The following is a 56,696-nucleotide window of genomic DNA, read 5'->3' on the forward strand; positions in this document are numbered from 1 at the left end:
GCCGGAAACTATTGGTCTGGACCAGAGCGGTCAAGGGGGCGGCCGAAACTCGCGCGCCGGGCCCGGGAAGGCGCGCTCGTCCTCTACGGGCGCGATTCCCGGCGCGGGTCCTGCGGGAGGCTCCACTGGCCCACGTCGTCGGCGAGGCCGCCGTTGAGGGCGAACTGGACCGCCGCCAGGCCGGCGTCCTCGGGGAGCCGGAAGGTGATGAAGCCCTCCGTCGTGCCGCCGGGGTCGAGCGTGACGGTGTCGGGGAAGCTCGCGCCCGCCGTCGTGGGGACGTTGAGCCCGGTGAACCGTTGCCCGTCGCTGTCGAGGAGGTGGGCGGCCGCTGCCGGGGAGTCCCGGTAGACGGCGGTGCCGGTGTTCTCCAGCCGGAACCGGACGGCGACGAGCCGGTCGGATCCGTCGGGCGGGGGTGTGGGCACGAGCTCCGGCTTCGGCTCGGGGGCGGGCCCGGGATCGGCCGGGCCGGCCGGGTCGACCACCTGCGTGAGGGTGACGTCGAGCCGCTGGCCGGGTTCGTTCCCGGCGAGCGAGATCGTCTCGCCGGAGCCGCCGGGGGCCGCGCCCAGCAGGGCGGGGGCGAGGAGGGCGAGCGCCACGAGGGCGCCGCGGAGGCGGCCGCAGCGCCGCGTCGCGCGGTCCGGACGGCCCGGCCCCCGGCTTCGGGGCACGGACGAACCCCCCGTCGCACGGTTCACCCTGCTCACGATCCTCCGCGCCCTCGGCTCCCGCCACCCGCCACCCGCGGTCCGCCGCGCCCCGGCCCGTAGGCTGGGCGCCGGACCCCGCAAGGGCTCGGGGCAGGCCCGTGGAAGGACGGCTCGTGGAAGAACGGCTCGTGCGGTCCCTCGAATCCGGCGATCCGCTCGCCGTCGCCGTCACGGCGGCGATCCGCGGCGGCGACCTGCCGGGCCTGCGGGACCTCCTCGACGCGCACCCGGGACTCGCCTCCGCGCGGATCGTCCGGCGCGGTGCGGCGGCCGGCGAGCGCACCCTGCTGCACATCGCCACCGACTGGCCCGGCCACTACCCCCGCACGGCCGCGGTCATCCGCACACTCGTCGCCGCCGGGGCCGACCCTGGGGCCCGGTTCGCAGGGGCGCACGCCGAGACTCCGCTGCACTGGGCGGCGAGCAACGACGACGTGGCCGCCGTCGACGCCCTCGTCGCCGCCGGGGCCGACGTCAACGCCCCGGGCGCCGTCCTCGGAGGCGGTACCCCGCTCACGGACGCCTGCGGCTTCGGCCAGTGGCGGGCCGCGCGCCGGCTGCTCGCCCTCGGAGCCCGCCCCGACCTGCAGGACGCCGCCGCCCTCGGTCTGCTCGACCGGGTCGAGGAGTTCCTCGCGGCCGGCGCCGCCCCCGAGGACATCACCAGCGCCTTCTGGCAGGCCTGCCACGGCGGCCGGCTGTCCACCGCACACCGTCTGCTCTCTCACGGAGCGGACATCGACTGGATCGGCTACGACCGGCTCACCCCGCTCGACATCGCCCTGACGAGTGGGAACGCCGAGCTGATCGACTGGCTGAAGAGCTCCGGCGCCCACACCGGCCGGCGACTCGCACCCGGTTGAGCACGAAATAGAGTGGATCTCGGGGCCGAGCCGTGCCAAAGTTGGTCCCACCGAAGGGGTGTAGCTCAGCTGGTCAGAGCGCCGGTCTCCAAAACCGAAGGCCGCAGGTTCAAATCCTGCCGCCCCTGCCACACCGAACCGCAGGTTCGTGGAGAACGCCCGGACGAGAAGCCCGACTCTCGTCCGGGCGTTTCCGTTGGACGGCGGCTTCGTCTGTCCTTCTTTGCCGAGGCCCACCACGCTCGGCGTGCCGGACTCCCCGCGGCCGGGCAGGCTGGATGCATGGCCGAGCAGACGAAGGTCACCGGACCGACGGCGCCCACGGCGCGGGGAGGCGAGCCGGATGCCCAAGCGTGACGAATCGCGGCACTGGGGTCTGCCGCCACAACCGCCGGACGACCTGCTTCCTCCCGGGGACGGTCGCCCCGTGGACGCCGCTCAGCGCACGGCGATCCTCGACTGGACGGTGGGCCAGTACGTCGTGACCGGCTGGCGGGTGGAGTCGCGATCCCCGACGCAGGCGGTCCTCGTGCGCGGACAACCCGTGAACCACGTGCTCCACGCCATCCTGACCGTGTTCACCTGCCTGCTCTGGGGCGTCGTGTGGATCGCGCTGGCGATCGGAAACCGGGTCGAACGGGTGGCGCTCACCGTGGACCCCGACGGGCAGGTGCAGGTCATGCTGGGGCCCGGGTGATCCGTGGGCGCTGGCCCCGTCTACCTTCTCCTGGATGGAGAGCGTGCGGGCGATCGAGGACGAGTGGGCCGGGCTGACGTACGGGACGGTCGTCGCGGAACGGGTCCGCGAGGCCCTGGCCTGGAACCGCGCCACACCCGATGGGATCCTGGTGCGGCTGCTGGACACGACCCCGGGCCACCTGCTCTGGCGGCGTGACCTGCCCGAAGCGGTGCTGGACGCCGCCGTGGACCACCCGGAGTGGTCGGTACGCGCCCGGCTCGCCGAGACCCGGGTCCAGCGCGGGATGTCGGCAGAGCGCTGGTCCAGGCTGCTCCTGGCCGAACCGGCCGGGAGGCGGCGGTACGCCCTCCTCACGGTCGCCGTCGCTGCCGGGGCCCGGCTCACGGACGAGGCGTACGAGGCGCTCGCCGGGGATCCGTCCGGCGCGGTCCGGGAAGCCCTCCTCGAACTGCCCGCAGTGCCCGCCGCGGCGGCGGTGGCCCTGACCGCAGACCCGGTGCCCGCCGTCCGGGCGGCAGCCTGCCATGCCGCCTGGCCGGACCTCGATGCCGCGGCCCGGGCGCGGCTGGCCGCGGACCCGGTCGAACGGGTGCGGGTGGCGGCGGTGGCGGCCCGGCACGAAGAGGAGCCGATCACCGAGGCGGACTTCGAGGCCGTGAGCACCGCCCATGACATCGCCGCCCTCCGGCTGGACCGGGACCTCGCCGCACGCCTGTGCGCCGAAGCGGGCCCGGACGTGCGCAGGCGCCTCGCCGGCAACCCCCACCTGGACCCGGACCTGGTCGCGCTCCTCGCCGCCGACCCGCAGGCCGACGTACGCCTTGCGGTGTCCCTGAGACCCGAGCTGACGGAGGAGCAGCGGGCAGCCGTGGAGGTGGACATCGACCCGAGGCGGATGCGGAACACGATCCCGTGGGTGGTTGCGCTGCACGAGGACGAGGAGGCCATGCGCCGCCTCGCGGCCTCCGGCCACCTGCTGCTGCGCAGCAGTGTCGCGACGGCCCGGCGGCTGCCGCCGGACGTGGTGGAACGGCTGGCCCGCGACGAGGACCGGGTCGTACGGCTCTTCCTCGCCGAGCGGTGCGACGACGCGCCGGCGGACATGCTCCTGGAGGTGTGGCAGTGGTGGAAGGGCAGCCTCTCCACCCCCGACCGGCCCTACGGGCACCCGAACTTCCCGCGGCGCGACCTGCTCCGCTACGCCGAGGACCCGCATCCGCGGCTGAGGCAACTGGCGCTCGACGACCCGGACTCGACTTCCGGGCTGGTGGAACGGTTCAGCCGCGACGAGGACGCGGAGGTCCGGCAGCGCGCCGCGGCCGACCCCCGGCTGTCGGCGGACTCCGCGGTACGGATGCTCGACGACCCGGACAGCGGCGTACGTGCGACGGCGGCCCGGCATCCGCGGCTGCCCGTTCCGGTCCTGATCGGGCTGCTCGGTGAGGAGGAGACGGCGGAGGCGGCGGCGCGGAACCCGGCGCTGCCGGTGGCGGTCATGGAACGGATGACCGCCACCGGTTCATGAGACGGGTGTGGGGGTGGTCGGGTGTGCGTGATCGGGGGCGGCGGCCGGATCAGCCGGTCGTGCCCGGCTCCTGGTAGCCGTACGGGCGCGTGATGATCTCCATCCCGTGCCCCGCCGGGTCCGTGAAGTAGACCCCGCGGCCCCCGTCGTTGTGGTTGATCTCCCCGGGGTGCTTGCCGTGCGGGTCCGCGAAGTACGGGACGCCCGCCGACCGGATCTTCTCGAATGCCGCGTCGAACTCCTCCTCGGAGAGGAGGAACGCGTAGTGCTGCGGGGTGATGGACTCGGCCGGGATGGTCGCGAAGTCCAGGGTGACGCCGTTGCTGGTCTCGACGGGGATGAAGGGTCCCCACTCGCTGCCGACCTCGAGGCCGAGGACGTGTGCCAGGAATGTGGCGGACTCCCGGTTGTCACGGGAGTGGATGATCGTGTGGTTCAGCTGTACGGACATGAGTGAATGCCTCCGAAAGGCACGTCACGGGCGCCTCCATGCCTCACCCAGCCGGTGACCGACACGCGATGCCGTGATCACGATCCTAGGCACCCCGTCCGGACGAAGTCCACCCCTGCCCGTCGCCTCGCGCCTCCCCTCCACCCCTGCCCCGCCGGGCTCAGGAACCCCCGTACACGGCCTTGACGTTGTCCTGGGCCGGGTGCGAGCGGCCGGCCGGGCCCGCCGCGAAGACCCGCAGGAGGTTCTCGGTCACCCGGGTGGTCAGCGCCCCGGACCGTGCGTCCAGTCCGTGGTTGCCGCCGCTGCGGCCGTCGCCCTTCGCATCCAGGGCCTCCACCCACCGCATCGTGCCGGTCGCGAACACGCCCGCACCGCTCGCCACCGTGTAGTACGCCGTGTCCTGGTGGCTGGGGCGGCCCTCGCACACCACGGGTGAATGGGCCAGTATCTCGATCGGCCGGGGATTCGGGAAAGCGGTGTTGACCTTGTCGTACTCCACCCCGACCAGGTGCTCGAAGCGGTCGCCGGACCGCGCGCCGGTGCCCTCGAACAGCCAGTGGCCCGGGTTGGTCACCACGTACGGGGCGTCAACCGGATAGCCGTCGTAGATCACGCCGAGCAACGAGCTCTCCGGGTCGGCCCCGGGCGCCGAACGGAAGTCCACTGTCGCCGGATGGCCCCGCTTGAACCCCGGGTCCTGGTCGTAGGAGGACTTGTAGCAGACCAGCGTGCGGTCCGGGCCCAGGTCGGAGGCCTCCAGCCGGATGCGGCGGAAACAGCAGTTCGCGCCCAGGATCGCGATGTTGGTCCCCGCGTCGCGGGCGGCCGTGAAGTGGGCCCGCTGCTCCGGAGACCAGTACTCGTCGTGCCCGAGCGAGAGCACCGCCGCCGCCCCCTCCAGCAGCCGCTTCTCCCGTGCCACGTCGGTGGTGGTCGCGTAGGCGAGGGGTATGCCGAGCCGCTCGGCCAGCGCGACCAGCGGAGCCTCGTACACCAGGAACAGGCCCGCGCCGTCGTCGTACTCGTACGGCCGGTCGAAGGTCACGGAGAGCGAACGCGAGGCGTAGCCGCCGGTGGGACCGTCGTAGCTGCCGTAGCCGCCCCACCGGTTGTACGCCTGCCAGGTGGCCACCGCGTTGACCACGACCGTACGCCCGGCCGTCGCCGCGGACCGCACGGTCACCGGCACGAAGCGCTGCCCCTCGCCGCCCTGTGCGTCCAGCCGCAGCAGGTAGCAGCCCTCGGGCCAGTCCTTCGTCTCGACCGTCGTGGTACGGGCCCACCGCGTGCGGACCATCCGGGTGCCCGGGTCCACGGTGTGCTCCGGCTGGCGCACCCCCGGCAAGGCCTCGGAACGCCACACCAGCCGGGCCCGGGCCCCGCCGTACCAGCCCATCCGGTAGGCGGAGACGGTGAACCGGGGAGCGGTGGTCGACACGTGCAGACCGAAGGACTCGCCGGGCAGGACGCTGACCTTGTCCGCGAAGCCCTCGATGGCACGCGCCGGACCGGCCTTGGTCACCGGCCAGTCGGCATGGCCCTGCTTCGCGTTCTCGGCCTTGACGTCGAAACCGTGCGCACCCGCCGCAGACGGCTTCCCGCCCGGCGCCGCGGGGCCGCCGGCCCGTTCCCCGCCCTGCCCGCCGGCACCGCCGTCCCCGCCCGCGCAGCCCGCCACGGCACCGAGCCCCGCAGCCGTGGCGGCCCCCGTCGCGATGGCGAGGAACCGCCGCCTGCCTGCGCCTTCGCCGTCACCGGCCGGCCCGGCTATGTGCTCCTGATCCATGGTGGGCACGTTATGTCACCCTTGGGCCCCCACCCTCACCACCCCCTCCCGCCCCTCCTGGCCTACGCTGACCTCCTGTCGTTTTGGGCACCAACCGACCCTGGGGGAAAGCGATATGACGTACAGCGACGTCCACGAACCCGGTACCGTCCGGCAGCTGTGGCAGCTGCTCGAACCCGTGCACGCCATCGTCTACTTCGCACCCGAGGCCTACGAGGAGGCCGGCGCGCTCGGCTACGCCACCGACGACCGGTGGCCCATGTACTTCGCTTTCCGGGCCGCCCCTCTCGGCCCGGCCGAAGCGGAACTCGTGAACGCCCTCTTCTTCAGCTTCAGCCCCGCCATGGTGGAGCGGTACCTCGCGCAGACCTGGCACACCGCCCCGCCGGCCCGGGTGCTCACAGCCCGGGCCGTCGCCGCGGACCGCTCCCTGCGGACCCTCCTCGGTGAGCGGACCGCCTCCCCGGACCTGGCCGAGGCGGCGCGGCTCGCCCGGCGCGCCGCCGAGGCCGCCGTCACGGCGGGCCGCCCGCTCGGCGCCGCCAACGCCGCCCTGCCCTGGCCCGACGCCCCGCACGCCGTGCTCTGGCACGCGGCGACGATCCTGCGCGAGCACCGCGGGGACGGCCACCTCGCCGCCCTCCAGGCCCACCACCTCGACCCGGTCGAGTCGCTGGTCCTGCACTCCGGTGCCGGAGCCGCCCCGGCCGAATGGTTCGAGAGCCGTCAGTGGTCCGCCGAGGAGTGGAACGCCGGCCGCGACCGGCTCGCCGCCCGGAACCTGCTGGCCGCGGACGGCGCGGCCACCGAAGCCGGACTGGCGGTACGCACCGCCGTCGAGAAGCTCACCGACGAACTCGCCTCGGCCCCCTGGTCGGCGCTGAGCCCCCGGGAAGTGGCCCGGCTCGCGGAACTCCTCCTCCCGCCGGTCCTCGACATCGTCGGCGCCGGGATCCTCCCGACCCAGAGCACCCTGGGCATCGGCATGAAGTACGACTACGAGGGCTGATCCACCACCCGCTCCTCCGTCCGCTCAGTCCACGTGCCCGCGGTAGCGCTCGACCACCTTCCGCAGCACTTCCGCACCGTCCCGGGCCCACAGAGCCGGGCTGAAGATCTCCACCTCCACCGGCCCCCGGTAGCCGGCCGCGTCGGCCGGCTGCCGGAAGCCCCGCAGGCCGACGGATCCGTCGCCGAGCTGCCCGCGCCCCAGCAGCACGCCCTCGGGCAGCGGAGTCACCCAGTCGGCCACATGGACGGACACGATGCGCCCGGCGGCGACCGTCGCGGGTGTGGTCCGGCTACGGCGCCCGCCGACGTCACAGCTGCGCGGCGATCAGATCCAGGTCCCCCCGGGTGAAGCCCGGACCGTCGGAGCCGTCCGGCGCGAACGACTCGATGACGGCCTGGAGGACGGGCGCCGCGTCCGTGCCGCCGACGTCGGTGAACTGCACGTTGTAGAACACGAGCCGGCCGCCGACGTCCTCGTTGGAGATCTCGAGGACCTCGTCGAGCCAGTCGGCCGTCTTGGCCACGTTGCCCAGGGAGCGGTCCAGTTCGCGCAGACAGCTCAGGCCGATGCCCGGCAGCAGGGTCGCGGCGAGCGCCGTGGCGTCGGCGAAGGTGCGCACGTCGGGCCAGAAGGTGTTGATGGGCCGGGGTCGGGACGCGTTCGTGAAGTCGAAGAACGTGAGCGTGTGGCGCACGCACACGTGGTGGATGTTCTCCTCGGCCGCCGTCAGCGTCAGAGTCACCTGCCGTCCGCCCACGGTGGCGTGGACCGTGGCGGCCGCAGCCGCCGTCGCCGAATCGGCGTACGCCGCAATCGACGGTGCGTTCGACCGGGCCTCGGCGAAGAGGCGCCGACCCTGCTCGGGCGTCGGGAACGGCGTCAGCCCCTTGCGCAGGTTCTGCTTGGTCTTGGAGTCGTACACCCACTGCTCGCGCAGGGGCGGGTACAGCACCCGCTCGTCACGGTCGACCCGTTCGGCGGCGGTGTGCGCGGTCCGCAGGTGCCGGTGCAGGGTGGTCCACAGCGCGGCGTCGTACACGCCGCGTCCGCCGTCCGCCTCGGCGGCGGCCAGCCAGGCCGTCTCCAGCTCCTTGAGCGCGAGCGACACGGCGTCCAGCCGGCGGGTGCCGGGAGCGCCCGGCACGGGCTCGGTGTCGGGGTCGAAGTTCATGCCCGGGTCATTGGCAGGGCTCTGCGGCCCCAGCGACACCATCAGCGGGAGGTTCCACAGCAAGCGGTGCGGGTTGGGACTGCCGCCGGGCCCTGCCATGGCCACGGCCTCGGCGACGTCCTCGCCGGCCACGGCCCAGCACAGGTTCCAGAACGCCCGCGCCGCCCCTTGGAGCTGTGAGTTCTTCGAGTTCCAGGCGGGGGTGACCTGTTCGGCGATCGAGCTGAGACGCTCCTTGGAAATCTTGTGGTGCAGTGCGCCGGTCTTCCACTCGGCGGGTAACGCGTAGGCCTGCTTGCCGTCGTTCAGCGGCTTGACGGCCCACTTGGTCTTGTCCGGGATCTCGCGGGCGCTGCTCGGCGGTGGCGCCGGCCTGCCGGCGGCTGGAGAGGTCGTCATGGCACTCCCTTCGCGGCCCGCCGAGCGCGGACCGCGCTCATCTTCGGCTCCCCGGAGAGCGGCCGTCCACCGGTTCCGGCGCATTGGGAAGGGCGGAGACGACAGGCACCGCAAGGGCTGCCACTACCGCCCCGTACGCACCAGCCGACACGCTCGGTGACGATCCGTGAGGCATGTCGCGCGCCGCAAAAACCACGGGCCGCCCCTGCAGGCCGCCCGCTACGATCGGCGCCTCACCCCCTCACCTGATCACGGCGGTTCCACGGAGGCACCGATGGCCCTGGCCCCTGCGCGGACACCCGCCCACCCCGAACGGCTGGAGCGCGGGCACCCGTTCCGCCAGTGGAAGACCTGGCGCATACCCGGTACCGAGCTCACCCTCACCGGGTACTCGCGCGCCAACGACAAGACGTTCTTCCACATCCCGGAGTTGCGCTGCGCGCTCGACGCCGGCCTGGCGGAAGGGCGTCAGCCGGAGACCGTCTTCCTCACGCACACCCACCACGACCACTCCAAGGACCTCGACTACCTCGCCGCCCGGCCCGACGGTGTCGACATCCACCTGCCCGTCGCGTCGACGCCCTACGTGGAGACTTTCCTGCGGGCCTCCGCCGAACTGAACCACGGCCCTGCCTACGACCCTTCGCTCGCCGCGGGATGCCGGCTGCACGGGGTGCGCGGTGGCGACGAGTTCACCTTCGGACGCCGCGGCCACCACGTGCGGGTGGTGGAGTGCGTCCACAAGGTGCCGTGCGTGGGGTACGCGTTCTCGGAGCCCCGCAAGGCGCTGCTCCCCGAGTACGAGGAACTGCGGCGCGGCCTCGCGGAGCAGGGCCGGGGTGCGGAGTTCGGCCGTATCCTCGCGCAGCGCCGCAAGGAGGGCACCGAAGTCGAACGAGAGGTGCTCAGGCCGTTGTTCGCCTTCCTGGGGGACACCCACGTGAGCGTCTTCGAGGACAACCCGTGGCTGTTCGAGTACCCGGTGATCATCACCGAGTGCACGTTCCTCGACGATGCCGAGCTGGCCCGGGCCGACCGCGTCGGACACACCGTGTGGAGCCGGCTGAAGCCCGTCGTCGAGGCCCACCCGGACACCCTCTTCGTCCTCACCCACTTCAGCCTGCGCCATTCGGACCAGCAGGTGCTCGACTTCTTCCGCGACGAGCGGCCCGACAACGTGCTGCTGTGGGCACACCCGGAGAGCCGACTGCCCGAACAGCACCAGCAGGGCTGACGGGCCCGCCGGACCCGGGGCCGGCCGATGCAGTTGCTGCAACGACCGAGCCGCTGATGCCCAGGAGTCAAGCCGTCTTGTCCTGGGCGGACTCTCGGTGCCAGCGCAGTTCCGTCACTGCTTCCGAGGCGTCCTGGCGCACCTCGGAGTGGGGGTGGTGGAGGAACCGTTCGACGATGGGCAGCGCCGCCTGGTCGTGAGTGCAGCCGAGGATGCTCAGGACGTAGCCGAGGAGCACGGGTTCGAAGCCATCCACTCCGGCAGCAAGCGGCTCCACCACTCGGTAGGGAAGTTCGTAGTGCGTGGAGGCCGTGCAGACTGCGTGCAGCGCAGACTCCTGCACTGCGTAGCCGTCGTCGGAGAGCGCGACGGCGACGAGGCGCTCGACGGCCCGCTCGGCGTCGCTCTGTGCCAGACGGCCCGTCTCCAGGACGTCGCTGACGAGATCGAGGCAGAGGTCCCGGCGGCCCGTATCGGGGCTGTTGAGCTCTTCCCAGGCCGATTCGATCAATGCCGTCAGGCCCTGCTGTTTGTCCACGCCCAGAGCATAGGAGACGGTCGCGGCCTGGTCTCACGGATAAATGACGAGGTCAGGGTTTTGCCAGGGCTTGCGTTCCCTCCGGCGCCGGCCGACCGGCCCTGCGACTGCTCTCCGCCTTCGAGCGTGGGTCGTGGTCCCACCGGCCGGGCTGGACCGTGTCGCGTCTGGCGCGGGTCCTCGGCACGGGCCGGCGGTTCGGCTTCTCGATCGCGCGTGGGCGATCCCGGCCGCGGCGGGCTGGGAGGAGGCGGCCGCGTGCTCCCCGCCGGCGGCTTGGTCGAGCATGCGGATCGGGATGCGGCCTCTTGCGAAGGCGTCGTTGACGTCGGGTACCGAGTCGACGTGGCCGCCGAACCGGCGGCGCGGGAGCAGGCCGCTGGGAACAGCGCCGCGATCGGGGGATGAGCATGGCGCTCTCCTCCAGTCGTCGGTGGGCAGGGCTGCGCCCCCCCGATGTGGCGCGGTCGCGGCGTGTCCCGCGGCGCGTGCGGCCTCTTCAGGGAGCTGCTGCAAGCGCCGCCCGGGGGTGGGCTGCGGGGTCCGTCCCCGTGTCCGATGGATCAAAAGGCGTTCTCAACCTTTCGACGGCGGCGTTGCTCAGAGACGGGTGACGTACGACCCACGACCGGACCGTACGGATCCACTCATCACCGCCACCGAAGGGACCGTTCAAACGATGACCCGCACACTGCTCGCCCTGACCGGCGGCCTCGCCGCCCTGACACTTGCCATCGGGCCCGCGCCGGGCCCCTGGGTCACCGAGGAGTTCCCGGCCGGCAACGCCCGGCTGCTCGACGTCGAGCGCATCGACGCCGACACCACGTGGACGGCGGGCTTCCGCAGATCCGGCGAAGGCAAGCAGGAGTCCCTCCGTCCCGTCCTGTTCGGCCGGGAGGACTCCTCGCACCGCTGGAAGCAGATACCCACCCCGCTGGACGGCGTCCGGACCCGCATCAACGCGATCGGCGCGAGCCCGGAGGGCGACGCCTGGCTGGTGGGGGACGCCGACGAGGCCACGCGCACGATCCACACCGCGCACCATGACGACACCGGCTGGAAGCCTGCGCCTGCACCCTTGCCCGAGGGCACGGTGAGCGGCGGTTTCCTCGGGGTGGCCGCCGCTGGCCACGACGATGCGTGGGCGGTTGGCTGGAGCCAGCCCGAGGGTTCGCTCCTCACCTTCCACGGACTGATCGAGCACTGGGACGGCGTGGCTTGGCGACGGGCGGCGCCGCCCGCGCTCGACGCCGACTACTGGACGCTGTGGGGCATCACGGCGAGCGCCCCGCACGACGTCTGGGCCGCCGGCGCCATAGGGACGCCGGAAGGGATCCGCCCTCTGCTGCTGCACTACGACGGCACATCCTGGGCCCGGCAGTCCGCACCCGAACTTGATTCCCTGACAGGAGAGTTCACCGCGATGGCTTCGAACGGGCCGAACGACGTGTGGGCCGTCGGCCGCGTCGAGCGCGGTGCGACCGGCAGGGACCACGGTCTGGTCGCCCACTTCGACGGCACCCGGTGGAGCGTGGTCGACGCCCCCGTAGGCCAGGGGCGGCTCTACGGCGTCACCGCCGCACGCGGCGCGGTCGCCGTGGTGGGTGCCGAGAACAGCAGCAGGCCCATCGGGGCGCGACTGCAGTACGGCCGCTGGCAGGCGCTACGCCTCCCGGAGATGGGCACGCAGAGCACGGCGCCCGTCGGCATCGCCACCACCGGCCGGGCCCTCACCATCGTCGGACTGACCACGAACGCGCCGGCCGCCGGAGAGGAGGACCCCGGGACGCTCCCCTTCGCGATCAGGGGATTCTGAGCCTGCCGCCTGCCGCCTGCCGCCTGCCGCCTGCCGCCTGCCGCCTGCCGCCTGCCGCCTGCCCATGACAGCGGCGGCCTGCTCGCACCTCCCGGCCTCGAACAGCGCCCCGGTCCCCTCCCGCGCTCAGGCGCGGATCGCCGCGCGCTCGAACCACACGGTGAGCAGGGTCGGCACCAGCGCCACCCAGAACAGCACCTGCGGGACGATCCGTTCGGACCACGGCACGGTCACGATGACCACCGCGGTGAGGGTGCACCACGCCGACTGCCCGACGATCAGCTTCGCCCAGCCGACCCGCCGGACCAGCGACCACAGGCTCAGCCGGACTCCGGCGCGCATGCTTCGGTAGCGGCGCCAGGCACCGAAGCCCCAGACGGCGGCCATCACGGCGAGTGCGTAGAGCCGGGTGCCGAGCGGCGCCGGCAGCGCCACGGGGTCGTTGCCGGACGGGAAGATCTGTCCGGCAAGGGCCGCGATCACCAGGCAGAGCAGCGCGAGCCAGCGGGTGCCGCGCAGCATCCGGAACACGGCCCCGTCCAGGCCCTTGCGCAGCCCGTCGGCCTGGGGATCGGCGGCGAGCGCTGTGGCGTAGGCCTCGGCGGCGGCCGGCAGCTTGGCTCCCGCGCCGGTCAGCGGCGGTGAGGCGGCCTCCCACGCGGCGCGGTCGGCCCGCTCCTTGAGCGCCCAGGCGTTCTGCGGGTCGATGCGCAGGGTCTCGAGCACTGCCTGCCGCACCACGTCGGAGCGGCCGTTCATCAGCGCGGCCTTCCACAGCGCGCGGTGCGCACCGATCGCGTCCGGGCCGAGCCGCACGGCAGCCGCCGCCGCGTCGAACGCCTCGGGCCAGCGCGGCTGCCACGCGCCCAGTGCCTCCGAGAGGGCTGCGAAAGCCCTCCACCTCTGCGGGCCAAGACGGACGGCCTCGTGGGCGGCGGCCAGCGCTTCGTCCCGCCGACCGGTGCGGCGCAGGGCGTACGTGCGCAAGTACTGGGCGTCGAAATACTCCGGCGCGAGGGCCAGCGCTTCGCCGGTGGCGGTGAGCACCTCCTCGTACTCCCGGTCCACCAGGTGGCAGTCGGCGAGGGACACCCAGGCGGCCGCGTCGGTCGGGTCCTCGGCGAGCCGCCGGGCGAGCAGCGCGCGAGCGTCGTCGATCCGGTCGATGTCTATCAGGGCCCCCGCTTGCTCGACGAGCGGGTGGAGTGCGGTCACAGCTTCCGTGCCTTCTTCAGGTAGGCGAGCAATTCGTCGTAGGTGCCGCCTTCGTTGGCGAACATCGCCACGTTGCGGGCGGCCGCGAACCACGGCTCGGTGGACGGCCGGATCGCTTTCGCGGCGCCCAGCAGGTCCTTCGTGTTGATCATGCGTACGGTGCCGGTACGGGCGGAGTCGAGGAGCGCCGACTCGGCCGCGCTCTCGCAGACGTGCGCGAGGTCGGCGCCGGAGAAGCCGTCGGTGGCCTTGACGAGCCTGCCCACGTCGACCGATTCGATCGGGCGGTCCCGCAGGTGGTAGCGGAGGATCGCGTCGCGGGCCGGACCGTCGGGCGGCAGCACGAGCAGGGTGCGGTCGAGTCGGCCGGGGCGGCGCAGCGCGATGTCCACGTCCCAGGGGACGTTGGTCGCGGCGAGCACGAACACCCCGTCGTTGACGTCGCCGACGCCGTCCAGTTCGGTCAGGAGCTGGTTGACGGTGTTGCGCATGCCGTTGTGCTGGGTGCGGCTGCGCTTGGCGCCGAGCGCGTCCAGCTCGTCGAGGAAGACCACGCACGGCGCCTGTCTGCGGGCGGTCTCGAATACCTCGTGCATGTTGCGCTCGGAGTTGCCGACCCACATGTCGAGCACGTCGCTGATCGACACGGAGATGAAGTTCGCTCCGAGTTCGCCGGCGATGGCCCTGGCGATGAACGTCTTGCCGCAACCGGGCGGCCCGTACAGGAGCAGGCCGCCGCGCAGGCTCTTGCCGTAGAGCCTGCTCAGTTCCGGATTGCGCATGGGGGTGAGGAAGGCGGCCTCCAGGCGGTCCTTGACCTCCTGCATCCCGCCCACGTCCGCGAGGCGCACCGAGCCGGGCGCGTCGGGCGCATCCACGTCGTACGCGCTCGCGTCCCCGGCGTCCCCACTGCCGTCGGCGGCCAGTGGTGCCTCCTTCGCGTCGGGTCGCGCGATGAACCGGGGCGGGACGACGTCCCCGACCTCCTGTTCGGCGGCCGCCCAGTCGAATCTGCCGCCCTGTTGGACCGGAGCGGCCGGCTGCTCGACGGGCGCCGCCGGAGCCGGCTCGCCCATGGCCCGCGCCATCAGGGCCCGGGCCTGGGCGTTCCCGGGTGCGTGGCTGAGTGCGAAGGCCGCCTCCACGACCGCCGCGTCGCCGTGCCCGGCGTCGAGCAACAGCTCGGCGAGGTGCAGTCGCAGGGGTACGTCGCGGGGCGCCGCGGCGACGGCCGCGCGCAGGCTGCCGATCAGTGGGGACTCGGCGGCCTCGGGGCCGCTGGAGGTGTCGGGGATTTCGTCGGGCATGTCACCACCCTACGAACGCGCCGCGCGTCCGGGTCAACCAGGTCCCCCCGGCCGGACTTGGGCGGCGACGCCGATGGCTCCCGTACCTGCCCTATTGCGGCTTAGGGCCCTTCATCAGCTTGCTGAGCTGTTCCAGGGGGCCTTCCGTCATACCTCGGACGTAGTCCCAGCCGTTGTGGTCGCCGCCCTGGATCTCGTGGATCGTGACCTTGACCGGGCCCTTGCCGAACTGCTGCTGGAACTTCTCCATCCGGTCGCGGCCGCCTTCCTTGGTGCCGTACTGGAAGAGGACGTTCACCTCGGGGCCCTTGGCGTTGATCAGCTTCGGGGCGAGCTTCTCGGGGTTGTTCGCGTCCATCTCCGCCTGGTGGCCCTTCCAGAGCGGGGAGTCCGGGACGATCTCGCCACCGTTGGCGATGACGGCCCGGAAGCGGTCCGGCCGCTGGAGGAGCTGCTTGAGGCCGACGAAGGCACCGGAGGAGTTGCCCATGAAGGCCCAGCCGTCGCGGGACTTGTAGGTACGGAAGTTGGCCCGGGCGAGGTCGGGTACGTCCTCGCCTATCCAGGTGCCCATCTTGGCCTGGCCGGGGATGTCGGAGCCGTCGTAGTAGTACTTGGCGTCCGGGTTGAGGATCGGCATGACCAGGATGAACGGGAGGCTCTTGCCGGCTGCGGAGCCCTCGGCGACGGCCTTCTGGAGGCCCAGCTTCGGCATGGTCGCCCAGTAGTTGTCGGCGTTCCCGTTGCCTCCGGGCAGCGCGATCATGACGGGGAAGGCGCTCTTCGCGTACTCCGGGCGGTCGTACTCCTTGGGCGTCCACACCCAGACGCTGCCCTCGAAGCCGGACTTGGCGCCCTTCACCCGGGCCTTGGATATGCGGGTGCCGTCGTCCAGCTTGACCGTCTGCTTGAAGTCGGCGAACGGACCGGTGGGGAGGGACACATCCGGGTCGGCGCTCGGCGCGGCGGCCGCCTGCTTCCCGCCGCCGCTCTCCTTGGCGTTCTCCTTGCCCGCGCCGGCTGTGGGTTTCCCGTAGCTGACGGACTCCCCGTTCCCGTCGAACCAGTCCGTCTTCCAGTGGATCAACCCGGCGCCGGCGCCGGCAAGCAGGGCCACCGCCACGGCGGAGCCGATCCACACCTTCTTGCGGGATCGCCTGGGCTGCTGCGGCTGTGGGTACTCGTGCACGAACTTGCTCCGAACAGGGCGGCTGCCCTCGGGCGGGCAGAACGGGTGGGTCGTCTCTTTGGATGTGTTTCTCGACCCCTAAGGTTGCAAAAATATGCAATAAATGTCGTTTAGGTTTCAAATGAGCGCGTCCGCGCTGCTGTCCACGGTCGCCGCCGCCGCGGCTGCGACGTACCCGAGAGGAATCACCGCCCATGTGGCCCTCGATAGTCGCCGTTCTCGGCACTCTCGCCGGCGCCTTGACCGCCGGACTGCTCCAGCAGCGCGCCGCACGCACCGCCCGCGCCGAGCAGCGCGCCGACGCCCACCGCCAGGACCAGCTCGGCGCTGTCACCGACTTCGCGGCCGCCCTGGACGCCCATCGCTCGGCGATGTTCCACCGGGAACGCCTCACCCTGACCGACGCCGGCACCGAGCACCAGCTGGAGGCCCAGACCAAGTCGCACGACACCCGTGCCGCGATCACCGCGCCCCACGTCCGGCTCCAGGTCTTGGTCCCCGAGCTGGTCGGCCCGGCCCAGAGGGCGGCCGATGCCACGTACGCCCTGCGCAACGCCACCGGTCGCACCGAACTCGACGCGCTGCGGCGTGCGGCCAAGGAAGCGTCCACGGCGTTCGTCGCTGCGGCCGCCACCCTGCTGAACCCCAACCACCGCTGACCACCACCACGAAGGACCCGTGCCTGTGGAGGCCGGCCCACGATCCGTACGGTGAATGCCGGACCTAGGGGCGGTGGAAGCGCACTTCGGGGAAGCGTGCCGTCGGGCCGTCCAGCAGCGGGGTGCTGCGTCCGCGCAGGTGGGTTTCGACGAACGCCGTCACGTAGGTCCTGGTGACGGTGTCGACGCGGTCACCGTCCAGTCGCTGGAGCGGCATGCCGACCTGCTTGGCCAGGGGCGCCAGGTCGGTGAAGGACAGGTGATCCGTGTCGTCGACGGTCAGCCAGCGCTTCCATCCGGTCAGTTCGGTCCAGGTCTCGTCCCAGCTCGTCTCGGTGTTGCCGGGTACGCGGCCGGGATTGCCCAGCATCAGGAACGGCCGGTCCAGGGGGATGCCGTTCGGGAAGTGGAATTTGCCGTCCATGTTGACCGCCGCCTTGACGCGCGGGTCGCGCAGCATCGCCGGGATCGTGCTGAAACCGCCGGCCGAGTGCCCGACGACGGCGACGCGGTCGGGGGCGATGGGTACGCCGTGCTTCCAGGCCGACCGGGCGCCGGTGAGCTCGTCCAGGACGAAGGAGATGTCCTCGGCGCGAACGGCACCGACCCTGGGGTAGTTTCTGTCCACGCACGCCAGGCAGGAGGTGGTGCGGCCGTCGGGGAACGAGATGCCGTCCGCCTCGTAGTTGTGCCCGATGCCGGCGACGGCGTAGCCACGGGACGCGAACTCCTCCGCGAGTCCGGTGAGGGTGGCGCGCGGCATGCCGAAGCCCGGTGACAGGACGACGAGGGGCAGCCTGCCGCGGACCTTTGCCGGCTTGGCGTCCACCGTCGAGTGGGTTCTCACCTTGGCGAACAGGTCGGTCGGCACGTTCAGTCCGGTAGCCGCCGCGTACTGCTGGGACTCCTCGGCCGTCATGTAGGGCGCGGGCGTGGCCGAGGGCCTGACGGCCGGGTACCAGAGGGAGACTATCAGCTCCCGCTTCTCCGAGGGGACCCACGGGTCGGCCCGGTTCTCGTCCTTCAGATGGACGGTGGCCTTGCCGACAGGATGCTGCCCGGACGGTGCGGGCAGCACGAGTGCGGTCGCGGGCGGTTGTACGGGGCGGGTGTCGGCGTGGGCGGTCGTGGTGGCGAGGGTGCCCGCCAGGGCCGTGGCAATGGCGGCACCGACCAGGAACAAGCGTCGTCGCATCGGATCGACTCCATCGATGTCTTTCGTGGCATCCGACCCGTGCGGGCCGATGTCTCGAACGCTATGCCGAGCGCGAGCGGCTGCCATCGGCCCGGGGATGTACACCCGTGGCGGCGTACATCCCCGGGTTGGCATCCCCCGGGGCGATGCAAGCAGGGCCCCCTGGGGCGTCGTTCCGATCACCGGATCGCTGGTCCGGTGGTGAGGCCCGGCGAGGAAGACGGGCGTGCCGGCAAGTCGGGATGGGCATGCGGTCCAAGACCAGGGTGGTGGGGCCGGTCACGAGGCGGCTCCGTTCTGCGCGGCGGCGCGGGCGGCGTGCTGCGGGGACCAGGGCAGGGGCAAACCGTCGTCGACCTGGCGGGGCACCACGTGGGCGTGAAGGTGGAGGACGCTCTGCGTTGCCGCTTCGCCCTTCGACGTGATCAGGTTCGCGGCCGGGAGCTCGGCCATAAGCTCGGCGGCCCGGCGCATCACGGCGGCGGTCACGTCCGGGTCCGTGCCGGCGTCCTGGACGTGGACGCGCGGCAGAACGAAGACGTGCCCGTCGTTCACGCCGCCGGAGCGTGGGCGGATCGCGAGGGCGTCGGGCCACTCTCGGACGATGACGGCCGGGGCCTCCCCGGCAACGATGGCGCAGAAAACGCAGGTGTTCATGTCCAACTCCTTGGTCCGGTCAACGGTCACTGGTGAGGTGGCGGAGCGCCACGCCCAGCCGGAAGGGTCGGTCGCGGCGCTCCGGGGGGTGGTGTCTCAGGGGTTGGGGGACAGATGGCTGGGCTGTTGATGATGTCGTCGGCGTGGTGAAGGGCAGGTGTTGCGGCAGCTTGTTCTGGGCCACCAGCGGGCGGTGCGGGTGTTGTCCCCGGCGGTGATCGGGGCGGTGCCCTCGGGGACGATGACTACGTAGGCGAAGGCGACGTACCTGCCGCGCGGGTCGCGGGCGGGCTGGTCCCAGACGCCGATTTGGTGCAGCTCGCCGACGGCCACGTGGAGGCCTGCTCTCTTCGGCCAGTTCGCGGGCAGCGGCCACATGGGGCGTTTCCCCGGCTCCGAGGTGGCCTCCCTGAAGGCTCAGGTGCCCTCGGAGGCGGCCAGCCGCGTTCGATCAGCAGGACGCCGCCGTCGGGGCCACGTCTGCGGTGTAGCGGATGGTCTCGGTCATCGCCGCCTCTCGTTCGGGGCTGACGGCCTGGAAAACAGGGTGCGGTCGGCTGAGCTGGAATGACAGGTAAGCGATGGGACAGAGAGTCTTGAGTTTTCCGCCCTGCTGCAACTGATCGACGAGCGGTCGGCCGCGTTCCGGAGTGCGGTTGCCGCCGCGCCCGGCCTTGAGGCGCCGGTGCCGTCCTGCCCCGAGTGGACGTTGTTCGATCTGGTGCAGCACCTGGGTACGGGCCAGCGCTGGTGGGCCGCAATCGTCGCCGCGGGCCCGGCCGAGGCTCCGTCGGCCAAGGATGCGGCGGAGGCGCCGCGCGAGCTCGAGGCGCTGCTGCTGGCCTGGTACGCCGAGTCGAACGAGCTGCTGCCGAGTGCGCTGCGCGAGGCCGGCCAGGAGCGCGAGTGCTGGACGTGGTGGGCCGCAGGCGTATCGCCGACGAATGCCTGGGGCGTTGCCCGGCGCCGGGTGCACGAGGTGCTGGTGCACACCTACGACGCCCAGCTCGCCGCAGGCGCCGTGCAGCCGATGCCGGCGGACGTCGCGATCGACGGCGTGGCCGAGTTTCTCGACACCTGCAACTCCACTCCGGCGGCCTGGCCGGAGGCCGCCACCATCCACCACCACGCCACCGAGGGCCGCTCAGCCAGTCCATACCGCCGGCGGACCGCTGACTTGAGTCTGCTGATGCAGCGTTCGACCGTGTTGCGCTGTTTGTAGGCTTCGCGGTCGAAGGCCGGTGGTCTTCGGCTGTGGCTGCCGCCGCGTTTGCAGTGGGCAGCCTGGTCGGCGGGCTGCGGAAGCACTGCCCGGATTCCGGGGCGGCGGAGATGGGTCCGGATCGCGCGGGACGAGTAGGCCTTGTGGGCCAGGATCAGGTTCGGCGTTGTTCTGGGCCGGTGGGCCGAACCGGCCGGGGCACCTGTAAGTGGGCCATGACTGCGGGGAACGCGGGTGCGTCGCCTGCCTGGCCCGGGGCGATGACGAACGCGACCAGGCGGAAGCGGCTGTCCGCGGCGCGATGGAGCTTGGCGGTCAGCCCGCAGCGTCACCAGCCGAAGGCGCCGCCCTCGATGAGGATGAGCAGGCCGATGGTGATCAAGACCAAGGGCAGCAGGACGTGGCCCCAGCGGGCGAGCGCCTTGGCGATGACCGGGCGGGTGGCGAAGAACCGGCCCGCGAAGCACCACACGGCCACCAGCACGAGGAACACCGCGGCGTACACGGTCATCCCGCCGACGCCGGCGGTGGCGAAGACCGGGACGTAGACGCCGATGTTGTCGCCGCCGTTGGCGAAGGTGACCGCCGCGACCTCCAGCGGGCCCGGCCCGCCCTCCCTGGCCGGTTCCGCCTCCTCGTCCCCGCTGCCGTCGCGGTGGTCCTTCCATGCCTGCCAGGCGGACTTGAGGCCCAGGGCGAGCGGCAGCAGACCGAGGTAGGGGATGGCGGACTCGGGCAGGAAGGTGGCTCCGAAGGCGGCGGCCACCGCCACGGCGAGGATCGCGGCGAAGCCCAGGTACTGGCCCAGCACGATGCGGCGGGTAGAGCCGGGGTGGCCGGCGCCCTGGGCGAAGAACAGCGCCAGGATCAGGATGTCGTCGATGTTGGTCACGGCGAACAGGCCGGCCGCCTGCCCGATGATGCCCGGGTTCACGAGTGGGTGCTCTCCTCGGATGGGGATGTCCCAGTGACGCTACCGGGACCCCGTACCAGGCCCCGCGCAGGGGCGAGGTGCAGTGCTGTTCCTTCCCGTGACCTAGAACATCACGTCGTCGGGGCGCCTCCCGGAGCGCTGAACAACTGCCGTCGAACGAAACTCCTGAACCAAGCCAACGCCATCGAGACGAACGGCTGACCTCGACCGGGGTCGCGCCCGTGAACGCAACCCCGAGCTTCGGTCGCGTCGTTCCGTCGCCGAGGGATGGCGGAGACCCGGACCCGGCCCCGGGTGGCTGTTCGGTCGGTGGGTGTTCGTCTTCGCACGGGTGTTGTCCCCACCGAAGGGATCCGTTGGTGCGGTCGCCGCCGCAGGGCGCCGCCGCGGCCGGTCGCGCGGGGACGCACGGACCGTGAGACCGGTCGGGGGCAGTCCGTCCCGCAGACCGAGGACCCGTTCGAGCGGCTTCCGTTGCGGCCGGGGAAGCGCCCTCGAAGCCCTCTTTTCGTCCTCTTGACGATATAGGCGTACCTCGTTATCGTCGTACTGACGAAATGAAGGGGGTTCGCCATGGCCGACATCACCCGGCGCTTCGGCTGGCGTCATCTGCGCTCCGCGCCCACTGCCCACATCCGCCACCACAAGCGCGGCCGACTCGTCCACGACGGGCGGGGGCTCAGTTTCTGGTACCGGTCGCTGTCGGCGGCGCTTTCCGAAGTGCCGGTCGACGACCGGGAGCTGGCCATGGCGTTCCACGCCCGTACGTCCGACTTCCAGGACGTCGCCGTGCAGGCCACCGTCACCTACCGGATCAGCGACCCGGCCGAGGCCGCGGACCGACTCGACTTCTCCGTAGACCCGGACACCGGGAGCTGGCGCGGTGCCCCCTTGGAGCAGATCGCCACTCTCCTCACCGAGACTGCACAGCAGCACACGCTGGACGTACTGGCCCGGACTCCGCTGGCTGCCGCCCTGGTGGACGGCGTCGCCTCGGTGCGGGGGAGCGTCGCCGCCGGTCTGGCCGCCGAGCCCAGGCTCCCGGCCACCGGCATCGATGTGGTGGCCGTGCGGGTCGTGGCGATCCGCCCCGAGGCCGAGGTGGAGCGCGCCCTGCGCACCCCGGCACGCGAGCAGATCCAGCAGGAAGCGGACCGGGCCACCTACGAACGGCGGGCCGTCGCCGTCGAGCGTGAGCGTGCCATCGCCGAGAACGAGCTGGCCAGTCAGATCGAACTCGCGCGACGCGAGGAGCAACTGATCGACCAGCGCGGCACCAACGCCCGCCGCGAGGCCGAGGAGAAGGCGGCGGCGGACGGCATACGGACCGAGACCGAGGCGGCCCGCAAGGTCCGGCTGGCGCACGCGGACGCCGAGGCGGCACGCGAGATGGGCGCGGCCCGCGCCGAGGCACAGGCCGCCTGGCTGCGGGTGCACGGCGAGGTCGACCCGGGCACGCTGCACGCCCTGGCGGCGACCCGGCTGGCGGAGAACCTGCCGCGGATCGAGAGCATCACGCTCTCTCCCGACGTCCTCACCGGGCTCCTCACCAGGCTCGGACGTCCGGAAGGCGGCGCGGGCGCGTGAGCCTGGCCCCACGGGCGGTGATCGTGCACCGCAGGACCGAGTACGAGGAGCTGCTCGCCCGGCACGGGACGCACGGGCAGGCCGCATTCTTCCTCTCCAGCCGGGGCCGGTCGATCGACGAGGTGGTCCGCCGCCACGAGCGCACGCGGCAGGCGCTGCGGGAGGTGGCGGCGGCGGTGCCGCTCACTTGGCGCAGCTCCCGGGTGGAGCGGGCGGACCTGGACCGTTTCCTGTTCGCCCCGGAGGACGTGGTGGTCGTGGTCGGCCAGGACGGCCTGGTCGCCAACACCGCGAAGTATCTGCGCGGACAGCCGGTGGTGGGCATCGACACCGACCCGGGGCGCAACCCGGGGGTCCTGGTCCGGCACCGCTACGCCGACACGGCCGCCCTCCTGCGTGCCGCGACCGCCGCCGGGGGTCGGGCAGAGGAGCTGACCATGGTCGAGGCCGTCGCCGACGACACCCAGCGCCTTCTCGCACTGAACGAGATCTACCTGGGCTCGCCCGGTCACCAGACGGCCCGCTACCGCCTGGCCTCCGATGGCGAGAAGGGCCCGGGCGAGGCTCAGGCATCCTCCGGGGTGCTGGTGGGAACCGGCACGGGCGCCACCGGCTGGCTGCGTTCCCTGTGGCTGGAGCGCGGCAGCCCCGTGGGGCTGCCTGCACCTTGCGACCGGCGACTCCTGTGGTTCGTGCGCGAGGCCTGGCCCTCTCCCACGACCGGAACGACGAAGGTCGCCGGTGAGCTGGAGCGGGGGCAGGGGCTGCAGCTGACCGTGGAGTCGGACCGCATCGTGGTCTTCGGCGACGGAATCGAGAGCGACGCCCTGGAGCTGACCTGGGGCCAGAGCGTACGGCTGGGCATTGCGGGAACGTCGCTGCACCTGGTGACGTGAGCGCCCTGCCCGACCGACCGCAGCCGCCACCGCCACTGCAGACCCATAGGAGGATGAAGCGCTACGGTTCCTGCGCCAACTGTGCCCGATATACGCGAGGGTGCCGCTACGGGTCGGAGCGGACCGCGACCAAGTGTCCGCCGGCAGCGCGCCCGCGCTTCGACGGCTTCAGCGATCAGGACCTTGCTGCGGGCGAACCAGCCGCCGTTCTCGTCGTCGTCCTTCCACGCTCGGCGGTCGGCCCCGCGTCAGGCCAATGAGTACACGACATGAACGGAGCTCCGGACCGTCTCCTTTCCTGGGGAGAGTGCTCCGCCGGCTTCCGGGGTGGTAAAGGGGATGGAGGACGTCCGGCCGTGTCGCTCTTGCGGATCAGCTTGAGCAGCCCGAGATCTTCGACGCTCTGTGGGGGTGACGAGGTCGTGGTACGAAGGCGACGGCGTCAAGCCGCTGGCCGTGAAGTATCCCAGCGGCCTGTCGGACCTGTTGTTCATTCTGTTTCCCGGGTGGCGAGCACCGACTCGCACGGCGGCACCGGTGGCACCTGGTGGAAAGCCTGGCGAGCGAGACTCCCGAAGGTGAGGGCGCGACGCTCGACCCCGACAGCCGTAAGAAGGAGTGGTGACGGGGGAGACGGCTGGTCGAGCCGACGGCGTCGAACGCGGCCCCTATCCTCCGGGACATGACGATTCAGCGCATGGACAACGTCGGCATCGTCGTCGACGACCTCGACGCCGCCGTCGCCTTCTTCACCGAGCTCGGCATGGAGCTTGAAGGCAGAATGCCGATCGAAGGAAGCTGGGCGGGAAAGGTCGTTGGCCTGGACGCCATGCGATCCGAGATCGCGATGATGCGGATCCCGGACGCCTCGGGCCGGCTCGAACTGGCGAAATACCACACCCCGAAGGCGATCACCCCCAAGCCGGAGATCACCCCGGCGAACACGCTGGGCCTGCACCGCGTCATGTTCACCGTCGACGACATCGAGGACACCCTCGCCCGCCTCCGGCCGCACGGCGCCGAACTCGTTGGCGAAGTGACGCGCTACGAGGACAGCTACCTGCTCTGCTATCTCCGCGGGCCGAGCGGAATCATCCTCGCGCTTGCCGAGCAGCTGAGCTGAGAAATGGCCGCCCGAAGGCTGCTGTCCTGCGCGGTGCGTGCGTGTGCGGGTGGTGCGGGGCGGCCGCCTGCCCCCTCGCCTGGACCGCGCTCGACGACCAGCGGCATGGCCAGCACGCCGGCCCAGACGACCGGAGCGACCTGGCTCTCAAACTGGGACCGCCCCCAGGCATAGAGACGCTGGGCGTCCGTCAGATCAGCCATGACTGCTCCTTCGTCGGGGGTAACGCCGCTCCGGGCTTCCAAGGAGAGCAGACGTCCGTCGAGGCGGCAGGAGAGGCTGCGGCGTTGCTCCGTCAGACCGCCGCGGCCGTGGTCGCGCCCTGCGGCGGCCGTACGACGGCTTCGCAGAGTCGAGTGTCGAGCCGCGAGCTTGGTCTCCCAGATTCCCCGCCTGATTCACCGCCACGTATGCGGCCGTCACCACCCCGATGCTGAGCTTGGTCCCGTACCGCAGCGTGTGCCGGCAGCGGGGTATCTCCGTGAGGAAGCAGTGCACGCAGACCTCGCTTCAGGCAGGGGCGGCGCCGTACCGAAACCCGCCCGGGGTCAACCCTCGTAGCGGGCAGCCAGGGTCCGTACGGTCGCGGAGATGCGGTCGCGCAGTTCGGCCGGTGCCACGACCTCGATGTCGGAGCCCAGGCGCAGGAACTCCCCGTGGGCGTGGTCGATCGACTCGATGGGCACCCGGGCCTCCGTCCAGCCGTCACCCGTGGGTGTCACGCCGAGATGGCGGGCGCCCTCCGGAGTAAGTCGCACCAGGGCCTCCCCGGTGTGCAGCCGGGCCCGGAAGTCGGCCAGGTGGCTGTTCCAGTGCTCGGCCAGGTCGAACCCGTCCGGAATGACGAACCGCTTCTCCAGCGGCCGGAGTCCGAGGATCTGGTCGACCCGGTAGGTGCGGATCCCGGACGGCCCGCCCGCGACCGAGTACCAGCGGCCGGCCTTGAGTACGAGCCCGTACGGCTCCACCCGCCGCTCGATCTCCTCCGGCGCCCGCCAGCGCCGGTACCTCAGTACCACCGCCCGCCGCTCCCACACCGCGGCGGCGATCGAGGCCAGGTGAGGCGTACGGTCCGCATCGCGGTACCAGCCGGGGGCGTCGAGCAGGAAGCATTCCTGGATCCGTCCGGCGTGCTCGCGCAGCTCGGTCGGAAGGGCGGCCCGCAGCTTGAGCTGGGCGGTGGCGAGCGCCTCGCCGAGGCCGAGCTCGGCGGCGGCGCCGGGGAGCGCGGCGAGGAACGCGGCCTGCGCCTCGTCCGCGGTCAGTCCGGTGAGCCGGGTCCGGTAGCCGTCGACCAGCCGGTAGCCGCCCGCGTGTCCGGCCGCGCCGTACAGCGGGATACCGGCGGCGCCGAGCGCCTCGACGTCCCGGTAGACCGTACGGACGGAGACCTCCAGTTCCTCGGCCAGCTGCTGGGCCGTCATCCGGCCCCGGTTCTGAAGCAGTAGAAGCAGGGTGACCAGCCGACTCGCGCGCATGCCGGTCAGTATCCACTGACAGTGGATGTCAGTGGAGTGCTCATAGCCTGCGGCGCATGGACGACTTCGACTTCCTGCACGGCTCCTGGGACGTGGCCAACCGCCGTCTCACCACACCGCTCGGCTCGGGCCCCGCCACCTGGGTGGAGTTCCCCGGCCACGCGGTGGTCCGGCCGCTGTTCGCGGGCGCCGGCAACATCGACGAGATCACTTTCCCCACGCTCGGACGCCAAGGCGTGACCCTGCGGCTGTTCGACCGAGAGACGGGGCGCTGGTCGATCCACTGGTCCGACAGCCGGACGGGTCGCCTGGATCCGCCGGTGGTCGGCGGCTTCACCGGCGACCGCGGGGACTTCCACGGCGAGGACACCTACGACGGCCGCCCGATCGGGGTGCACTTCACCTGGTACCGCCTCGGCCCGGACACCGCCCGCTGGGAGCAGGAGTTCTCCTCCGACGACGGCCGTACCTGGGAGCTCAACTGGACCATGGACCTCACCCGCACCGGGCGGGCCGGCGCATGAGCATCGTCGAACTCCGGCAGTACACGCTGCACCCCGGAGCCCGGGAGACGCTGATCGAGCTGTTCGAGCGCGAATTCGTGACCGGCCAGCAGTCGGTCGGCATCACCGTCGGAGGCCGGTTCCGCGACCTGGACGACCCGGACCGCTTCGTCTGGCTGCGCGCGTTCCCCGACATGACGAGCCGCCGACGCTCGCTGGAGGCCTTCTACACCGGCCCGGTCTGGCGCGAGCACCGCGACGCGGCCAACGCCACCATGATCGACAGTGACGACGTCCTGCTGCTGCGCGGCCCGGGCTTCACATCAGAGCCGGGCACCGGTGAGGTGGTCGCGACCGTCTGCCGTCCGTCCGACGCTGCCGCCTTCGACTCGTACGCCGCCCGGCACCTGGGCCCGGGCCATGCGCTGCACCGCACCGAGCATGCCGACAACGACTACCCCCTCCTGCCCGTCCGCACCGGGGAAGACGTCCGGGTCTGGTTCGGCCCGTCGGAGTCACCACCCTGGCCCACCCGGCGGCTGCGGCTCGGACCCGTGACGGCTTAGCTCGCGCTTCCACGAACGGGTCCGTCAGAAGCGTGATCAAAAAAGGTGAAATCCTCGCCGCCGCCCGCACCACACCCGCCCACCCCTGATCGCTGCCGAGTTCAGGAGCCTTCGGTCGGCCCGGCCCGATCCCATCCAGGCGCCCGCACGTCGATCGTGAGACCTCCCGACCTGACGTCCTCACCGCAGGTCCGGCACGTCGACTTCAGATCGAGGTCGTGCTCGGCGTCGTGCTCGGATCCGGGCCCGCCGCGATGGCGGAAGGCGACCGGCGGAGTGTCCACCGCCCAGCGATCGCCCCAGGTCAGCAGCGCGTGCATCACCGGTGCGAGATCGCGGCCGGCCTCCGTGAGGTGGTATTCGAAGCGCAAGGGGCGCTCGCTGTACGCGCGGCGCTCGACCACGCCCGCCTCTTCCAGTGCGCGCAGTCGGGCGGCGAGGCGGTCGCGGGGGGCGCCGGTGTTGCGGACGATCTGGTCGAAGCGCTGGTTGCCGTAGAAGATCTCGCGGATCGCCAGGAGGGCCCAGCGTTCGCCGACGAGTTGCAGCGCGGCGGCCGCGGAGCACGGCCGACCGGGGACTTCGGGGTGCGGAACCGAGTTCTCGCCCTGCTTCCTGTTTGAGGTCACGTCCCCATCCTCTCCCGAGTCCGTTGTGTTTTCAAACTCACACCGCTAGCCTCCGGTCCATGACAGTTGGAATTTCAAACCCACGAAGGGCGTCCCGAGCCGTGTTCGCGACGGTCGCGGCCGCGGTCTTCATGTCGAACCTCGACCTCTTCATCGTCAACGCGGCCCTCCCGGCGATCGGCCGCTCGTTCGGCGGCAGCGGCCTCGGCTCCCTCTCCTGGGTCCTCAACGGCTACGCGATCGTCTTCGCAGCGCTCCTCGTAGTCGCCGGCCGTGTCGCCGACCGCTCCGGCCACAAGCCGGTCTTCCTGACCGGATTGGCGGTGTTCACCCTCGCCTCGGTCGGCTGCGCACTCGCTCCGAACCTGGGGACGCTGGTCGCGGCACGGCTCGTGCAGGCAGCCGGCGCCGCGCTGCTGATGCCGACGTCGCTGGCGCTGCTGCTCGACACGACGGCTCCCGAGAAGCGCGCCGGGGCGGTACGGGCCTGGGCGTCGATCGGCGGGATCGCCGCCGGACTCGGGCCGGTGGCCGGCGGGCTGCTGGTCGAGGCCGGATGGCGCTGGGTGTTCCTCGTCAACGTGCCGGTGGGGATCGCGGCGTTCGCGCTCGGTGCAAAGGTGCTGCCGTCGCCCGGACGCACTGGGGCGGAGAAGAGTCCGCTGCCCGACCTGTTCGGCGCCGCCCTTCTCACCGGATCGATCGCAACGCTCGCGCTCGGCCTGATCAAGGCTCCTGACTGGGGTTGGACGAGCGCCGCCACCCTCGGTGGCCTGGCTGCCGCCGTGCTGCTCGGCGTCTGGTTCGTCCTGCGCTCGGCCCGCCACCCCGTGCCGATCGTCGAGCTGCCGCTGCTCCGGGTTCCGGCGTTCGCATCCGCCGCGGCCGCCCTGACGCTGTTCACCGTCGCGTTCGCCGGAATGCTGCTCGGCGCGGTGCTGTGGTGCCAGGGCGTGTGGGGCTACTCGGCTCTGCTCACCGGTCTCGCGATCGCGCCGGGTCCCTTGCTGGTGCCGCCGGTCGCGCTGCGGATCGGGCCCGCCGTCGCCAGATTCGGTGCAGGCCGCATCGCGCTGGCGGGATCTGTCCTGTTCGCGGCGGGCATCCTGTGGTGGGCCGCGGCCCTCGACACCGACTCGTCCTACGCGGCCTCGCTCCTGCCCGGCATGATGCTGACCGGCCTCGGCGTCGGCATGACGCTCCCGGTCCTGACCGGGGCGTCGGCGGCCGCCCTGCCGCCGGCCCGCTTCGCCACCGGCTCGGCCATCACCTCGATGGGCCGCCAGATCGGCGCGGTCCTCGGCGTCGCGATCCTGGTCGGCATCCTTGGCGCCCCGGCCCCCGAACATGCTGTCGCCGCGTTCCAGCACGCCTGGTACGCGGTTGCCGTGGCGTCCCTGCTCGCCGCCTGCGCGACGGTTCCGCTCGTCCGCAAGCCGCGGCCGGCCGCCGCCGAGTCGGCCGACGTCGAGGCGGCCGACGTCGCAGAGGCCGCGGAGGTCGGCGCCGCCTGAGAAGCGATTCCCGTCCGTCGACGGACGTACGGGACTCGCACTGGACTGTAGAGCTGCTAAGGCGTCATCTCATTTTGTTGTACGCGTTCACGGTTCTCGGCCGAACCGGCCCCCGAGCCGTGGTCAGTTCGGCTTGGCCGCACGCTCTGTCTGCAGGGTGCGCAGGAGGTCGAAGGCGGGGCCGTCCACCGGGCGCCGGGTGTTGCCGAGGGCGATCACGGCGAGTCGCTTCTCCGGGTCGAACCCCACGAAGGAGGCGAAGCCCCCTGTTCCTCCGTTGTGCCAGATCTGGAGGTGGCCGCCCTGCCGTGGGTGGAGGCGGTGGGCCATCCAGCCGAGGTGCACCCAGGCGAAGGAGTTCCTGCGGTGCTCGAACGCACGGCTCAGGCGGATCGCCTCGGCGAGGCCTGGCGGACCGCCGTCCAGCTGGGCCCGTACGAAGGCCACCAGGTCGGTCGCGGTCGACCGCAGGCCTCCCGCTCCTGCCAGGTCGGCGAGGTGCCACGGCGCGGCGGGCCGCCCCCGGCGCACGTGACCCTGCGCGGAGCGTTCCGAGCGGGTGCCGTCCACCGTCACGACGGTGTCGGTCATGCCCAACGGGGCGCAGATCTCACGGGTGATGAGGGTCTCGTAGTCCGTGCCCGACCGGCGGGCGAGGGCCAGCCCCAGCAGTCCGGCTCCGAGGTTGGAGTAGCGGAACCGTTTCCCCGGAGTGGCCCCCAGACGGGTCCCGGCCAGCCCGGACAGCAGGGCGTCGGCCGTGCAGCCGGCGTACGGATCCGGCTTCGACGGGCGCAGCAGAGCCTGGAGCAGCATGCCTCGAGGCAGTCGCGGCAGGCCGGACGTGTGGCTGGCCAGCTGCTGCAGGGAGATCGGCTGTCCGTCCCGTGACGGAACGGCCGTACCGGGAGGCAGCAGATCGGCGAGCGGCTCGTCCAGGCCCACCGTGCCGGTTGATGCCAGGCGCGTCAGGGCCAGGGCGGTGAACGACTTGGTCACCGAGCCGATCTCGAACAGGGTGTCGGGGCCGGGGGCACGCCCATGGTGTGCGCCGGTGGTGCCGGCACCCCGTATTGCCACGACGTCATCCGCCACCGCGGCCACCACCACGCCGACGTGCTGCTCAGCCAGCCGGTCCGCGGTCTGCTGGGCGAGCGTTGCGAGTTCTTGTGCCATGACGGACATCATGGCGGCGTCCCGCCTTGCGACCAGTGCGCCCTGATGATGATTTCCGGCCGTCGGCACTGCGACCTGAGCAGTACGGCGAGGTGATGACGGCAAGCCCTCGCGGGCGCGGCGGTCGAGGGGCGGCGCCCGGGCGCCCTTGCCGGCCGCGGCGCGCTGGGCTGACGGTCGTGGTCGGGCACGAGCACGCCGCCCCGGCACCCCCGGCCCGTACGGAGCCCGCAGCCTCGCGATGGGCCCGGCGCGCAGAAGCGGATGGGGAGGGGGAGAGGGAGGGGGAGCCGAATCGTCGCGGGGTCGCACGTGGCGCTCAGCGCCCTCGGGTGCGGCGTGAGCGCGCTGAAGGAGGCCGGTTCCGTGGCGTGCGGAGCCGGCTTCCCCGAGGTCCGGTGTGGGTTCACCGTTCCCAAGACCCTGCCGGACGACAAGTAACTGCTGGCCTAGGCCCTTTCGGACACGGAAGGCAGGGAAGTCCTTAAGGGCAGCAGCGGCTCGAACGTCCGCAACCCGAAGCCCGCCGCAGGCCAGTACACCTCCGACTCTCCGACGGGGACGAGCACCCTGGTCATCTCCGCGATGTACGGCCGGTTCAAGGACATCGTGGGCGTGTCCCTGGCGGTCCCCGCGAGGGAGCCGCTGTGCGCCTGGGCGAACGGGAACACCGGCGCCTCGGCCGGTGCGATCACTCCGGGATCGCACAGCTGGAGCGCTGACCACCGTGACGGGCGTTGATCTCGCGTCGGCAGCGGCGTTAAACCGCCGCAGGGTTATGCCCCAAAGGTGACTTTCTGCAGCCTGTGCTGGTCGGATAGCAATGACACGGCGCCTGGCAAGGCCTGTCGATGGTCGGCGGGGATCCCAGCGTGCCGAGGAAGGAACGTCTCGTGATCCGCACCCGTTTCGCCGCCGCTCTGTCCACCATTGCCGTTACCGCCCTCGCGATCAGCGCGAGCCCCGCGTCGGCGGCACCCGGCGACACCCTCACCATCTGCTCCAGCACGCTCACCCCGGACGGCTGGGTGGACGCCCAGTGGTGGAACAGCGGCGGGTGCGGCTCCGGCTTCACGCCCAACACCAAGCAGATCAAGGACCTCAGAGGCTACCCGGTCGGCACCCAGGTCAACGCCTGCGCATCCACGTGGCCGCCCGCCGGCTGGACCATCACCAACACCTACTACTCGAGCGGCTGCCGCTACTCCGCCGTCCCCAGCTTCAACCCCAACACCTGGACGCTGAAGCGCACTTCCTGACCTCGCGCGGGCGCCGGCAGTCGACCTCTACCGCCGACTACGGCGCTCAGCGCCGCTGCCCGCCCGCCTGCCCGCCTGCCCGGTGTCCTGTCCGTCTCGGCGGGGTTGCGTTGCTCGAGTGGCATGCGCTGCGGGGGCCGGACCAGGCTGCGGTGCGCATCGGGGCGCGCCGGCGTCGGCGCAAGTCCTCGCCGAGGCTGCGCTGACTAAAGTCGCCGCCGGAGTGGCGAAAGAACATCCTGGGGGAGTGACCGTGCATACGGAAGCCCCCCTCGGCTCGATGGTTCGGTGCGGCGGGGCTTCGTTGTGCGTGGGGCCAAGTGGGAGTTGGCCCCACGCGGCGCTGCCCTACGCGTTGGGGGGCCCAGTGACCGCAAGTGCCCGCGTGTGAGGCCCACCAGCCCACCGGCCGCCGCGCCCCGGCACCGCACCGCCTGCGACCAGGGAAAGCAGCGCCGGCCCGAGCCCGCGCCCGGCCCCGGTCGCTCCTCACCGTCTGCCCGTCCGGAGGGCGTGCCCGCGCCCACCGGCCGTCGGCGGCATCCACTGCGCGGGCTGCCCGGGCACGCAGCGACATCTTCGGCTGGGCCGGTACGGGCGCCCTGCGGTGCCGTTCCGCCGGTGAACCCTCCGGCCGGGTGAACCCGCACGCAGCCGGAGCGGCCGGCCCTGAACAAGCTCTTGGTGATACGCCACAGGCTCGAGCTCACCCTCGCCCACGTCGACGAGAAGATCAGCATTGTTGGGACCGCCGTCAGACGCCACTGGACCCTCTGGGGGATCGAGTGCGGCATGGGCGTCTCCCGCTCCACCAGTGGAGACCAGCCGCGGTGCCGGTACGCCTTGACCGGCCGTCGTCAGGCCGGGCGCGGAGGCCGGCGCTGGCCGGACTCGGCGCAGCGGACGCAGGTGGTCGCCGCCGGACGGATCTCCAGGCGCTCGTGCGGAATCGTCCCGCCGCAGCCTTCGCACTGCCCGTACTCACCCCGTTCGAGCCGTTCCAGCGCCTGGTCCAGTTCTTCCAGGTGCTCGCGAGCCTGCGCCATCAAGGAGGCCACGTGGGCCCGTTCGAAGGCGGTGCTGGCCCCCTCGGGGTCGTGTTCGTCGTCCACCGCGACCAGGGCGTTCGCCGCGACGATCCCGTCGTAGTCGCGGCCCAGTGCGGCCGCCCGCGCGAGGGTGTCGGCGCGGTCGGCCGCGAGGCGGGCGCGGGTGGTCGCGAGCGTGGATGGGCCGTGCTCGTCCTGGCCGTGCTGGGATGCATCGCTCATGCGTGCGGCAACACCCGGCCGGGGTTTCCCATTCCCTGGTCATCGGGTCCGGACACGGCCGGGCCGGTGCCGCCGTTGCGGTAGCGGCCCGTGCACGTCGCGAGTCCGTGCGTGACGGTGTCCTTCACCTTCACCTTCACCTTCACCTTCTCCTTGGCCGCGTGGCCACACGGCGACCGTGCCCGTGACCCGCTCCTTCGGCTGCTTGTCGAGTAAATCCAGAAGCCAGAAAGGGAGATGGGGGTTCACGTCGGCTGAGGCGTAGTCAGGCGGGTGGCAGTACAAGGGTGGAATCGGTGGGGCGGTCGGTGCCGCCAGTACCTCCACGATGGGCGCGAGCCGGTGGGCCGCGGTGCCGCACGCGGCGCGCTGGTCACCGAGCGGGCGTGCAAGCCCGCAGCCGGTCGGCGCGTCCCTGTACGACCGGTGGGCGGGCATCGCCCCCGAGCTCGCCGGGCATGTTGATGCCGTCGGCTTCGACCCGGACTGTGGGCGCCTCACCGTGTGCCCGGAGTGGTCGGCATGGGCGACGTAGGCACGCCTGGAGCAGGCGCCAGACCTCTCGGCCACGCCCACATCGGCGTCACCGCCACCGTGTACGCCCACGTCGGGCTCCAGCTCCAGCAGGGCGCCACCACCTCCTCGGCCGCACACTCCACAACCTCACCGAGACCGCCGCCGGTCCAGACACCAGCGCGGACCCACCGCCTCGCGCAGCGCCTTGCGCACCGGCGATCCGCTGACGTTGCCGTCAACTACTGCCGTCAGCCGTCAGACACCCAAGTGGCCCCGCCGGAAAGAGATCCCGGGGCCGCTGCGGCACGGTGGGGCGGCTGTGCCGATCGGCAGTCCCTCAATCCGTCCTTCATTCCGTGCACAGCGGAAACCGAGGTCGCGTCGGAGACTCTTCCTCCGATGCGGTCATGACCAAGCCGGAGCTCACAGCGTCGATCCCAATGTGCTGGAGATAAGCCCAACGGTCGAGCTTCTCGCAGGCCCATGCGGGGTCGTACGCCGCCGTGGGCAGCTGCGGTATGCGCTTGCGGCCGGTTTCGTCGAGGCGGTAGGGAACGTCGAAGGCCGTGTTCCAGCCGTCCACGTTCGCGGCAAAACGCTCGCCCGCTTCCGCTGGACCGATTCCCAGGTACTGGGCGATCTCCGCCCAGGAACCACCCCGCTCGCGTTCGTAGATCACGGCCGAGATCAGAGCGCGCTCCGCGAGCTCGATGAGCTGGAATGCCTGGCTGACCCGGCCTCCGGGACCGGTGTCAGGGTCGTTCTCGGTGGCGACCAGGCCAGCGGCGGCGTCCGCAACGTCCACAGCGTGATCGCAGAGGACCAGGCGTGCCAGCGCATGGCGGGTGAATCCGGCACGGTCGGCGTCGTACGGGGTCGTCTCAGTCACCGCCACAGCCTGCCAGGCTGCCTCTGCGGCGCGTACCCGATTTTCGCCAGGGACCGGTCTCCGCCTGACCGGTTGGCCGTACGAGGTGCGTTGGGCGAAGTCGAGACCGCGGTCGCGCAGGCCTACCCGCACCTGACGAAAGAGGCGAAGGCCGACTACGACGGGGGCCGGGTCCTGGGCGAGACCGGAGTGGACCTCGAACGGGTGCTTGCGGTGATCGCGAGTACGGACCTAGGCCAGGACACGGTGCCGCCGCGCGAGCTGCTCAAGGACACGATGGCCGGCGGCACCTCCGACCTGCTGGACCGGCTGCTCAGCGAGCCGGGAAACCGCAGTGCCCCGCTGTTGGCGGCGCTCGGCGTGGAGCCGGCCGGTCTTCGGCGCCCCGCTGGTTCTGACCGGCCCGGCCCCGGATGCCCGACGGGCACATCAGCGGACCGCAACTGACGTGCGCCCGGAATCCAAGGCGGCGCCGAAGGAGTACGGCCAGCCTGGGATGCCTGGGATGCCTGGGATGCCTGGGAGGCGTGGCAGAACAACCGCTCTGCGCTGGTCGGTGGTTGGTGCATCCGATTGCCGCCGCGGGCCTGCGTCCACCGCCGGCACGATCCGTCCGCGCGCTGGCAGGCGTTCCTGCGGTGCTTTGATCTGGAGCACACCTTCCGGTCACCCGGCCCGGGTCCGCCGCGGGTTCATGAACATTCCGCACCTCGCAGAGCGCCCCGCGCGTCCGCCCGCCCCGCTCGCGAGAAACCTCAGATCCCGCCCAAGACGATTGCTGCGTGTGCAGTTGCTATGCATATGATCAACACTCGACGGGGGAGATGTGGACATGGCAACAGATTTCGACCAGGAGTGGGGCCGTGAGCGCGCGGGCGGCACGGACCGGCAGGTGGGCTTGCGGTTGAACAGCGGGCCGCAGGGGCCGTTCGCGCCTGGCGGGTCCAAGGAATTCGCTTCGACGCCGGCGGAGAAGAGGGCCGCAGCGGGCGTAATCCAGGACGAGTTGGAGTCGGCGACGAAGTCGGCGGCGGAGCACGCGGATGAAGCCACCAGCACCGCCCACAAGGACTTCGACGGCTGGCAGGCGGCGGCCGGCCTGAAGAAGGTGGCGGAGAGCTGGGACCAGCAGGTGAAGACCCTGATGGGACGTCTGTCGTCGGAGAAGGTGGCCCTGCGCGGAGCCGAGAGTGTTTTCGCTCGCAACGACACCGGAGTGGGCAGTCAGTTCCTCAAGTCGGCGCTGAACGGTGTCTAGGGGGTCACGGTGGTGAAGTACCACGAGGTCATGAGCACCAACCTGGGAGTGCTGACGACGGCCGCCGCCAAGTGGGACGCGATGGCGGGCGAGTTCAAGAAGGTCGAGACCCGCTACGGCGACACCGTCCAGAAGATCGTCATGGGCGACAACTGGTCCGGTGTCAGCGCCGGTGTCGCCCGTACGAAGTTCACGGCGACCCGCTACGAGTACGCGGCCGCGCAGAACCAGGCCAAGGCCGTCGCGAGCCTGCTGCGGGGAGCGCACGAGCAGCTCACCGACCTCAAGAAGAAGCTCGAAAGCGCCCGGGACGACGCGATAGCCGCCGGCATGACCGTCTCCGAGCAGGGACACGTCGCGTTCGACTACTCCAAGCTCACGGCCGCCGAGCGCAGCGCCTATCACCACGACCCCGATGGCCAGGAGGCCATCCGCACCGCGGTCGGCAAGTGGCAGAAGCACATCGACGACCGGGTGAAGGTCGTCTCCGAGGCCGACACGCACATCAAGGACGCCCTCGAAGCGGCCGTCGTCGACAGCAACAGGGACGCCCTGGGCCAGGGCACCGGAGCCGACGAAACCCTCACCGGCTTCAACAACTACGCCGAGGGCGACCTGGCGAAGGCCAAGAAGCACGAACCGGCGGACATCAGGACGCAGCCCAACGGCTTGTTCGACACCGGCTGGAGCGTCACCGGCCCGGGCAAGTACGGCAAGGAAGCCGCGTTCAAGGCGTACGCCGACCTCTTCCACGTTACCGCTCAAGGATCGACGACCAAGGGGGATTGGGCTCTCTCCGGGATCGCCGACGTGTACGGGGGAGCCAGAGCCACCGGTAACGTCGGGTTCACCCAGGACGGCCTGGTCGCCAAGGCCGAGGGGTCCGTGGGAGTACGGGCATTGGCCGAGGGCCGGGCCGAGAACGGTCATTTCGGAGTCTACGGACGGGTCGAGGGGTTCGCCGGCGCCGAAGTCTCGGGCACCCTCAAAGCGGGTAAGGACGAGGTCACCCTTGGCGCGAAGGCCTTCGCCGGAGCGAAGGTCGCCGTCGCCGGGGGCACGGAGTACGCCGGGATCGGCATCGGCGGGACGGCCGAGGCGTGGGCCGGTCCTGGTGCGGAGGCCTGGTGGGGATGGAAAAGGGACAAGGAGACCGGCGTGTGGTCGGTCGGAGGAGATGCGGGCCTCTCCCCCGGCAAGGGAGGCAAACTGGGGCTCGAGTTCACCTTCGATCCGAAGAAGTTCACCGACGCCGCCGGTGACGCGGCCGACGCGGTCGGCGACGCCGCCGGCGATTTCAAGGACTGGTTGCTCGACTGATGCACGTTTCCGTGGAAGGAGGGCCCGAGATGCCCACGACACTGCCGGTGCCGATCGAATTCCGACTGCCGGAGGGGTGGCGTCTGGCTGCCCCGCCGGACGGGGGCGCCTCGGACGTGGCCTTCGCCGCGGTGCATCCGCAGGCGGACGCCGGGTTCAGCGCCAACATCACCATCGACGGCGGATTCCTGAAGGACCCGGTGACGCTCGTCGAGGTCGCCGACGCCTCGGTGGAACGCCTGCGCGAGGTCGCCGAGTCGGTCTTGGTGGTCCACCGCCACGAGGCCGGCTCCGCCGACGCACCTGCTCTGACGCAGCGGCTGAACTTCTCGGCTACCGCCGGCGACGCCCGCCGGAACCTCGTCCAGTCCCAGGTCTATCTGGCCGTTCTGGACACCGAGGACCCACACAGGCGGGCGATGATCCGGCTTGCTCTGACCGCCACCGAGGCCCAGCACGACGGCGTCCTGGGAGAGTTCCAGGACTTCGTGCGCACGGTGCGCCCGGACACCGGGGCGGGGGTCTGAGGATGGGCCGCCTCTGGGACAAGTGGACCGGCACCAAGTACCCCGACAGCGGTGTCGGACCCCTGCCCACCATGGAGCTCAGGGAAGCGCTGCTCGCGCTCAACAACCGAAACGTACCGTTCAGCGTGCGCCATGCCCTGCCCAAGGAGAAGGCCGACCTGGTGGCGGAGTGCACGATCCCGAAGGCGAAACTGAGGCTCAAGACCCGCATGCGCCTGGTCCCGGCGAAGCACGAGGTGCTCGTCCTTGAGGAGCGGTGGGAGCCGTCGCACGACTCCGGTCAGCAGTACGGCCGTGGGGGCTTCAAGGTGTACCGGCAGTGGGAGTTCCAGCGGGGTGCCGACGGCCGTCGGCACAAGGTGGAGACGTTGCGCTTCGACACGCGGGACGTGAGAGATCCCCTGCGCACCATGGTCCTCAACGCGGGATGGACCTGGCGCGGAGTCCTGTTCCGGTACTGACCGGCCGGTCCGGCCGTGTCAGGGCCCTTGCACCCGCAGGGTCACTGGCACGAGAGCAACGCCGGGCGCGGGGTGCTGGGCCGCCGCCTGTCCGGCCGGCTCCCGACGGGTCAGGTCCCCACACCCGCATGCTGTCGTCCGCGCCCCCGGTGACGGCGACCGGACGGCCATCCAGGGCAGTCGTCGCCAGGCCCGGTACGGAGTCTTCGTGGCCGGTGAGGGGTTCGCCCACCGGCAGGCACGTGGCCACAGACAACCGTGAGACGGGCATCTCTCCTGCACGGGCGGAGGGTTGAGCGCTGAGGTTCGACTTCCCCCGGGTGCGGACCTGCCCGGCCCGGCACGTGATGCGCCGGGCCGGGCAGGCGTTCAGAAGTCCCAGCTCTGGCTCCGCGCGCCGTTGCAGCTCCAGCTCACCAGGAGCTGCCCGATGTCAGGCCGGCCGGCCAGGATGTCGAGGCACTTTCCGTTCACCCGGTTACGGATCTCGCTCCCGTTCCGGTACCACTTCTGGTGGAGACCGCCGTTACAGTCCCACATGCTCACCGAGCCCTGGTCGCCCAGGTGGGGGCCGTAGATCTCCAGGCACTTTCCGTTCATGTTGGAACGGATCTGCTCACCGTCCCAGTACCACTGCTGGTTGGTGCCGCCGTGGCAGTCCCACGTCACGGTGGAGGCGCCGTTCTCCTGATGGAACATGAAGATGTCGGCGCACCTTCCGTTCAGGTTGGACTTGAGCAGCGGTGCCGCGGCAAACGCGGGCGAGCCGGTCAAGACAGAGCCGGCCAGCATCCCGGTGACCGCCGCCAGCAGCGTCAGTCGTCGCACGAACCTCATGATGTCCCCTTCCCATCGTCGTTGCGCGGTTGCGCTGGACCCTGTCTAGCCGCCGGTTGATGTCCGGCGCCGGAACGAGGATTCCGGACATCAAAAGCTGGACAAACACCTCCCATCACGGCTGCGGAAAGCCGCAGGAAGGAAGGCAATGCCACGCCCCGAACGCCCGCTCGACCTGGACTCCGGTCCGCTGACACGGTTCGCGGCCGACCTTCGGAAGCTGCGCGAGGCGGCGGGACGGCCGCCCTATCGGGCACTGGCGAAGAAGGCGCACTATTCGTCCACGACGCTGTCGGACGCCGCGGGCGGGAACACGTTTCCGAGCCTTGCCGTCACGCTCGCCTTCGTCGAGGCGTGCCAGGGCGACCGTCGCGCATGGGAAGCCCGATGGCATGCGGCCGCCGCCGAGATCGCCGCCGGCGCACGGAGCGATGAGCCCGGGGAAACCAGCGGGCAGTGCGGACCGTACGCGGGGCTGTCGGCATTCCAGCCGGAAGACGCCGATCGATTCTTCGGGCGCGAGCGGTTGACCGGCGAGGTGCTCGCGAAGGTGCGCGACCGCCGCTTCCTGGCAGTTTTCGGGCCGTCCGGGTCGGGGAAATCCTCGTTGCTGCGGGCAGGGCTCGTCGCCCGCGCGCGGGCAGCGGGGTGGCCGGTGATGCTGTTCACGCCAGGCCCGCATCCAGTGGAGGAGTGCGCGATCCACCTGGCCGCGCCGACGGGAGAGGCCCCCGGCGCGCTGGTGACCGAGCTGCTGGACGAGCCCCTGGCGCTGCACCTGCGGATCCGGCAGGCCATGCTCGACCGCACACCGGACGTCGACACGCTGATCGTGGTGGACCAGTTCGAGGAGGTCTTCACCCTCTGCGGGGACCGGGACGAACGAGGTGCGTTCATCGCCATGTTGCTCGAGGCCGCCACGGCGGCGACCAGCCGGACCCGGGTGGTGCTCGGCGTGCGCGCCGATTTCTACGGACACTGCGTGCAGGACCCACGGCTGGTCGAGGCGATCCGTGACGCGCAGATCGCGGTCGGTCCGATGAGCAGTCAGGAGCTGCGCGAGGCGATCACCCGGCCGGCCGTGCTCGCCGACTGCACCGTGACCGGCCCGCTGCTGGCGGCAGTGGTCGCGGACGCCACCGGTCAGCCAGGTGCGTTGCCGCTGGTTTCGCATGCGATGGTCGAGACCTGGCGCCGGCGCAGCGGCAGCCGCCTGACCTTGGAGGGGTATCTGGCGGCCGGCGGAATCCAGCACGCGCTCGCACACACCGCGGAGGCCGCCTACGGGGCCCTGTCGCCGGTGCAGCAAGATCTCGCCAGGTCGCTGTTCCTCCGGCTGACCGCGCTGGGCGACGGTACCGAGGACACCAGGCGCCGGATCACCAAGGACGAGCTGGATCCGAGCCCCGACACCCTGTACGTGCTCGAATCCCTGGCCCGGCAACGGCTCGTGACGCTGGACGAGGGGTGCGTCGAGATCACCCACGAGGCGATCATCCGGTGCTGGCCGAGGTTGCGCGGCTGGCTGACCGAAGACCGGGACCGGCTGCTCCTGCACCGGCAGCTCACCGACGCGACCGCCGGCTGGGAGGCGCACGACCGCGACCCGCATGCCCTGTACCGGGGGGCCCGCCTGGCCGCGGCGCTGGACCTGGCCGATGCGGACGGCACCCGGCTGACCTCCAGGGAACGGCGCTTCCTCGACGTGAGCCGGGAAGCGCAGGCCGGCGAGACCGCGGCGGTCAGGCGACGGACGGTCCGCCTGCGGCAGCTGGTCACGCTGCTCACCGTGCTGGTGGTCATCGCGGCGATCGCGGGTGGGCTGGCCGTCGACTCGCGCGACTCCGCCATCCGTCAGCGCAACGTGGCCATCGCGCGGAAGGCCGCCGCGGACGCGGCCGAGGTGCGGCAGCAGAACCCGTCGCTCGCCGCGCAGCTCAACCTGGCCGCGTACCGGCTCGCAGCCACCGGCGACGTCCGCGACCAGCTCATGAGCACGTTCGCGACGCCGTACACCAGTCGGCTCACCGGCCACACCTCCGACGTGGTCTCGATCTCCTTGGCCCCGAAGAGCACGGTTTTGGCCACGGCGAGCTGGGACCGTACGGCCCGGCTGTGGGACATCGCGGACGCCCACCACCCCGTAGAGCTGGCCGTCGTCAACCAGCCGGAGCGGCTGATGTCGGTGGCCTTCGACGAGGGCGGCCGTGTCCTGGCCACGGCGAGCGAACGCTCGGTACGGCTGTGGGACGTGACGGACCGGCATGCGCCCGCCGAGCTGAGCACGCTCCCGGACCAGCGGTCCGCGCCGACGTGGGTGGCGTCCGGGCCGGGCGGCCTCATCGCCACCGGCCACACCGACGGCACGGCGCGACTGTGGAACGTGAACGATCCCCGCCATCCGCGGCTGCTGGCCACCTTGCCCGGTCACTCCGGCACGGTCACCTCGGCGACGTTCAGCCCGGACGGCCGCACCGTGGCGACCACCGGTGACACCACCACCAGGCTGTGGGACGTCGACGACCCGGCGCATCCGCTGCTCCTCGTCGTCCTGCGCGGACACACCGACACCGTGACCTCGGCCGCCTTCAGCCCTGACGGCAGGACCGTGGCGACCGGGAGCTGGGATCGCACCGCACGCGTCTGGGACATCGCCGGCGGCCGGCGAACACAGCCGCCGGCCGTCCTGCTCGGCCATCCCGCGATCGTCTGGTCGGTGGCATTCAGCCCCGACGGCGGCACGCTCGTCTCGGTGGGCGGGTCCACCCTGTTCTGGGACGTCACCGCGCCGGCGAACCCGAAGCGGACCAGCACGATCCAGGGCGGGTTCTACCAAGCCGCGTTCAGCGCGGACGGCCGCGTGCTCGCCAACTCCGACCGGCTCCTGGACCTACGGGATCTGTCGCTCGCGACCCACGAAGACGTGGTCACGTCCCTGGCGTTCGGCCCCGGCGGTCACCTGCTCGCCAGCGCCAGCTGGGACGGCACCGCACGTCTGTGGCAGGTAACCGGGGGCCGGGCCCTGTGGCCGCTGTCGGTCCTGCACGGGCACACCAAGTTCGTACGGTGTGTGGCGTTCAGCCCGGACGGGCGCATCCTCGTCACCGCGAGCGAGGACGGCACCGTCCGCGTGTGGGACGTGACCGATCCACGGAAGCCGCGGCTGACATCGGTCCTCGCCCCCGGCGGTGGCGAAGTCGCCGGCGCCGGCTTCGGCCCGGGCGGGCACCTGCTGGCCGTCTGGGCACAAGAGACGGCCGGACTGTGGGACCTGACCGATCCCGGCAACCCCCGGCCACTCAGCCGGATCGCCGAGGACGGGCCGCACGTCACGACGGCCTCGTTCCGGCCGGACGGCCACACGCTGGTGACGAGCACCGGCGAGTCCGGCTCGCTGAGGTTCTGGGACATCGGCGAACCGCGCAAGCCCCGGGAACTGCCGTCCCCGTTCCGGTCCGAGCCTCTGACCGGCGGCGTATTCAGCCCCGACAACAGGAAACTGGCCGCCTTCCACCGAACGGACAAGACGGTCTGGCTGATCGACGTCGACGACATCAGGCGCCCGGCGAAGGTGTCGCAGCTACCGGCGTCCGGCTCCTGGCTCTACACAGTGGTCTTCGCCGCGGACGGCCGCCGACTGGCAGCCGGCGCAGCGGACAGCAAGGCCCTGCTGTGGGACGTGCGCGGTGCAGCCGCTCCCGCCGTCCTCACCGGCCACTCGAACCCCGTACCGGCCGTGGCATTCAGCCCGGACGGCAACACCCTGGCCACCGGCGGCAACGACTTCACGATCCGGCTGCGGGACACCGGCCTGGACCGGGTCGCCACCCGCATCTGCGACAGCGCGTACCCCCGGATCACCAGAGCCCAATGGGCCCGGTACTTCACGGCGGTCGACTTCAACCCACCCTGCCCCACCACATGACCACCGTCAGCGCCCCCGTGCGAGCGGCGAGGAGCTGCCTGCCGGTGGACCCGTAGACCCGGAGAGGCGGCAGCGACCATGGGGGAGGCTGGCGAGTCGGTGCCAGTGGTAGACGTGGTCTGCGCAGTGTCTCCGTGGCGTCCTGCCTCGGCGCCTCTGCGAAACCTCCTTGGCGGACCAAGGCGACCACTGCTACGTTTCCGGAGGCCGTGCGAGAGAAAGAGGAGGTGGTACCCGTGAACGCTGTATCGACATGGGTGCTCCCCTCCGGGGTCACGGTCGGACGATAAGCAGGTCGTCCGGGAGCGCCGTTCACGAGCACTCCCGAAAGGCACGACCATGCATTTCACTTCCGAACAGCGCCTCGACGACGGCGTCCTCGAACGCGAATTCACCCTCGGCGAGATCCCCGGCACCCTCTGGACACCTGAATCCACCGCACCGGTCCCGCTGATCCTGATGGCCCACAACAACGGCCTGCCCAAGGCGGCAGCCCGGCTGGTGGCCCGCGCCCGGCATTCTGCGGCGCAGGGCTACGCGGTGGCCACCATCGACGCCTCCGGGTGCGGCGACCGGCCCCGTTCCGCCGCCGACGAGCAGGCTCGCGCCGAACTTCGCCGTGCGATGCAGGCCGGCGAGCCGGTCGACGAGATCTTCGAGTCCTTCATCGGCCCGCTGGTCGAACAGGCGGTCCCGGATTGGCTGACCACCCTGGACGCCCTCCTTGCGCTGCCCGAGATCGGCGGCCCGGTCGGGTACTCGGGGTGGACCGCCGTCGGCATCCGCCTTGCGGTGCTCGAGCCGAGCATCGAGGCCGCCGGCTTCTTCGCCGGGGGGTACGTGCCCCGCGCCCAGCGCGAGGAGGCCCGGCAGATCGCGATTCCGCTGCTGTTCCTGCTGCAGTGGGACGACGAAGGGAACCCCCGGCAACGGGCCCTGGAGCTGTTCGACGCCTTCGGCTCCAAGGAGAAGACGCTGCACGCCAATCTGGGAGGCCACACCGGTACCCCGTGGTTCGAGGTGGAGGACGGGAACCGGTTCTTCGGCCGGCACCTGAAGTGAGGCCGGGCCGTCAGGCCGACGGCAGACGATAAGCGGTGCCGGCTGGCCGGCCGGGATGCCGCTCTTTGAGGCCAGGCCCCGGCCCTCCGCAGCTCTCTACAGCGCGGGCCCCTGCCGAATTCTCGGCAGGGGCCCGCGCTGCCCGAAGCGCCGCGGCGCCGACTGAGCCGCAACGTCGATCGTGCGGCCGTCGTCCAGGACGACCGGCTTGCGCAGCATCCGGACCAGCTGGTCCAGGCGCCGCTCACGCGGGTCGGCGGGAAGCCTCACGACAACGGCGAACTCATCGCCCCAAGGCGACCAACGGCAGCGCGCTGGCCGGCCTGCGAGCCAGAACGCGCGGGAGGGGCGACATACTTGGGTCTCCGTCTCGTCTCATACGGGATGCAGGGCCCGGGACAGGCGTCTGGATGGACACCGTGTGTGCCTGTCCCGGGGCAGTGCTACAGCTCGATCGGGCTGGAGTTGAGCCAGCTGTACGGGTACCTCCAAGGGGCCGACCTTCGCGGCGGGGCCAGTTGAGCTCCCAGCCGGGCCGGTAGCCGCAGGAGCCCCAGCCGTCCGGGCGCCCGTGGGGCATCTCAAGTACGGCCTCCGCTGCGGTGCGGGCCGCGTCATCAACCTCGTGTACGGCTTGAGGGCGGCGCTGTCGCTGTCGGCCCGGCCGGTGAAGACGTTCTCGCCGCCGGACCAGGGGCCGGGGGCGTGCCGGATGCAGACGATGCGCAGCGGGGAGCCGTCGCGGGCGGCGATGTCGTACTCGTGGACGGTGTGCTTCTTGAGGGTGTAGCGGACGGTCGGGGCCACGGACCGGACGGGCATCCATCGTAATGGGGGTACGGCGGTCGCCGTAGTCACGGCGGGGCCGTGGACGGTGCGGCGGTGCGCGGCAAGGCCGGCCGCGCCGCCCTGGACCGGGGTGATGCACTACCCGTAGCCGTGCCACCGGCCGGGAGCGGGTGCGGAGCGTCAGCGGCGCAGCTCAGGGTGAGGTTCCGCGGACGTAGTCGATGGTGCTGGCGCCGTGTGGGTTGGCCATGAGGCTGCCGACGTCATCTATCCGGTTCCGCAGTTTGTCGAGTTGTCGAGCCGCGCCCACGTCATCGTGAGTTGCTGCACGAGCCACGCCTCATCGCTGGTCGCGTCCTTGCCGAGTCGGGCTTTGATCGCGGCGAGGTGGTCGGTGTCCTGGCGGCCGGCTTCCAGGAAGGCGTCGACCCGATGGAGACGAGGACACCGGGGAGGGGAAGACCATAGGGCGTACGGTGACGATCACACCCCGGCAGATGGCCAAAGGGAAGGGAGCCCGGAACGATGACGGTTGACGGTGCTATAGAGGCCCGGCAAGTGGTCGAGGCGTGGCAGCGGATCGAGGCATGGGTAAAGGAACACGCTCCCGCCTCCTACGCTGCGCTTCTTCCCGAGGCCGGAGCCGGCGAGGTGGAGGCCGTACAGGATGCGGTACGGGTGCAGGTCCCTGAGGCGCTGACCACGCTGTGGCGGACGATCGGCGGCAACACCCTGCGCGGGGTGTTTCTCGGGAACTACGACGTGATCCCCCTCGACCGGGTGGCGGACTTCTACCGCAACCGGATGGTCGACTGCGAGGGCGAGGAGATCAGCGCGGCGGAAGAGGGGCATCCACTGTGGAAGCCCGAATGGATCCCGGTGTTCTCCAACCACCGGACCTCACAGGCGTTCGTGCTCTACCTCGACGCCACCAGCGGCCTCCTCTACAAGTGGAGCCGGTACGGAGAGAACAACTACGGCACCGACACCGAGGAGCTCGATTCGCTGTGCAGCTACCTGGAAGAGGCGGCCGACAGCCTTGAGTACCCGGCCGTGGCCACCCGTGACAAGCCCGGCCTGATCGACGGTGTGCTCGTCTGGCAGTCGGGAATCGAGCCCGGCCAGGCGGACCAGTGGGAGCCGGTCACCGACTAGCCCCCGGATACGGCAGGAGGGGGCGGACCGTGGCTGGCCCACCCCCTCCTGCCATGCGCTCCTACACCTTCCTCCACGTGCAGGTCACTGCCACGCCTGAGCAGTGCGCGAAGCCCGGTGTGTCGACGAAGAACCCGTCATCGTCGAGCAGACGCCACACCGACGGCTGCAGCTTCTTGAACGCGCCCTGGTTCTGTGCGGAGTCGATCGCCGCCCGCCCACAGCGTTCCGTACCCGAGGGGCCGTTCTTCGCAGTGCGGATGTCGGCGAGGAGACCGAAGTCGTCCGAGCCGTTCCCGACCCCGTTGAACGTCCAGTCGGTGTAGAGCTGTGCGCACTTGTCGCCGCTGGCGACCTGGTTCACCCCGCCGGGGAAACCGCCGCTCTCGTGCGTGGACGCCGGCGCGTACTCGTCACAGTCGGTCAAGCTCACCACCGAATCGGCAGGGTGCTTGGTCCAACTGGTCGGGCACACCACGCCACGGCTGTCACCGCTGGTCCACGGCTTACCGGTGTTGGGGTTCTTCACCGGGGTGTCCGGGCCCAAGTAGTGCAACAGGGAATCCCACCGCTTGGCGCCGGCGTGGTCGGGCATCCGCTCCTGCATCAGCCAGTAGTACGCCCCAGCCGCCGGGTACAGATTCGTATCCACCGTGTAGGTCGGCTTGAAGAACGGGAGCACACAGCCCGGCGTGACCGCACCGGGGGTGATGTTGTCGCAGCGCGGCGCCAGCTCACGCATGCTGGCCACGCCGCTGGTGCCGAAGTCGGCGGTAGCGCTCGCGGTGACGCTGGCATCCACGGTCGCCGTGACCGACCAGCCAAGATCGATCTGCTCCTTACCCGTGCCGAGCCACTTCGTGACCATCGTCCCCCACCGGCCCGAGTACGTCTGGGTGGGGTCAAAAGTCCAGTGCGCGCCGACGGTGGGGTTCGCGCCGTCGTCCTGCCACTGCACGCCCGCGCTGTCACAGGCCGAGCATGACGAGTCGACGTTCCAGTTCATCGTCACCCCCTGCAACGCGGGGTCGATGTAAGTGGGGATGATCACGATCTGCTGGTCGAACTCGGCGAAGTCGCTGCCGCTCTCGGTCTTGTTGCGGTACGTCTTCAGCCGCTGCTCGAACTTGAAGTTCGCCCGCCCAATCGCCGGAGCCTGCGGGTCGGAGTCGAAGAAGTACAGGTCTCCCTCACCGAGATCCTTCAGGCATGCCTCGGTACGGTTCATGTAGTCCAGGCCGTCAGCGGCATTGGTGCACCAGTCGACCAGGTCGACTGCCGGATTGCCGCCGGGAGTGGAGAAGTTCTGCGTCGTCTCCCTCGTCTTGCCCGGCTCGGGCCGCTGCACCTTCCTCGCTTTGTCCGACTTGTGGAAGTCGAAGCACAGCTTTCGGCCCTTCTTGTCCGCCGTCGAACAGTTCTTCTTGTCGAAGTCGGCGAAGGCCGGCGCAGACGACGACACACCCTCGGAAGACGAGGACGAGGACGAGGACGAGGCGACCGCGGCGGCCGGGGCCGCGCCGGGGTTGGTGCGCGTGAACTCCTCGATCGTCTGTGCTGTGGAATCGATACCGGACGACGACTGACCCACCGGGAACGTTACGTACGGGTCGATGCGGAACCTCGCCCACGGCGACCAGTTCGTCTCATACAGGCTGCCGTCGAAAGCCGACGTGTGCACCAGATAGTCGGTGCGCGGCTTCAGGCGCCCGTACTCCACCTGCACCTGAGCCGTCGACCCCGACGCCACGAATGGGGACACCAGCACGCCGTACGTGTTGGCGTCGGTCAGCTTCACCTTCGTTCCCGGAGTGCCATCGGCGTTCGCCGTGTACACCTCGAACGTCACGTTCGCCTTGTCACCGTCTGCGTCAGTGACCGTGTTCCGAAGAATCACCTCGGGTGCGATCACCCGCCACGTCGTTCCGGACTTCTTGAACTGCGGTCCTGCCGAGGGGTTCCTACCCGACACCGGCCTCGACCCGGCCGCAACCGCAGCCGGAGACTCCGGCCCGGCCGCAGGCTGCGCCGACGGCGCCGCCAACGGATCGGGCTTCACTGAAGCCGACGCCGCCGTCGGCACTCCCGCCACCAGCACCAGACCAGCAGTCAGAGCAACTACGGACCGGAGCCGCCGCCTTGAGCGGTCTATTAACTCAGACACGAAGAACCGTGCCTTCCTCCTAGGGGAATCGTGCGCACGTGCGAATTCAGCGCACGAGCGCGGAGCCTAAATGGAAGGCCAATACCCAGGTAGGGGTCCCAAGTCGGCGTAGAAACAGGGGCGTTGGGGCGCCAAGGGCATGACGCCTAAACCGTTGGATACATCACACGACGCGCCCAGATGATGGAACGCGCCGGCAAACAGCAGTGGGCCTCACGGATCGTTCCGACGGGGTCAGACCCTCACTCTGCGGGCTGCACAGCTGGCAGGGCGCAGCTGGACGGCCGGGGCCCGGGCCAGCTGCTGGGGCCGGACCCGGGCCCCGGTCGCCGCGTTCCGTGGGGCGATGTCCTCCGACCACTGGCTGTCGGTGCGCGACGGGCGGGGCGTGGTTTGGTTCTACGGGGACCTGCGGGTCGGCGGCTGGATCGCGCTGCCCTCCCGTCCGGCGTCCTCCCTGTTCCGGGCCGTCCCGGCGCCGGACATCCTCGGCGCCGGGACGCCGACGACCGGCCCGCTGGTCAGGCTGGAGGAGGCCGCCATCTCGATGGCACCAGCGAAACCGTCTGGGTATGGATCAGCGAGTCCTAGATGCTCGAAGGCGGACGTATCCCCAGAACGCGCACACCCTGCGGACGTGGCACTGCTGCCATCGGACACGGAAGGTGAAGAGCAAGCTGAGTAACGCCGAGCAGGGTCGCTGTGTCGTAACACCAGACGCTGCTCAGTACCCGCCAGGCCGCCGCAACGCAGAGTGACCCTCACGCAGTTACATGACGCGTACGCGGCTCAGGAACATGCGGGCCTACCGGTCAACAGCCACGTGCGGCGGCGGAGCCGGTCAGATCTGCCGGTCCGGGTGAGAAAACGTCAGGACGCCCGCAGTGAGCGGGCGCCGGGCCGGAGCAGGTGCGGCTACGGTCTCGCCGGGCGGCTGGCGGAAGTCGGCCCCCTGCGCGAGCGGCAGCGGCTGGCGGCCGCCGGAGTGGGCAGGCACGGGAGCGTCAGCGGCAGGGTCGGAGAAGGTAGGCAGCGAGAGAGGTCGACGGTCAGTCATGATGCCTAGTCTCGCAGCCGCGCGGACGGGGGAGGACCGGAGCGTACGGCCGGCCTATGGAACTCTGCGCCGCAGTCGGTTCGCGGGCGCGGGGGAGTCGTGCAGCCACGCGAGCCATTGGTGTGAGCTCGGGGGAGTGTGCGGTGACGCCGACGGGGCAGGGCGCAGTGGTGCGGCTCATGAACGGGAGCCTAGGTTCCGCCGATGACAGGGCGAGGACCGGCCCGGTCGGTGGTGATGAGCCGGATCACGGCCCAGGGCGGATGCGCCGGGCCGTATCCCGCTCCGGGAGCCACGCGGGACGAGCCCGATGGCGGGCCCGTCCCGCCTCGTCCTGGTCCGGATGGCGTTTATGGCAGCTTCAGCCAGGGGCTCGTGACGTACGCGTCCGGACGGCCGACGCCCGCCTTCGGGGGCACTGATGCAGGAACTCCAGCTGACGTCGGTGGAACGCTCGTAGCCCTCTGAGCGCTCCCAGCAGCCGCCCCCGCTAGGTCCTCTCTTACGGATCACAGCGCGGCACGTTTGCGCTCTGCGCGTCAGCCAACAGCATGACCGGGCCCATTTTCTGATGATCTAAAAGAAATAACCCAGGCGTTGTCCTGGTGCATTGGAGCGAACTCCGTCCCGGAGCCCGAGCCGTGGTATTCGACCCGACATCCCTTGTGCTGATCTTTGTCCGTCACATCCGGCACACACTGAGGGGGCCTCCGCCATGGGGCCCTGTCTGCCTTGAGCAGTGAAAGGTGCATGTTCGTGATCCGAGGAAAAAGCAGGCCGAACCAGGGAATGCGGCGGCTGCGCGCGCTTTCCGCGCTGGGCGCCGTGGGTATCGTCGCAGGGCTCGCCTCCAGCCTGCCGGCGTCACCGGCCGGTGCAGTCCCTGCCCGTGCGGCAGCCGTCTCCCAGCAGGGCCCCGCTGGGAATTCCGTTGCGTGTGACGGGAAGGTCTACGTCTCGTTCGGCAACCCGGAAGACCAGCTCTACACCGCCGACCGAGGGCCCGGGACGGTCCAGTTCACACCGCTGGGCGACCCTACGCCGTTCCTCTACAACGCCATCGGAGTGAACCCGCGCGACCGCTTCCTCTACGGGACCACGTTCGGCGGTGCGGACAACGAACTGATCCGCTTCGACCGCAATGGGAACTTCACCAACCTCGGGGCCATTGCCGGCCTGCCGTCCGCCCTCTACATCTCGGGAACGTTCGACAGGCAGGGCAACTACTACGTCCTGGCCGACGACACGGGCGAGATCTATCAGATCGACGTCAACTCCCGCTCGGTCACGCGTGTCATCAACATCCCGGAGCTGGCCGACCCGTCACTCGACGTCTTCGACATCGCGTTCCGTGACGGATTCCTGTGGGGCTCGACCGACGCGGGCGCCATCACGCGGATCGACATCGCCAATGAGAGCGTGGACTTCTTCCCGGGTGTTCTTCCGGGGGGTGAGGACTTCGGCGGCGTCTTCACGTACGGCAATGGTGATCTCGGATTCTTCCGCAACTCCGGACAGCTCATCCGAGTGCACGTGTGGAATGCGACCGGTTCCAACCCGCGGTTCACCGTGGTGTCGACGCAGACCACGACGCCGGCGACGAACCTCGACGCCACCTCCTGCTTCCTCGACTCGTCCGCCGACCTGGCGGTGCGCAAGCACGGACCCAAGAGCGTCGAGGCGGGGGCCGAAATCACCTACCGCATCACCGTGAAGAACGAGGGGAAGAGCCGCTCCTCCGGCTGGTCGCTGACCGACGACCTCCCGGCGAAGATCCTCTCGCCCGCCACGTCGACCGAGGGGTGCGAGATCACCAACGGCCTCCTCTCCTGCACGGGAGGCCCGCTGCAGAAGGGCCGCCACGTGGAGATCGAGGTGACCGGCACGGCAGGCAACGTTCTGGAGCCCACCACCCTGAAGAACACCGCCAGGGTGTACGGCGACGATGCGGACCCGCGCAAGGAGAACAACACGGCCACCGCGTACACCCACGTCAAGCCGGGGGACAGCAACTAGGCCGTTTCTTGGCGATCACCTCGCGGCCCAGATGTGGATGGCCGCGAGGTGAAGGGCCGCCTGGTAGGCGGTGGCCGTCTTGTCGTAGCGGGTGGCTGGGCCGCGCCACTGCTTGGGCTTGTTGATGAAGCGTTCGACGGTGTTGCGCTGTTAGTAGGCGGTTTTGTCGAAGGCCGGTGGCCGACCGCCCTTGCTGCCAAGGCGTCTGCGGTTGGCGATCTGGTCCCCGCCGGTTGCGGGATCACGGCCCGGATCAGGCGTTTGCGTAAGTGCTCGCGGATCGCGCGGGACGAGTGCGCCTTGTCTGCCAGCACAGCGACTGGGCGCGTTCGTGGCCTGCCCTTCGGCCTCGTCACCCGGATTGCGGCCATGACCTGGGTGAACGCTGGCGCGTCACCGGCCGGGCTGCTGCAGGCATCCTGGGCGCGGCCTCCGCAGGGACGCGTTCAGAGAAATCGAGCAGGCGAGGACGAACGAGCTGGACGGCCATGACCTGGACGCGCCGGGAGCGTCAGCGGGCCGGGAGCTGCAGGGGTGGCCGGCAGGGAACTACTCCAGGGCGGTGCGCGGCACGGCGGCGGTCGTCATCGCGTTCTACGGCCCTCCTCGTACGCGTCGATGAGGTCGAGGATCTCGTCGGCACTGGCGGACATGCCGACCCACGCCCTGGCCGCTGTGAACACCGGCACGGTGTCGCGGTCTGCGTCGAAGACGACACGTAGTCGCTCCAGCACTCCAGCACGAGGCCGTGCAGCACAGGGGCCGGTGCAGCATCCAGGACCTCCAGTGCGTCGACGGTGAGGCGGGCCGGAGCGCCCGGTGCGTCGGGCTGGACGATGGTCCCGGTGACGCGCAGGAGGTCGCCGGGCTGGATCTCGCGCAGCAGCAGGTCGGCGATGCGGGGATCTCCGGTGGTGCATGCGTACACGGTGTCCGGAGTGTCGGGGGCGATCCGGTCCGCGTCGGCGGGGGAGTGGATCAGGTCTAAGCAGGCGGTGCCCCAGCCGGTGCCGGGGGCCGGGATCGCGTCGACGTAGCCGTCTATGACGACGTGCGTCTGGGAGTTCATCATCATCGGGCCTCCGCCCGGGCCCTGGTAGTGCGCGGGGAGCGGGGTCGGGGAGTGTGCTGCGCGCGGAGCAGGAGCTCGCAGTTGCGCTCCTGCTGCCCGGGCGTGATCGGCCAGGCCTTGGGGGTGTGGCGTTGCCAGAGCGGCGAGGCCGGCGGTTCCGGGTAGGCGAGGGCGTGGTCGACGTCGCGGTGGGACGACATACTCGACGCCGGTGCGGCGGCCGGTGAGCAGCAGCCCGGTCATCAGCGCGCGGGCCTGGGGGTTGCGGGTGAGGACGTCGGCGGCTTCGTCGACGACGAAGGTCAGGGGGAGGCTGCTCACCGTGTTCTCCGTATCGGTGGGGCGGGCATGAGAAGCTTCCGATCCATCCGGTGACGGAGGCGACGGCGCCGGGGATAGTGGGGGCGACTCCGGTATTTGGCGAGGATGAAGCCGAACAGCATGACGGCGATACCCGACATGATCCGCTGGTAGCCGGTGCGCAGCAGGCCCAAGACGATCAGAGCGGCAATCACGACGAGGGACATGTATGCGAGGGCGGGCTCCTTCGCTGATGGGTCTCTATGGGCGGCCCAAGGGGTGGTGATGGCACCACGCCAACACCTATCGGGCGTTGCCTAGGACCGACGCTGGTTGCTGTGTATAGGGGCGTGACGCAGCCATACTCGGAGCGGGGCCAGAGAGGGCGGTACCGGATGAGCAGCACGGTGGTTCCATTGGTGATCGCGTTCTTGGGGATCGTCGGCACGCTCGCATCAGGACTCATGACGCAGCGGCTGGCCGAGAAGACCAAACTCAAGGAGTTGGACCGTAGCGAGAGACAACGCGCCGAAGAGCGTCAGTACGAGTCAAAGCGTGTGACGGAGGAGGTTGTTCGGGCCTGTTACGTCATGCTGAACACCGCTTCCCTGGACTATCACTCTGAACTGAACAACTTTTGGTACGCGCTCAAGGCCGACGCCGTCACGGATGACCTGAGGTCGCGTCTAGACGATGCGCGGCGCGAGCACCGAGCGCGGTTCTCCGAGGCGCAGATGCGGGTCCCGGATGACGTGCTCGCCAGCGCCGACGGTGTCCACCGCAGGCTCAGCCGGATATACGGGGTCCTCAAGCGCCTCGACGGCGGGTTCCCGCCGCGCCGGGAGGGCGAGTCCCTGGAGCAGGCACACACTCAGATCGTGGAGCTCTGGGACGAACTCAGCGAGATGCGGCGTGTCATGCGACAGAGCATCGGCGTTCCCCCGGACTCGGCCTAGTTCCCCCAAGGCGGTCACAGGACCTCGTGCGCGTCGATGGGGCCGTCATGTCCTCGAGTACAGCCTTCGCCGACGACGAAGGTCACGGCGACGTTGCTCATCGTGTTCTCCGAGGGCGGGCGGGGGCGTGAGAAGCTTCCGATCCATCCGGTGATGGAGGAGACAGCGCCGGTGATGGTGGGGCGATGCCTGTGTTGGCGAGGAAGAAGCCACACAGCATGACGGCGATGCCCGGCATGATCCGCTGGTAGCCGGTGCGCACGAGGATGACGACGAGTCCGGGCGGGGGCTCATGGGACATGGCCCGGCACCCGGCTCAGGTTCCGGGGAGGATACGGCGCGTTTCGTAGGCCCACATCGCGATCTCGACCCGGTTGCGGGCGCCGAGTTTGGCCATCAGGCTGGCCAGATGCGTCTTCACCGTGCTGAGGCTGATGTGCAGTGCATCGGCGATCTCGGTGTTGGTCAGCCCGCGGGCGACGGCGAGGAGCACCTGCTCCTCGCGGGCGGTGACGGGGGAGACCGGCTGGGCCACGGGCCGGCCGGCGGGCAGGTCCGCGAATGCCTGGAGCAGACGGACGGTGACGCTGGGCGCGATGAGCGCCTCACCGCCGGACGCCGACCGGACGGCCTGGGCCAGAAGGTCCGGTCCCGTGTCCTTGAGGAGGAATCCGCGGGCGCCGGCACGCAGCGCGCCGTAGACGTACTCGTCGAGGTCGAACGTGGTGATGACGACCACGGCCAGCGGGTCGGCGACGCCCGGGCCGGCGACCAGCCGGGTGGCCTCGAGCCCGTCGAGTACGGGCATGCGGATGTCGAACAGACAGACGTCGGGGCGCAGTTCGCGGGCCAGACGTACCGCCTCCCGCCCGTCGGCGGCCTCGCCGACCACCTCGATGCCGGGCTGGGCGTTCAGCATGATCCGCAACCCGGTGCGGATGATCGTCTGGTCGTCAGCGACGAGGACGCGAATGGACACCGCTCTCGCTCCTCGCTCTCGGCAGTTCGGCGTCGACATGCCAGCCCCGGTCGGTACCAGGGCCGGCTCGTAGTGTGCCGCCGATCAGCGTCGCGCGCTCGCGCAATCCGGTAAGTCCGTATCCGTCGCGACCCCGGCCGGTGCGCCGGCCGTTGTCGCGCACGCTCACCCGTACCGTGTGCCGTTCGGCGGCGACCCGGACGACGACCTCGGTCGCGTCGACCGCATGGCGCATCGCGTTGGTCACCGACTCCTGCACGATCCGGTAGACGGCCGCGTCCACGGCCGGGGGCAGCGCGTCCAGCTCGCCGTCGAGCCCCAGGTCGACCCTGAGGCGACCACCCGGGGTGCGCACCAGGCGCTCCAGATCCGCGACGCCGGCAGGCGGCGCGAGCTCGGCGCCGACCCCGCGGTCGCGCAGCGCGGCGACCATGGCGCGCATTTCCTCCAGCGTGCGCGCCCCTTCCTCCTCGACCCCCTCCAGCGCCTCGACGGCGGCGGACGGGTCGGTGCCCGCGAGCACCCGGCCTGCCTGAGCGATGATCACCATGGCCGACACGTGGTGGGCCACCGTGTCGTGCAGTTCCCGGGCGAGCTGCTCGCGCTCGCGGGAGCGCACCTGGTCCAACTGCCGCTCGCGAGCGGTCACACGGAATCGCACGGCAGCCCCGACCACGCCGGGCAGCAGCCCGAAGAGGAAGCCCACGACCTGTTCGACGACCGGGGTCTCGTCCGTGAAGGCACACAGCGCGCACGCCGCGACGATCACCGCACCGCCCAGCACGATCTCCCGTCCCGATCCCCACCGGGGCAGCGCGTACACCAGCACGAGCACGACCGCGCCGGTGTACAGGCCGACGGGCTCGCGCGGTGCGGCGACGAGCGAAGCCACCTGAAGCAGGATCACCGAGCCGAACGCCAGCGTGGCCATCGCCAACGGGCGGGTCCGGCGCCACAGGGGCAGCAGGCACAGCCATACGGCGAACACCACTGCCACCGGCCGCCACACGACGTTCTCGCGCAGGGTGGCCTCCAGCGCCACACCGGCAAGGCCCGCGGCGAGCAGCGCCCAGTCCCGCCGCACCCGGGCGGGCGCGTCGGGCGGCCGGGGTTCGGTCCACAGGGTTCGCAGGTCGTCTCGGAGCACGGTTCTCAGCTTAGGGACCGCGGCGTGCCGCGCATCGGCCGAAAGGACGGGTCGTCACTCGGCCCCGGGGCCGACGGATCCGCGGCCCGCGGGCCGATGCCGCGGAGCGCCGTGGCGGCGAGCCTCGGCATCGGCGGCCGTACAAGGACGGCCGACGAGGTGGTTGGAGGACCCGATGCTCTCGAAAGCCCTGTTGCGCCTGGGCGCAAGCGCAGCCCGCCATCCCTGGCGGGTGATCGCGGCATGGCTGATCGCCGCCACGCTCGCCGTCCTCGCCGCGATCGCCTTCGGCGGGCGGAATGCGGATTCGATGACCGCTCCGGGACTGGACTCCCAGCGGGCCGCGGAACTGATCGAGCGGGCCGGCACCGGCCAGGAGGGGATGACCGCCCAAGTGGTCGTCACCCCCCTCGACGGCGCTGCGACGTTCTTCGACGACGACGGCGCGCGCACCGCTCTCACGCGGCTGCAGACCGAGGTGAAGCGGCTGCCGCACGTGCTCGGCACGAGCGACCCGGCGGGGGCACTCGAGGCAGGCGGGGACACCGCCGTGCGCGGCGGCCTCGTCTCGGCCGACGGGCGGATCGCGGTCGTCCGGGTGCAGTACCCCGACCAGAGCCGGCTGTCGGCCGAAGACCTCGACGCCCTCGTCGATCTCGGCGACCGGCTGCGCGCCGAAATGCCCCTGCGCATCGAGATGGGCGGGGACCTCTTCTACGCCTTCTCCGACCCCGACGGCGGCGCGAGCGAGTTGATCGGCCTCCTCGCCGCGGCCGCGATCCTGTTCCTGGCGTTCGGTTCGCTCGTCGCCGCCGCGCTGCCGATCGGCATGGCGGTCTTCGGACTGACCGTCGGGGTCGCCACGATGACGGTACTGGCGGGGGTCACGGACGTCCCCACCTTCGCACCGGTCCTGGGCAGCATGGTCGGGCTCGGAGTGGGCATCGACTACGCGCTGTTCGTGCTCGCCAGGCACCGGGAATACCTCGCGCGCGGGCTCGATCCGCACGAGGCGGCCGGACGAGCGGTGGCCACGGCGGGGCGGCCGGTGGTCTTCGCCGGCGGAACCGTCGTCGTGTCGATCCTCGGCCTGGCGGTCGCGAACGTACCGTTCATGACGGTGGGCGGGCTCGCCGTCTCGATCGTCGTTCTGACCATGGTGGTCGCGTCGGTGACGCTGCTGCCGGCCTTCCTCGGCGCGGCGGGCCCGCGCCTGGCCCGGGCCGGCCGGATCGGCCGGGCTCTGCAGACCGGGAAGCTGGGCCGACTCGCACGGCGGCGGGACACGGTGACGGGCGCCGCTCCCGCCGCCGGTTGGCGGCGCTGGATCGGGCACGTCAGCCGGCACCCGGTGCTGTACGCGGTCGGCGCGGCGGCGCTGCTGCTGACGGCGACGCTGCCCGTGCTCGGCCTGCGCGTCGGCCTGCCCGACGACGGCTCACTGCCCCACAGCCGTACCGAGCGCCGGGCCTACGACCTCGTCGCCGAGGGGTTCGGCCCGGGCACCAACGGTCCCCTCGTCATCGCCGCGGACCCCGCCGGTGATCCGGGAGTGCTGGACCGACTCGTCGGGGCGGTCGTGGCGGATCCGGGCATCGCATCCGTCGCGCCGACGCGCATCGACGGGGCCACCGGCATCGCGACCCTCGTGGTGTTCCCGACCACGAGCCCT

53 protein-coding genes, 1 tRNA gene and 4 pseudogenes (1 of these 58 running past the window's edge) are annotated in these 56,696 nt (G+C 71.0%); 27 read left to right on the top strand and 31 right to left on the bottom strand.

Going from position 1 to position 56,696, the window contains the following annotated elements; genetic code table 11:
• Positions 1-83: 83 nt before the first annotated feature.
• A complete protein-coding gene (locus tag OG472_RS40200; RefSeq protein ID WP_405834150.1) occupies positions 84-677 on the bottom strand; it encodes a hypothetical protein in 594 nt (197 codons plus the stop codon).
• A 152-nt stretch (positions 678-829) separates the two neighbouring features.
• Here OG472_RS40200 and OG472_RS40205 point away from each other — a divergent pair, with 152 nt between their 5' ends.
• From OG472_RS40205 to OG472_RS40220, 4 genes are all read left to right on the top strand, one after another.
• Positions 830-1,579, top strand: coding sequence for an ankyrin repeat domain-containing protein (locus OG472_RS40205; RefSeq protein WP_405942880.1), 750 nt, complete (start codon positions 830-832; stop codon positions 1,577-1,579).
• A 54-nt stretch (positions 1,580-1,633) separates the two neighbouring features.
• Positions 1,634-1,710: transfer RNA gene (locus tag OG472_RS40210), tRNA-Trp, on the top strand.
• Positions 1,711-2,006: 296 nt separating this feature from the next.
• The gene (locus OG472_RS40215) at positions 2,007-2,276 is read left to right on the top strand and encodes a hypothetical protein (RefSeq protein ID WP_401610797.1); all 270 of its coding nucleotides are present in this window, start codon (positions 2,007-2,009) and stop codon (positions 2,274-2,276) included.
• A 34-nt stretch (positions 2,277-2,310) separates the two neighbouring features.
• Positions 2,311-3,804: a PE-PGRS family protein gene (locus OG472_RS40220; RefSeq protein ID WP_405942881.1), complete on the top strand. Its 1,494-nt coding sequence runs from the start codon at positions 2,311-2,313 to the stop codon at positions 3,802-3,804.
• 49 nt (positions 3,805-3,853) lie between these two features.
• Here OG472_RS40220 and OG472_RS40225 read toward each other — a convergent pair whose 3' ends face one another.
• Complete coding sequence (locus OG472_RS40225) at positions 3,854-4,255, bottom strand: VOC family protein (RefSeq protein ID WP_401610799.1); 402 nt, start codon at positions 4,253-4,255, stop codon at positions 3,854-3,856.
• 160 nt (positions 4,256-4,415) lie between these two features.
• Complete coding sequence (locus OG472_RS40230; RefSeq protein ID WP_405942882.1) at positions 4,416-6,044, bottom strand: N,N-dimethylformamidase beta subunit family domain-containing protein; 1,629 nt, start codon at positions 6,042-6,044, stop codon at positions 4,416-4,418.
• Between the two features lie 115 nt (positions 6,045-6,159).
• Between OG472_RS40230 and OG472_RS40235 the strand changes: the two genes are divergently transcribed.
• Positions 6,160-7,053 carry an SCO6745 family protein gene (locus OG472_RS40235; RefSeq protein WP_405834157.1) on the top strand — a complete coding sequence of 298 codons (894 nt, stop codon included), beginning with the start codon at positions 6,160-6,162 and terminating at the stop codon, positions 7,051-7,053.
• A gap of 24 nt (positions 7,054-7,077) precedes the next feature.
• Here OG472_RS40235 and OG472_RS40240 read toward each other — a convergent pair.
• Positions 7,078-7,323 (bottom strand): annotated as a pseudogene (locus OG472_RS40240) (TIM barrel protein); the annotation flags it as partial.
• Between the two features lie 40 nt (positions 7,324-7,363).
• Complete coding sequence (locus tag OG472_RS40245; RefSeq protein WP_405942883.1) at positions 7,364-8,626, bottom strand: hypothetical protein; 1,263 nt, start codon at positions 8,624-8,626, stop codon at positions 7,364-7,366.
• 274 nt (positions 8,627-8,900) lie between these two features.
• On the opposite strand from OG472_RS40245, the gene OG472_RS40250 reads away from it, so the two are divergent.
• Positions 8,901-9,860 (top strand): MBL fold metallo-hydrolase, encoded by a 960-nt coding sequence (locus OG472_RS40250; protein ID WP_405942884.1) that lies wholly within the window; start codon positions 8,901-8,903, stop codon positions 9,858-9,860.
• A 67-nt stretch (positions 9,861-9,927) separates the two neighbouring features.
• Here the strand turns inward: OG472_RS40250 and OG472_RS40255 are convergent, their stop codons facing one another.
• Positions 9,928-10,398, bottom strand: a complete 471-nt coding sequence (locus OG472_RS40255) for a hypothetical protein (RefSeq protein WP_405942885.1) — start codon at positions 10,396-10,398, stop codon at positions 9,928-9,930.
• Between the two features lie 679 nt (positions 10,399-11,077).
• Between OG472_RS40255 and OG472_RS40260 the strand changes: the two genes are divergently transcribed.
• A complete protein-coding gene (locus OG472_RS40260; RefSeq protein WP_405942886.1) occupies positions 11,078-12,214 on the top strand; it encodes a hypothetical protein in 1,137 nt (378 codons plus the stop codon).
• A gap of 126 nt (positions 12,215-12,340) precedes the next feature.
• On the opposite strand, the gene OG472_RS40265 is transcribed toward OG472_RS40260, so the two are convergent.
• The 3 genes from OG472_RS40265 to OG472_RS40275 form a co-directional block, all read right to left on the bottom strand.
• Positions 12,341-13,429, bottom strand: a complete 1,089-nt coding sequence (locus tag OG472_RS40265) for a tetratricopeptide repeat protein (protein WP_405942887.1) — start codon at positions 13,427-13,429, stop codon at positions 12,341-12,343.
• Positions 13,426-14,736, bottom strand: a complete 1,311-nt coding sequence (locus OG472_RS40270; protein ID WP_401610812.1) for an AAA family ATPase — start codon at positions 14,734-14,736, stop codon at positions 13,426-13,428. The genes OG472_RS40265 and OG472_RS40270 overlap by 4 nt, the downstream gene beginning before the upstream one ends.
• 91 nt (positions 14,737-14,827) lie before the next feature.
• On the bottom strand, positions 14,828-15,925 hold the full coding sequence (locus OG472_RS40275) for an alpha/beta hydrolase (RefSeq protein WP_405942888.1): 1,098 nt from the start codon (positions 15,923-15,925) through the stop codon (positions 14,828-14,830).
• A gap of 194 nt (positions 15,926-16,119) precedes the next feature.
• Between OG472_RS40275 and OG472_RS40280 the strand changes: the two genes are divergently transcribed.
• Positions 16,120-16,584: a hypothetical protein gene (locus OG472_RS40280; RefSeq protein WP_401610815.1), complete on the top strand. Its 465-nt coding sequence runs from the start codon at positions 16,120-16,122 to the stop codon at positions 16,582-16,584.
• A 64-nt stretch (positions 16,585-16,648) separates the two neighbouring features.
• On the opposite strand, the gene OG472_RS40285 is transcribed toward OG472_RS40280, so the two are convergent.
• The 4 genes from OG472_RS40285 to OG472_RS40300 form a co-directional block, all read right to left on the bottom strand.
• Positions 16,649-17,779, bottom strand: coding sequence for an alpha/beta hydrolase family protein (locus tag OG472_RS40285; RefSeq protein WP_405834168.1), 1,131 nt, complete (start codon positions 17,777-17,779; stop codon positions 16,649-16,651).
• A 279-nt stretch (positions 17,780-18,058) separates the two neighbouring features.
• Positions 18,059-18,436, bottom strand: coding sequence for an HIT family protein (locus tag OG472_RS40290; RefSeq protein WP_405942889.1), 378 nt, complete (start codon positions 18,434-18,436; stop codon positions 18,059-18,061).
• Between the two features lie 96 nt (positions 18,437-18,532).
• Positions 18,533-18,814 carry a hypothetical protein gene (locus tag OG472_RS40295; RefSeq protein WP_401610820.1) on the bottom strand — a complete coding sequence of 94 codons (282 nt, stop codon included), beginning with the start codon at positions 18,812-18,814 and terminating at the stop codon, positions 18,533-18,535.
• A gap of 73 nt (positions 18,815-18,887) precedes the next feature.
• Entirely contained in the window at positions 18,888-19,166 is a 279-nt protein-coding gene (locus tag OG472_RS40300) for a hypothetical protein (protein ID WP_405942890.1), read from the bottom strand.
• Between OG472_RS40300 and OG472_RS40305 the strand changes: the two are divergent.
• Positions 19,047-19,583, top strand: a pseudogene (locus tag OG472_RS40305) (maleylpyruvate isomerase family mycothiol-dependent enzyme); the annotation flags it as partial. The gene OG472_RS40300 and the pseudogene OG472_RS40305 overlap by 120 nt on opposite strands.
• A 29-nt stretch (positions 19,584-19,612) precedes the next feature.
• Here OG472_RS40305 and OG472_RS40310 read toward each other — a convergent pair.
• Together OG472_RS40310 and OG472_RS40315 are read right to left on the bottom strand one after the other, a co-directional pair.
• Positions 19,613-19,986 (bottom strand): annotated as a pseudogene (locus OG472_RS40310) (transposase); the annotation flags it as partial.
• Entirely contained in the window at positions 19,987-20,592 is a 606-nt protein-coding gene (locus tag OG472_RS40315; RefSeq protein ID WP_401610822.1) for a cadmium resistance transporter, read from the bottom strand.
• Positions 20,593-21,165: 573 nt separating this feature from the next.
• Between OG472_RS40315 and OG472_RS40320 the strand changes: the two genes are divergently transcribed.
• From OG472_RS40320 to OG472_RS40330, 3 genes are all read left to right on the top strand, one after another.
• Complete coding sequence (locus OG472_RS40320; protein ID WP_405834173.1) at positions 21,166-22,179, top strand: SPFH domain-containing protein; 1,014 nt, start codon at positions 21,166-21,168, stop codon at positions 22,177-22,179.
• Positions 22,176-23,075 (top strand): hypothetical protein, encoded by a 900-nt coding sequence (locus OG472_RS40325; RefSeq protein ID WP_401610824.1) that lies wholly within the window; start codon positions 22,176-22,178, stop codon positions 23,073-23,075. Before OG472_RS40320 ends, OG472_RS40325 begins: the two co-directional genes overlap by 4 nt.
• Positions 23,076-23,757: 682 nt before the next feature.
• Positions 23,758-24,198, top strand: a complete 441-nt coding sequence (locus OG472_RS40330) for a VOC family protein (RefSeq protein ID WP_401610826.1) — start codon at positions 23,758-23,760, stop codon at positions 24,196-24,198.
• Between the two features lie 548 nt (positions 24,199-24,746).
• Here the strand turns inward: OG472_RS40330 and OG472_RS40335 are convergent.
• Entirely contained in the window at positions 24,747-25,676 is a 930-nt protein-coding gene (locus OG472_RS40335; RefSeq protein WP_405942891.1) for a helix-turn-helix transcriptional regulator, read from the bottom strand.
• A 56-nt stretch (positions 25,677-25,732) separates the two neighbouring features.
• Here OG472_RS40335 and OG472_RS40340 point away from each other — a divergent pair, with 56 nt between their 5' ends.
• Both OG472_RS40340 and OG472_RS40345 read left to right on the top strand, forming a co-directional pair.
• Positions 25,733-26,200 carry a hypothetical protein gene (locus tag OG472_RS40340; protein ID WP_405942892.1) on the top strand — a complete coding sequence of 156 codons (468 nt, stop codon included), beginning with the start codon at positions 25,733-25,735 and terminating at the stop codon, positions 26,198-26,200.
• Entirely contained in the window at positions 26,197-26,745 is a 549-nt protein-coding gene (locus OG472_RS40345) for an NIPSNAP family protein (protein WP_405942893.1), read from the top strand. Before OG472_RS40340 ends, OG472_RS40345 begins: the two co-directional genes overlap by 4 nt.
• A 101-nt stretch (positions 26,746-26,846) precedes the next feature.
• Here the strand turns inward: OG472_RS40345 and OG472_RS40350 are convergent, their stop codons facing one another.
• Positions 26,847-27,374: a winged helix-turn-helix transcriptional regulator gene (locus OG472_RS40350; protein ID WP_401610835.1), complete on the bottom strand. Its 528-nt coding sequence runs from the start codon at positions 27,372-27,374 to the stop codon at positions 26,847-26,849.
• 101 nt (positions 27,375-27,475) lie between these two features.
• Here OG472_RS40350 and OG472_RS40355 point away from each other — a divergent pair, with 101 nt between their 5' ends.
• Positions 27,476-28,888 (top strand): MFS transporter, encoded by a 1,413-nt coding sequence (locus OG472_RS40355; RefSeq protein ID WP_405942894.1) that lies wholly within the window; start codon positions 27,476-27,478, stop codon positions 28,886-28,888.
• Positions 28,889-29,011: 123 nt separating this feature from the next.
• Here the strand turns inward: OG472_RS40355 and OG472_RS40360 are convergent, their stop codons facing one another.
• Together OG472_RS40360 and OG472_RS40365 are read right to left on the bottom strand one after the other, a co-directional pair.
• Entirely contained in the window at positions 29,012-30,064 is a 1,053-nt protein-coding gene (locus tag OG472_RS40360) for a serine hydrolase domain-containing protein (RefSeq protein WP_405942895.1), read from the bottom strand.
• Positions 30,065-30,513: 449 nt separating this feature from the next.
• Positions 30,514-30,759, bottom strand: a complete 246-nt coding sequence (locus OG472_RS40365) for a hypothetical protein (RefSeq protein ID WP_405942896.1) — start codon at positions 30,757-30,759, stop codon at positions 30,514-30,516.
• A gap of 198 nt (positions 30,760-30,957) precedes the next feature.
• Here OG472_RS40365 and OG472_RS40370 point away from each other — a divergent pair, with 198 nt between their 5' ends.
• The gene (locus OG472_RS40370; protein ID WP_401610842.1) at positions 30,958-31,323 is read left to right on the top strand and encodes a hypothetical protein; all 366 of its coding nucleotides are present in this window, start codon (positions 30,958-30,960) and stop codon (positions 31,321-31,323) included.
• Positions 31,324-32,180: 857 nt separating this feature from the next.
• Here OG472_RS40370 and OG472_RS40375 read toward each other — a convergent pair.
• From OG472_RS40375 to OG472_RS40385, 3 genes are all read right to left on the bottom strand, one after another.
• Entirely contained in the window at positions 32,181-32,594 is a 414-nt protein-coding gene (locus OG472_RS40375) for a TraR/DksA family transcriptional regulator (protein WP_401610843.1), read from the bottom strand.
• Positions 32,591-32,734, bottom strand: a complete 144-nt coding sequence (locus tag OG472_RS40380; protein ID WP_405942897.1) for a hypothetical protein — start codon at positions 32,732-32,734, stop codon at positions 32,591-32,593. The genes OG472_RS40375 and OG472_RS40380 overlap by 4 nt, the downstream gene beginning before the upstream one ends.
• A 725-nt stretch (positions 32,735-33,459) precedes the next feature.
• Positions 33,460-33,999, bottom strand: a complete 540-nt coding sequence (locus OG472_RS40385) for a hypothetical protein (RefSeq protein ID WP_405834191.1) — start codon at positions 33,997-33,999, stop codon at positions 33,460-33,462.
• 90 nt (positions 34,000-34,089) lie between these two features.
• On the opposite strand from OG472_RS40385, the gene OG472_RS40390 reads away from it, so the two are divergent.
• The 5 genes from OG472_RS40390 to OG472_RS40410 all read left to right on the top strand — a co-directional run bounded on the left by OG472_RS40390 (position 34,090) and on the right by OG472_RS40410 (position 37,565).
• Positions 34,090-34,446, top strand: a complete 357-nt coding sequence (locus OG472_RS40390; RefSeq protein WP_405942898.1) for a hypothetical protein — start codon at positions 34,090-34,092, stop codon at positions 34,444-34,446.
• A 385-nt stretch (positions 34,447-34,831) separates the two neighbouring features.
• Positions 34,832-35,257, top strand: coding sequence for a hypothetical protein (locus tag OG472_RS40395; RefSeq protein ID WP_405943245.1), 426 nt, complete (start codon positions 34,832-34,834; stop codon positions 35,255-35,257).
• Positions 35,258-35,287: 30 nt separating this feature from the next.
• Complete coding sequence (locus OG472_RS40400; RefSeq protein ID WP_405942899.1) at positions 35,288-36,577, top strand: hypothetical protein; 1,290 nt, start codon at positions 35,288-35,290, stop codon at positions 36,575-36,577.
• A 29-nt stretch (positions 36,578-36,606) separates the two neighbouring features.
• A complete protein-coding gene (locus OG472_RS40405; protein ID WP_405942900.1) occupies positions 36,607-37,104 on the top strand; it encodes a hypothetical protein in 498 nt (165 codons plus the stop codon).
• Between the two features lie 2 nt (positions 37,105-37,106).
• A complete protein-coding gene (locus tag OG472_RS40410; protein WP_405942901.1) occupies positions 37,107-37,565 on the top strand; it encodes a hypothetical protein in 459 nt (152 codons plus the stop codon).
• A 369-nt stretch (positions 37,566-37,934) separates the two neighbouring features.
• On the opposite strand, the gene OG472_RS40415 is transcribed toward OG472_RS40410, so the two are convergent.
• Entirely contained in the window at positions 37,935-38,393 is a 459-nt protein-coding gene (locus OG472_RS40415; RefSeq protein WP_383577848.1) for an RICIN domain-containing protein, read from the bottom strand.
• Positions 38,394-38,550: 157 nt separating this feature from the next.
• Here OG472_RS40415 and OG472_RS40420 point away from each other — a divergent pair, with 157 nt between their 5' ends.
• Together OG472_RS40420 and OG472_RS40425 are read left to right on the top strand one after the other, a co-directional pair.
• A complete protein-coding gene (locus OG472_RS40420; protein ID WP_405942902.1) occupies positions 38,551-42,327 on the top strand; it encodes a hypothetical protein in 3,777 nt (1,258 codons plus the stop codon).
• Between the two features lie 339 nt (positions 42,328-42,666).
• A complete protein-coding gene (locus OG472_RS40425) occupies positions 42,667-43,389 on the top strand; it encodes an alpha/beta hydrolase (protein WP_405942903.1) in 723 nt (240 codons plus the stop codon).
• 96 nt (positions 43,390-43,485) lie between these two features.
• Here OG472_RS40425 and OG472_RS40430 read toward each other — a convergent pair whose 3' ends face one another.
• Positions 43,486-43,659 carry a hypothetical protein gene (locus tag OG472_RS40430; RefSeq protein ID WP_405942904.1) on the bottom strand — a complete coding sequence of 58 codons (174 nt, stop codon included), beginning with the start codon at positions 43,657-43,659 and terminating at the stop codon, positions 43,486-43,488.
• Positions 43,660-44,703: 1,044 nt separating this feature from the next.
• Between OG472_RS40430 and OG472_RS40435 the strand changes: the two genes are divergently transcribed.
• Positions 44,704-45,333 (top strand): SMI1/KNR4 family protein, encoded by a 630-nt coding sequence (locus OG472_RS40435; protein ID WP_405942905.1) that lies wholly within the window; start codon positions 44,704-44,706, stop codon positions 45,331-45,333.
• Positions 45,334-45,394: 61 nt separating this feature from the next.
• Here the strand turns inward: OG472_RS40435 and OG472_RS40440 are convergent, their stop codons facing one another.
• Positions 45,395-47,245, bottom strand: coding sequence for a hypothetical protein (locus OG472_RS40440; RefSeq protein ID WP_405942906.1), 1,851 nt, complete (start codon positions 47,243-47,245; stop codon positions 45,395-45,397).
• Between the two features lie 2,065 nt (positions 47,246-49,310).
• Between OG472_RS40440 and OG472_RS40445 the strand changes: the two genes are divergently transcribed.
• Complete coding sequence (locus tag OG472_RS40445; RefSeq protein ID WP_405942907.1) at positions 49,311-50,570, top strand: DUF6923 family protein; 1,260 nt, start codon at positions 49,311-49,313, stop codon at positions 50,568-50,570.
• A 15-nt stretch (positions 50,571-50,585) separates the two neighbouring features.
• Here the strand turns inward: OG472_RS40445 and OG472_RS40450 are convergent.
• The 4 genes and pseudogenes from OG472_RS40450 to OG472_RS40465 form a co-directional block, all read right to left on the bottom strand.
• A pseudogene (locus tag OG472_RS40450) lies at positions 50,586-50,971 on the bottom strand (transposase); the annotation flags it as partial.
• Positions 50,972-51,154: 183 nt separating this feature from the next.
• Entirely contained in the window at positions 51,155-51,304 is a 150-nt protein-coding gene (locus OG472_RS40455) for a hypothetical protein (RefSeq protein ID WP_405942908.1), read from the bottom strand.
• Positions 51,305-51,641: 337 nt separating this feature from the next.
• Positions 51,642-51,842: a hypothetical protein gene (locus OG472_RS40460; protein ID WP_405942909.1), complete on the bottom strand. Its 201-nt coding sequence runs from the start codon at positions 51,840-51,842 to the stop codon at positions 51,642-51,644.
• A 117-nt stretch (positions 51,843-51,959) separates the two neighbouring features.
• The gene (locus OG472_RS40465) at positions 51,960-52,169 is read right to left on the bottom strand and encodes a hypothetical protein (RefSeq protein WP_401613697.1); all 210 of its coding nucleotides are present in this window, start codon (positions 52,167-52,169) and stop codon (positions 51,960-51,962) included.
• 192 nt (positions 52,170-52,361) lie between these two features.
• Between OG472_RS40465 and OG472_RS40470 the strand changes: the two genes are divergently transcribed.
• Entirely contained in the window at positions 52,362-52,898 is a 537-nt protein-coding gene (locus OG472_RS40470) for a hypothetical protein (protein ID WP_405942910.1), read from the top strand.
• A gap of 316 nt (positions 52,899-53,214) precedes the next feature.
• Here the strand turns inward: OG472_RS40470 and OG472_RS40475 are convergent, their stop codons facing one another.
• The gene (locus OG472_RS40475) at positions 53,215-53,877 is read right to left on the bottom strand and encodes a response regulator transcription factor (RefSeq protein WP_030832911.1); all 663 of its coding nucleotides are present in this window, start codon (positions 53,875-53,877) and stop codon (positions 53,215-53,217) included.
• Complete coding sequence (locus OG472_RS40480) at positions 53,852-55,024, bottom strand: sensor histidine kinase (RefSeq protein ID WP_401613693.1); 1,173 nt, start codon at positions 55,022-55,024, stop codon at positions 53,852-53,854. The genes OG472_RS40475 and OG472_RS40480 overlap by 26 nt, the downstream gene beginning before the upstream one ends.
• A gap of 175 nt (positions 55,025-55,199) precedes the next feature.
• Here OG472_RS40480 and OG472_RS40485 point away from each other — a divergent pair, with 175 nt between their 5' ends.
• Positions 55,200-56,696, top strand: the 5' portion of a protein-coding gene (locus OG472_RS40485) for an MMPL family transporter (protein WP_405942911.1). The gene runs 774 nt beyond the window's last position; the window shows 1,497 of its 2,271 coding nt (coding positions 1-1,497); its start codon is at positions 55,200-55,202; its stop codon lies off the right edge, out of view.

Source organism: Streptomyces sp. NBC_00207, assembly GCF_045160965.1.
Taxonomy (GTDB): Bacteria; Actinomycetota; Actinomycetes; order Streptomycetales; family Streptomycetaceae; genus Streptomyces.

Bases quoted from the DNA above. Each gene is read 5' to 3' on its own strand.
- OG472_RS40220 (WP_405942881.1), top strand. From the start codon at position 2,311: ATGGAGAGCGTGCGGGCGATCGAGGACGAGTGGGCCGGGCTGACGTAC.
- OG472_RS40225 (WP_401610799.1), bottom strand. From the start codon at position 4,255: ATGTCCGTACAGCTGAACCACACGATCATCCACTCCCGTGACAACCGG.
- OG472_RS40230 (WP_405942882.1), bottom strand. From the start codon at position 6,044: ATGGATCAGGAGCACATAGCCGGGCCGGCCGGTGACGGCGAAGGCGCA.
- OG472_RS40235 (WP_405834157.1), top strand. From the start codon at position 6,160: ATGACGTACAGCGACGTCCACGAACCCGGTACCGTCCGGCAGCTGTGG.
- OG472_RS40245 (WP_405942883.1), bottom strand. From the start codon at position 8,626: ATGACGACCTCTCCAGCCGCCGGCAGGCCGGCGCCACCGCCGAGCAGC.
- OG472_RS40250 (WP_405942884.1), top strand. From the start codon at position 8,901: ATGGCCCTGGCCCCTGCGCGGACACCCGCCCACCCCGAACGGCTGGAG.
- OG472_RS40260 (WP_405942886.1), top strand. From the start codon at position 11,078: ATGACCCGCACACTGCTCGCCCTGACCGGCGGCCTCGCCGCCCTGACA.
- OG472_RS40270 (WP_401610812.1), bottom strand. From the start codon at position 14,736: ATGCCCGACGAAATCCCCGACACCTCCAGCGGCCCCGAGGCCGCCGAG.
- OG472_RS40280 (WP_401610815.1), top strand. From the start codon at position 16,120: ATGTGGCCCTCGATAGTCGCCGTTCTCGGCACTCTCGCCGGCGCCTTG.
- OG472_RS40285 (WP_405834168.1), bottom strand. From the start codon at position 17,779: ATGCGACGACGCTTGTTCCTGGTCGGTGCCGCCATTGCCACGGCCCTG.
- OG472_RS40290 (WP_405942889.1), bottom strand. From the start codon at position 18,436: ATGAACACCTGCGTTTTCTGCGCCATCGTTGCCGGGGAGGCCCCGGCC.
- OG472_RS40295 (WP_401610820.1), bottom strand. From the start codon at position 18,814: ATGTGGCCGCTGCCCGCGAACTGGCCGAAGAGAGCAGGCCTCCACGTG.
- OG472_RS40320 (WP_405834173.1), top strand. From the start codon at position 21,166: ATGGCCGACATCACCCGGCGCTTCGGCTGGCGTCATCTGCGCTCCGCG.
- OG472_RS40330 (WP_401610826.1), top strand. From the start codon at position 23,758: ATGACGATTCAGCGCATGGACAACGTCGGCATCGTCGTCGACGACCTC.
- OG472_RS40335 (WP_405942891.1), bottom strand. From the start codon at position 25,676: ATGCGCGCGAGTCGGCTGGTCACCCTGCTTCTACTGCTTCAGAACCGG.
- OG472_RS40340 (WP_405942892.1), top strand. From the start codon at position 25,733: ATGGACGACTTCGACTTCCTGCACGGCTCCTGGGACGTGGCCAACCGC.
- OG472_RS40345 (WP_405942893.1), top strand. From the start codon at position 26,197: ATGAGCATCGTCGAACTCCGGCAGTACACGCTGCACCCCGGAGCCCGG.
- OG472_RS40360 (WP_405942895.1), bottom strand. From the start codon at position 30,064: ATGGCACAAGAACTCGCAACGCTCGCCCAGCAGACCGCGGACCGGCTG.
- OG472_RS40375 (WP_401610843.1), bottom strand. From the start codon at position 32,594: ATGAGCGATGCATCCCAGCACGGCCAGGACGAGCACGGCCCATCCACG.
- OG472_RS40395 (WP_405943245.1), top strand. From the start codon at position 34,832: ATGGCAACAGATTTCGACCAGGAGTGGGGCCGTGAGCGCGCGGGCGGC.
- OG472_RS40400 (WP_405942899.1), top strand. From the start codon at position 35,288: ATGAGCACCAACCTGGGAGTGCTGACGACGGCCGCCGCCAAGTGGGAC.
- OG472_RS40405 (WP_405942900.1), top strand. From the start codon at position 36,607: ATGCCCACGACACTGCCGGTGCCGATCGAATTCCGACTGCCGGAGGGG.
- OG472_RS40410 (WP_405942901.1), top strand. From the start codon at position 37,107: ATGGGCCGCCTCTGGGACAAGTGGACCGGCACCAAGTACCCCGACAGC.
- OG472_RS40420 (WP_405942902.1), top strand. From the start codon at position 38,551: ATGCCACGCCCCGAACGCCCGCTCGACCTGGACTCCGGTCCGCTGACA.
- OG472_RS40425 (WP_405942903.1), top strand. From the start codon at position 42,667: ATGCATTTCACTTCCGAACAGCGCCTCGACGACGGCGTCCTCGAACGC.
- OG472_RS40435 (WP_405942905.1), top strand. From the start codon at position 44,704: ATGACGGTTGACGGTGCTATAGAGGCCCGGCAAGTGGTCGAGGCGTGG.
- OG472_RS40460 (WP_405942909.1), bottom strand. From the start codon at position 51,842: ATGTCGTCCCACCGCGACGTCGACCACGCCCTCGCCTACCCGGAACCG.
- OG472_RS40465 (WP_401613697.1), bottom strand. From the start codon at position 52,169: ATGTCCCTCGTCGTGATTGCCGCTCTGATCGTCTTGGGCCTGCTGCGC.